A 47,093-nucleotide genomic window follows, 5' to 3' on the forward strand; every position below is an offset into this window, starting at 1 on the left:
ATAATACTTCGGAAACAGCCATTGCTATTACTTTTTTAGTGATGAACCTTTCTACCTGGTTAAGAGGGGTTTTTTGTCAGGGTAAGCGCATCTAATTTTGTATTGAAAAATACAGATTATTTGGCCCACTTGTAGATTGATAGAGACAATTTGAGTATCAAAGATGTTATGTAGTATGCTTGTCAGAAGAAAGTGTCTATCTTACTTAACAGGTCAGTCTTATGGCATCAGGTTTCAAATCTCGGAAACACAGGATTAAAAGCTCAAAAAGATTGAGTATAGCTCAGGCGACTGCACTGACAGAAAAAATGGCATTAGTATTTGGTGATATCAAAGACCCTCGTGTAGAAAGAACGCGTGTCCATACATTAACAGATATTTTGAGCGTGGGAATATTGTCAGTAATTGCAGGAGGTAATGGATGGGAAGACATGGAAAATTATGGATTAAGTAAATGTGAATGGTTGGAGCAGTTTTTAGCTTTACCAGGAGGTATCCCAAGTGCAGATACATTTCGACGAGTATTTGAACGCATTAATCCCAAAGTATTTGAGCAATGCTTTCGACGTTGGATAGAATCGATAGTTGAGGTAGTAGGGGCGCAGGTAATTCCCATTGATGGTAAGACTATCAAAGGCTCATACGATAGAGTGCGCCGTGGAAATCAGCTTTACATCTAGTAAGCGCTTGGTCGAGTCAATATCGTCTTGTTTTAGGACAAGTAAAGGTAGCAGATAAATCTAATGAAATTACTGCAATTCCTGCGTTATTAGAGTTATTAGATATGGCGGGATGTATTATTACGATTGATGCAATGGGTACGCAAACAGCCATTGCCTCCCAAATTTTTTCTGCTAAAGCTGATTACGTTTTAGCCCTTAAAGCTAATCATCCTACACTTTACGGACAAGTAAAAGATTGGTTTGAGCAACAATTGTCTCAAGGGTTTGAAGGTATTATCCATAGTTATGACCAGCGAGTAGAGCGAGGACACCATCGGACTGAAAAACGCTCCTGTTGGTGTGTTCCTATTTCTCAATTACCAACTTTACATAACCAAAAAGATTGGGTTGGTCTTCAATGTGTTGTCATGGTAGTCCGGGTCAGACATCTTTGGAATAAAACTACCCATGAAGTTCAGTTTTATTTAACGAGTTTGGAATGTAATGCTCATAAATTGGGGCAAGCTATCCGTCAACATTGGGGTATTGAAAATGGTCTGCATTGGACTTTAGATGTCACCTGGAATGAAGATGCTTGTCGCGTCCGTACTGGTCATGGGCCACAAAACTTAGCATTGCTGCGACGAATTGCTCTTAATTCTTTAAATCTGGAGCAATCTTGCAAACGTAGTAATCGCCAAAAATCCAATCGCGCCGCTATGGATAATAACTATATGCTGACTATTCTCGCTGCTTGTTTATTCCCCCATGATGATGCCTCTCAACCCGCTTGTCAATAGCCTTTGAGATGCGCTTACCCTGGGTTTTTTGTGCGTTTTTATGTCACCAACCGAAAATCACACCTATTTATGGTTCACTGATTATTAAAAGCTAGAACTGGGCAAGTTATAGTCAACAAAAAGTTATGTTTCGCCGAGCTTGAATTGCCCATCAAGTGCGATGTCTGCGGTTAGCTACGCGAGCGCGATTTTTTCTAACTTATTCAGCAAGCCCTAAATAATATAAGGGCGATCGCGCTTTTTGACAAGTTGGGATGTAAGGGCGATCGCTCTTTTTCAGCTTCAAGTATTCGGATTAGCTGTTACCTGCGTGATGTACGGAATAATCACATCAAAATTATTACGGATTTCTACCAATTATTTTACCCAAGTATGAGAAGCATAAATCACTTCCTCTTCCTTCTGGCCAGCAGTTGCAATTTTCTTCTCAATTTCTCTGGGTAGTTTTATTTTAACTTGTTGGATTTGATATGATGCGTTTTTTCAGTCAATTCAGACGTAGTTGAGTTTTTGGCTACTTAAACTAATATTTAATCACACTGAGTACGAAAGAGCCTATTTTGTGATTGTTTAGCGACACGCAACACTTCTGTCTAAAATGTAATCACTTCAAACCCAATAACAAGGCAATTCCGCCGATCGCACCAACTACCCCCAAAACAGCCCGAATGCTCACTGTTTCGCCCGCCAGCACCGCTAAAGGCAGTATAAATAGGGGACTGGTAGAACTGAGTGTTTGAGCGATTGCTGCGGGTGCATATTTCAGCGAAGTCTGTTGCAGGAAAATTCCGAGATAGGTTCCTAAAAAAGCTGCCAGAATTATCGCAGCTAATATTTTTGAGGATTTTAATTGTTTGAAACTCTCAAGGTTTGTTGGCTTCAAAAAGCACAGCATGACTGCCATACCACCGCTCAAACGCAAGGCTGCTGTCCACAGGGGATCGATATCTATTTGAGTGAAGGCGGCGCGGGATAAAATTGCTCCAGCGGCGTGGGTTGTTTGTCCTAATAAACTAATACCTAATCCCTGCCAAAGATGTTTTGATGATAAGGTTGTTTCGGCTGTTCGTTCTGCAATTACCCACGCTACGCCGCAGATTGTTAAAAGAATGCCAGTACAAGCAATGGGCGATAACTTTTCTTGCAAAAATATTAAGCCCAATAAAGCTGTTAAAGGGGGAGATAGGGTTTCTAAAAGCAGCGTTCGCCTCGCGCCTAAATATTTTAATACGATAAAGAAAGCGGTGTCTCCGATGCCAATTCCTAGGCCGCCGCTAATCAGCAGCATTGCTAAAATATTAGGGTTGATTGCGGGTAAAGATTTTCCTAAAATTAGTACAGTGCCAAGGAGCATGAAAAGGGCGATCGCGCCTTTGAGCAAGTTGAGCACCACTGCGGGGATTTGCTGTCCCACTCGCTGCCAGATAGTAGAAGATAGAGCCCAGACAAATGCAGCACCTAAAGCGGCGATTTCACCCATAAAATCTGTTGACTGTTGACTGTTGACTGTTGACTGTTGACTGTTGTCATTAGTTACCAATTCGCAATTCCCCATGCCCGATTCCCAATGCCATATAAATTAGGGTTCCCGGTGGCCTACCTGGAACCCTAGATTTATTAAGCTTTTTTAGCAGTGGGCGGTGAACATAAATCAATACCATCATGTCCGAATAGAGGAACGAAGCAATTCGCTTGCGCTTTGGGGTGGCTTCGTTCCTTTCTTCGGACACCCAATATATTATGTCTACCTACTGATTAACGTGGTGGTAATTGCGGAGATTGGGTAGGTTGAAATTGTGACCGCATATCTGTTCTTACCCAAGAACCAAAACGATCGGGACGAACGCATTCAGCATTATCTAATTCGTCTTTGAGTTTAGTGGCGAAAGATTCAAACATATCGACTAACGCCTGACGATCTGTTAAGCAACCTTGGAGAGCAATAAGTTGTTCCAGCGTCCAGTTATACAGTTGAGTGTCCCCTTGTTCAATGCGTAAATAGAACTGATTCTCAAACTGTGCAAGATTAGAGTAGAAGTTCTCAACTTCTGCCTTGATCAAGTTTATATCCAGGTAGAATTGTTGTTGTTTCAATTCTGCAAAAATCGTATTTTTGAGGTTCTGCGTGAAGTTTTGGTTAAGCTCAGTTTGGACGATAGCAGAGACATCATTACGGAAGTTGAGAATCTTGTTATCCAAGCTAACATTAATGCGATTGTCAAGATCGTTGACAATATTATTAGTCACTAACTGCACGTTGCTAGTGCTAGATTGATTAACAGCCGTATTGATGCGAGCATCAATGTTAGATTCAATCTGCTGAATGACCAGATTTTTAATGTTTTGGCTTTGGTCAGCAATTTTGAGGTTAACTACCGCATTAATCCGCTGATCGATGTCGTGTTGAATTTGCTGAACAATTTGAGTGTTAATATCTTGAGATAGATTAGACACTTTCAGGTTCACGACATTATCGATGCGTTGATCGATGTAAGTTTGCATTTGCTGAATCACCAGATTCTTCACATTCTGGGTTTGATCGGAAATCTTGATGCTCACCACATTCTCAACACGCTGATCAATAGTATGTTGGAGTTGCTGAATTACCTGATTAGTGATCTCTTGAGATTGATTGGCGATTTGGACATTAACGGAGTTACTAATGCGCTCATCAATATCAGTCGATATTTGATTAATTACCTGGGTATTAATCTCTGTAGACTGATTGGCAATTTTGATGTTAACTACATTCTCAATCCGTTGCTCAAGTTCAGTTTGCATTTGCTGAACTACGAGGTTCTTAACTTCTTGAGTCTGATTAGACACTTTGAGATTAACGACGGACTCAACACGCTCATTGAGTTCGGTTTGCATTTGTTGCAGCACTAAGCTTTTAATCTCTTGGGTTTGTTCAGAGATTCTTAAATTCACCTGCTCACTAACAATGCGGGGGATTCGGGAAATAAATAAGTCGTTGAGATTTTTGTTGAAGTATCCCGACCAATTGTGGAAATTCTGATTAAAACTAACTTCCATTTGTTGGGTAAGAGTTTTAAGCATAAACTCCAGCCGTGCTACCTTCATCGCTAAGTCTTTAGCTTGAGTTTGATAGCCTTTAAGCAGCCATTTTTCCAAGTTGTCCCAATAAGCTTCTTTTTTCTCGTTCGGGTCACCTGTTACTGTGATGGAAGTATTGATTTGGGCTGCCATTTGCTGCCACATTTGTTCCATCTGATCTTGGTCAAAAGTGAAGTTAAATCCACTGCCCATATTGATATTTTCAGTACCAGAGCTAGTTGTACCACCAGTGGTAACTGCTGTATTACTAGAGCTAGTTGTACCACCAGTGGTAACTGCTGTATTACTAGAGCTAGTTGTACCCCCAGTGGTAACTGCTGTACTACTAGAGCTAGTTGTGCTACCACCACCCACTACACTAACAGTGCTTTCGCTGCTGCCCGTACCAGGTTGTAGTTTTTCCTTTTCTTTCTCTACTTCTACATCAGTGATGTTGTTGATTTCTAAAACAACTTGCCCTTCGTTATCTTCTATGTATGTATCAAAAAAGAAGCCGGAGATGGTGGTTTTTTGTTTGACTTCAAAAATAATGTCATCTTTGAAGCCATTTAAGGAACACCAACTTTCGCTAACTTCATTTCCTGTCAACTTGGAGATAAATTTTCCCCCTTGAATCAAGAGTAACGCCCAAGGTTCTAATTGAAAATTTTTTGCTTCGGCTCCATAAGTGGCATTGCTTTCCCGAATCTTGACGCGATAGTTCCCAGGGGCTAACTCGATAGAATTAGCATTGGCTTTTTTAAGAGTTGAGAGATAATTGCCATCAAGCGGATAGCAGTTTGCCTTGCTATCAACGGTTAAAGTTTGGGGAGGCTGTTGATTGCCAGTGATTGAAACAGTTACTTGCCCTTCATTATCAGCACTATAGATGTCAAAGAATAAAGCACAGACTACAGCTTTTTCTTTGATCTCAAACTGCAATTTGTCGTTATAACCGTTTAAAGTTGCCCAAGTTCCACCTGTCTCAACACCTGTCTTTGTGTTGATAAAGGTACTGCCCTCAAGTCCATAAATCCAGAGAAAAACAAAAGGCTCACCAACGGTATTATCGGCACTATAACTGTAGCTACCACTGGTAATTTGGATGTCAAAAGTTCCTTTGTTTAATGTCAGAGACTTAGCAACATTTTGTTGCAAGTTATTCATCTGATCGGTATTGATAACGTAACAGTTTTCTTTGGTATCAATTGTTAACAGTTTCATAGATGCCTCCCTAGTTGTAGTAGTTGTTTGTGCCGGTTGTGTAGCTTCAGTGTTAACTTTTGGAGCGATGGTTGCGATCGCTTCTGCTGCTGGTTGATAAACCGCAATTCCTGCCCAACTAGCGCTAGGCTTGGTTTGAGCCACTAATGTGCCTTTACCTGTCTGGGTATTAATGCGGATTAATTGGCCGTCTTTTCCCAAATTAAAAAATCTGCCGGTAACGCCATAAAGGACATTGCCAACAAATTCCATACTGCCAATACCAGGAAATCCGGTATCACCAAGAGTTTTAACTTGGCTAGTATCGAGATTGCATCTAGCAAGTAATTTCTTCTTTTCGTAACCAATTAATGTGATATATGCTATGCCATTGCTATCAAAGGCAATTTCGCCACAGTTGTAGTCTTTATTAGCTACGGTAGCTACTGGTGTACCTTTTCCTGTTTTGAGGTCAAGGGCAATCAGTTGTTTAGCTGTGCTGGCATAAAGGGTTTGACGTTGGGCATTATAAGCCAAGCCGGCTGTAGCAAAGCCCGTATCCCCAATCACAATCGTATCGCCCGTTTTGATGTCAATTTTTACGAGCTGCGTTGTGTCGCCTTCTTGCTCAATGCCATAGAGTTGTGAATCAACAAAGGCAATATCATACAGTTCTGTAATGATCTCACCGATGAATGTTGCTTTACCTGTGGCTAAATCAAGAGTATACAGTTTACTTAACTGATTTGAGACACAATCTTGGATATACACTGTCCCTGGAACCATAGCTAAATCCAAAGAAGATATATTGCTTGCCTGATTACTCATCTTTTTCTGTTTTTATTACATAAAAAAGCAGATGAAAGTAACAGTGCGGTTGGTCATCAGTTATTTCAACTGATTTTGGGAAAATACTCGGCTAGTAACGATAGCCACCAGCGAGTGCGAGATAAAGTGATGATAGATGCAGTTGGAGCTGCTGGGCTATTGAGCACAGAGCGCTTTATTACAACATCACTAGCTTTCCTCGCAGTGGGCGGGGAGAGAATCGAACTCTCATACCTTTCGGTGTCAGATTTTGAGTCTGATGCGTCTACCAATTTCGCCACCCGCCCTTTTTGGTTGCATAATAATAACAGACTGATCGATTGGCTCCAAGCAAAAATTCATAATCTTTTGAACTTGCCCAGCGATCGATCTCTCTGGCGCGCAATACTGGTATTAAGGATGGGACAACTGAGCCGTCTGAGCTTGTTTGAGAATTTCTCCCAATTGAGTGGTGCTGAGGTCGTCTTAGTCTCCCGCCTGTGCCAAAAACGCATCTACATTATTCAGTTTTTGGTAATCACTTAATGTGATATATGCTACTAGACTTGTTTTGCACAACTGTTAAGAAATCATACTTGATGTTGCGGATGACGGTATTTCCCTTAGTGCTGATAAACTCAGCATTTGCTAGAATTGGTCGCCAGTTGGACCGCTCCGGGGACGACTATTAGTCTATCTAAAGGCGTAGATCATTTGTATTTTCGTAATAAAATGCAACATCTTTCTCTTCTTTCAATGGTGCCAAGTCCGAAGCAACGAGCATTTTATCGAGATCGTACTCGCTCCATGCCATAGAGTTGTGAATCAACAAAGGCAATATCATACACTTTTGTAACGATCTCACCGATGAATTTGCTTTACCTGTGGCTAAATCAAGAGTATACAGTTTACTTAAGTGATTTTAGACACAATCTTGGATATAAACTGTGCCTGGAACGATCGCTAAATCCAAAGAAGGTATATTGCTTGCCCGATTACTCATCTTTTTATGTTTTTATTACATAAAAAAGCAGATGAAAGTAATAGTGCGGTTGGTCATCAGTTATTTCAACTGATTTTGGGAAAATACTCAGCTAGCAACGACAGCTACCAGCAAGGGCGAGCTCAAGTGAGGAGATATGCACTTGGAGATCCTGGGCTACCTAGCACACAGTTTTTTATTAAGACATCACTAGCTTTTCTAGTAGTGGGCGGGGAGAGAATCGAACTCTCATACCTTTCGGTGTCAGATTTTGAGTCTGATGCGTCTACCAATTTCGCCACCCGCCCTTTTGGGTTTCACCATCATAACACACCGATCGATTTTGCACAAGAGATTCATAATCTTTTGAACTTGCCCAGCGATCGATCTCTCTGGCGCGCAATACTGGTACAGGATGGGACAACTGAGGCGTCTGAGCTTGTTTGAGCATTTCTCCCAGTTGAGTGGTGCTCACAGACTTTTTTATTAATACATCACCATCTTTTCTAGTAATGGGCGGGGAGAGAATCGAACTCTCATACCTTTCGGTGTCAGATTTTGAGTCTGATGCGTCTACCAATTTCGCCACCCGCCCTTTTTGTTGGTTTCAGCATCATAATACACCGATCGATTTTGCACAAGAGATTCATAATCTTTTGAACTTGCCCAGCGATCGATCTCTCTGGCACGCAATACTGGTACAGGATGGGACAACTGAGCCGTCTGAGCTTGTTTGAGCATTTCTCCCAGTTGAGTGCTGCTGAGGTCGTCGTAGGATCGCGCCTGCGCCAAAAACGCATCGACATTCAGTTTGGGAGCTAAAGTCGGCGAACCTCCGGCCAGTTTCATCAACAGTGATGCTACCACTCTTGGGTCTTGAGTCGCGAGCAAGGCGGCGCGATCGCACGTAAATTCCGCACACCGCAACCATTCCAACATTTGCGCCTGCAAACCCTGAGCCAGCACGGTTCCCACAGGCGAAATTTGGCCGGCGGCCAACACAATTAAATTAGCCAGAGTCAGGTAAACTCCGTGCTCGCACTTCAAATGCCCCAACTCGTGAGCAATTACTGCCTTAACTTCCTCGTCTGTGAGCAAATCAATCAGAGAAGTGTGCATCACCACAAAAGGCTGTTTTCCCCGCATCGCAAAGGTGTAAGCATTCGGCATCGGATGCTGGCGGACATAAAGCTGCGGCACCTCCAAATCCAGAGTTTTGCAGGCATCCACTAGCAATTGATGCAGGTGCGGCAATTGATTTTCGCCGACTTGGACGCTGGAAGCCAGATTTTCCAGCATAAAAAACTGTTCGCCAAGTTGTCCCAGCAACTGCCGCACGATCAAATCCAGGCCGGGCAGTTGTTTGAGAGTGCTGGTAGCTTCCAAGTCTAGCGGGTGGCGAAACTGGTCTGCTTTCAAACCGATGAGGGGTATGTTCGACATTTTAGTCAGTTGGGAATGGGGAATGGGGAATTGGGAATTGGGCATGGGGCATGGGGAATTGGGCATGGGGAATTCTTTTGCTTATTCCTTTTTTCCTCTTCCTTCTTCCTTCTTCCTTCTTCCTTCTTCCTTCTGACTACTTTAAACCCGATCGCACGGGATTGACAGGAGCCTCAGCAGTTGCCGGGTCTGTACCCTCTTTGACACGCCGCAACTTAGCTCCCAATTTTTGCAGTTTCACCTCTAACTGCTCGTAGCCGCGGTCTAAGTGCTGCAAGCTGCTGATGGTGGTGACACCATCGGCTGCAAGTCCCGCTAACACTAACGCCGCCGAAGCCCGCAAATCTGTTGCCACCACAGGCGCACCCGACAGCCGCGACACTCCCCGCACAATCGCGACATTGCCTTTAAGGCGAATGTCTGCGCCCATGCGGTTGAGCTCTGCTACGTGGCGCAAGCGATTCTCAAACACGGTTTCTTTGATCAAGCTGTCGCCTTCGCTCAGCGTCAGCAAGGCCATAAACTGAGCTTGCATATCTGTGGGGAAACCGGGATAAGGCAGAGTTTCGATGTCTGTGGCCGAGTGAGTTTGGCCGGGAACTATCCGCAAAATGTCGGGGGATTCTGCAATAATTTTTGCCCCAATTGTCTGCAATTTGGCAATGACTGCGGTCAGGTGGTCGGGAATGACCGGCGACAAACTGATTTCCGAGTGAGTGATGGCTCCGGCTACTAAAAATGTTCCGGCTTCAATGCGATCGGGAATAATTGGATAGTCTACCGCGTGCAGCTTGGGAACTCCCGAAATGACGATCGTATTCGTGCCTGCGCCTTGAATTTTTGCTCCCATAGCGCGGCAGAAATTCGCCAAATCAGCGACTTCCGGCTCTTGAGCCGCATTTTCAATCACGGTTTCTCCTTCAGCCAGAGTCGCCGCCATCATCAAAGTTTCAGTTGCGCCGACGCTGGGGTAGTCCAAATAAATTTTGGCTCCTTTCAGGCGGCGGTTCGGCCCTTTGACGTAAGCGTGAACCGTGCCGTGGTCGATGTGGACTTCGGCACCGAGGGCTTGCAGACCGCGAACGTGGAGTTCAACGGGTCGCGCGCCGATGGCGCACCCACCGGGCAAGGGCACTTTGGCAAATCCCAAACGCGCTAGCAGTGGCCCGATGATGAAGAAGCTCGCCCGCAGTTGGCTGACTAATTCGTAGGGGGCTTGAGCGTCTATGAGGTTGCTGGCGTTGATGTCTAAAACGTCCCCGTTCTGCTGTAACTTGACTCCTACAGCCGAGAGAATTTGCCCCATGCGGGCGACATCGACTAGACCGGGAACGTTGCGGAGACGGCAATCCTCTGGGCATAGCAGGGCTCCTGCCATGACGACTAAGGCCGAGTTTTTGGCGCCGCTGATTTTGACGTGTCCTTTAAGGGGTTCGCGACCCCAAATTTGTAATACTTGTTGTTCGTCGCTTTCAGGGGAAGCTGGCAGGTTAGATGAGTTCTGAGCTGGTGTAATGGGTTTGCCCTCCATAATTCGCTTCGTTACTTTATACATTATTAATTTTGGTTCGATTTTACCGGAAAGTTTTTATATGTCTAGGGGTAACATTAGGGATTCCGGGAATTATATTGGCTGTAATTACCTCGGGGCAAGGCTTTCAAATTTTACCGCACAAATAATGTCGATCGAGTTTCAGCGAGTTATCTGTATCAAAATTTACGTTAATTTGTAGCGCTCGCTCGGAATGCAGATGTTGTATTTTTGTCAACGAGCTTTTGAAGTAAAATGCGACTCGGTTGTTGACAAAGGTGTAAAATATCGGTTCGATCGACAATGCCAGAAAGTTAACACATTGTCGATCGCCCCATTGCCTGTGCTACCCTGTGACAACAACCTAGAGCCAAAGCTACTCCTAGCATATGGTTCACATTAAACGGATCGAACTGACTAACTTTAAATCTTTTGGCGGCACGACGGCCATTCCCGTGCTGCCCGGTTTTACTGTGGTTTCCGGGCCCAACGGTTCTGGGAAGTCCAACATCCTCGACGCTTTGCTGTTTTGTCTCGGACTTTCGAGTTCCAAGGGAATGCGGGCTGAACGTTTGCCGGATTTGGTGAACAGCGCCCAAAACAAACGCGGTACGATCGAAGCTAGCGTGACTGCGACTTTTGCCCTGGAAGATGTGGGGGAGGAATGGTTCGCCCAAGATGAAGATGAGGATGAAAATGCAGCAGATGAGTTATCTGTTGCAGCAGAGGAAGTTGAAGGGATAGAAATTGCCGAAACTCAAGACAACAACGGTCAATCATCTCCTGTTAATCAAAAATCGCCTCTATCTGTTGAAGAAGTCGAAGGGATAGAAATTGCCGAAACTCAAGACAACAACGGCCAATCATCTCTCAATCGAAAATCTAAAATCCCAAATCCAAAATCGGATGAGTTATCTGTTGAAGACGTAGAAGACATAGAAATTGCAGCAACTCAAGACAACAACGGACAACTCCTCGCTACCAATCGAAAATCCAAAATCGAAAATCCAAAATCGGATGAGTGGAGTGTGACGCGGAAACTTCGGGTAACTCGCCAAGGTACTTACACTTCAACTTATTACATTAACGGCCAACCTTGCACCCTGACGCAACTTCACGAACAACTCAACCGGTTGCGAATTTATCCCGAAGGCTATAACGTCGTGCTGCAAGGAGACGTTACGAGCATTATTTCGATGAATTCTAAGGAACGCAGAGAAATCATTGACGAATTGGCTGGTGTGGCTCAGTTCGATCGCAAAATCTCTTTAGCTAGGCAGAAGTTGGATGAAGTTAAGGAGGTGGAAGAACGCAGCCGGATTGTAGAAAAAGAGCTGATTTCTCAGCGCGATAGACTTGCTTCCGATCGCACAAAAGCGGAAAAATATCAAAAGCTGCGGGCGGAATTTCAAGAAAAATCGCAATGGGAAATTGTGCTGAAATTCCGCCAATTACAGCAGCAAGAATGGAAACTGCGAGAACAAATCGAAACGGGCGATCGTACTTCGGCATCTCTCACCGAACAACTGCAAGCAATTAGCACCCAAATTCAAGCAGCAACCGCCGAACTTGACGCGCTAAATGCCCGCGTTAAAGCTTTGGGAGAGTCGGAACTGTTGGCTTTGCAAGCGACGATTGCCACTCAGGAAGCGGAACGGCGACAACTCCAAAACCGCAAACAGGATTTGGAAAAAACTGCTGGGCAAATGGCTGCTAATATAGCACAAACCGAGGAAGAAGTTCGGCAATTCCGGCAAAGTTTGGAGCAAATTGAGATTGAAATATCTTATGTTAAATCTCAAATAGGAACTTTGCAGGAACAGCGGGATGCAGCCCAGCAAAGTTTAGATGAAAGTCGGGAAGTTGCAAATGCGATCGCCTCGACGGCAGAAGTTTGGGTGCAACAGCAAACGGAACTGCACCGCCAAATCGAAACAATTCAACAAACTTTGGAACCGCAGCGTACAGAACAAGCTACCATTGGCGAAAGAGCCGATCGCCTGCAAAGTCAAATTCAAGAACAAAACCAATCGCTGCAAGTATTGGAACAGGAAATTGCCGCGAAAAAAGAGCAGCAATCTCGCCTTGTGGAAACCAAAGGCGTTGCATCTTTGCAAGTAGAATCGCTGACTCAGATTTTAGTCGCAGCCGAACAAGAATTGCAACTGCAACAGGAAACTCAAACTCGTTTGTTGGAAGAACAGCGCGAAAGACAGCGCAAATTAGACAAACTAGAAGTGCAGTTTCAAGCACTGCAAGAAGCGACGGGAACGTTTACGGCAAAAATTGTCGCGCAAAGCGGAATTGGCGGAGTTTGCGGCTTGGTGGCTCAACTCGGCAGGGTAGAACCGCGCTATCAGTTGGCCCTGGAAATTGCGGCGGGCGGGCGCATGGGAAATATGGTGGTGGAAGATGACAGCGTGGCTGCTGCTGCGATCGAATTGTTGAAACAAAAACGGGCGGGAAGGATGACGTTTTTGCCTTTGAATAAGATTAGGGGCGGCAGGTATTCGGTGAATGAAAATTTGCGGCGCGCGGCTGGCTTTGTGGATGCGGCTGTGAATTTGATTGACTGCGATTCCCGGTATCAGGAAATTTTTGCTTACGTTTTTGGCAGTACGGTTGTGTTTAGCAACCTCAGTGATGCCCGCCGCTATTTGGGACAGTACCGGATTGTCACTTTGGACGGGGAAATTTTGGAAACTAGCGGGGCGATGACTGGGGGAAGTTCTACTAATAGATCTACCTTGCATTTTGGCACGGTTGAGGCTAGTGAGGCTGCTAGTGAAGCCCGGACGATCGCATCTCTGCAAGAAAGGTTGGAGGAAATTGAGCGGATTTTGGAACGGTGCAAAATTGCGATCGATCGCGCTTCTGTTGCAGTCAAAACTCGCAGCCAAGAATTGATGGAAGCGAAACAAAATTTGCGCGAACATCAGTTGCGCTTGGAACAGTTGGAGTCAGAAATTAAGAATTTGCAAGCGCAACAGGAACAAGTGCGATCGCAAATTGCCAAAAATACACAGGAATTAACTAATTCGCGATCGAGATTGCAGTTGCTGGAGAGAGAATTGCCCGCACAGGAAACTCAATTGCAGCAATACCGCCAAACTTTGGCGCAGTTGGAAGAGTCGAACAGTCACAGCGAATGGCAGCAAATGCAATCGGGTTTGCGCGCACAAGAAGCGCAACTGCAAGAGCGAGAATTGGCTCTGAGAAACGTCCAGCAGCGCCTTGTAGACTTGGAAAATCAATTCGGGCGTTTGGAAGACAAAATTAAGGAAGGTAGCGAGAAATTGCAGGAATGGCAAGTGCAGCAAAACGCGGGGGTGGATGCACTCGATCGCATAGTTTCCCAGCAGTTAGAACTCGACGGACAAATTGCTGCTGCTAAGGCGGCTTTGGGGGAAATTGAGGAAAAATTGGGCGTGCAGAAGGGAGAGCGCGATCGGGCGGAATCTCAACTGCGAGAGAAGCATTTAGCCAAACAACAGTTACAATGGCAGTTGCAAAAACTTAACGAAACCCAGCAAGAACGCCGGGAACAATTAGCCGCAGTCCGCACTCTATTGGAAACGCAGCGGGCGGAAATGCCCGACCCCGTGCCGTCGATTCCTGAAAATGTCGAGAAAGCCAATTTAACGGAATTGCAGCAAGAAGTAAAGGCGATCGCCAAACGCATTCAAGCTTTAGAACCAGTCAATATGCTAGCCTTGGAAGAGTACAACCGCACTCAAGAACGCCTTCAAGAATTGAGTCAAAAATTGACGACATTGGAAGGAGAACGCACTGAACTGCTGTTGAGAATCGAAAATTTTACCACACTCAGGCGGCGCGCTTTTAAAGAAGCTTTCGACGCGGTTAACGAGAACTTCCAGACTATCTTTGCGGAACTTTCCGAAGGCGATGGCTATCTCCAGCTAGATGACCAGGAAGACCCCTTCAGCAGCGGCTTGAATTTGGTCGCTCACCCGAAGGGCAAACCCGTACAGCGGCTGGCTTCCATGTCTGGAGGCGAAAAGTCCTTGACGGCGCTGAGTTTTATTTTTGCGCTGCAACGCTACCGCCCGTCTACGTTTTACGCTTTTGATGAAGTGGATATGTTTCTGGATGGGGCAAATGTGGAGCGATTGGCTAGAATGATAAAACGACAGTCGGAACAAGCCCAGTTTATTGTTGTGAGTTTGCGGCGACCTATGATTCAATCGGCTGAGCGTACAATTGGTGTTACTCAAGCGCGGGGAGCTTATACTCAAGTCATAGGACTGAAGTTGTAGTCCCGGAGTTTATGTTAACGCTCGTGTTGAGTGATATATGTACTTAATAAATCAGGATTAAAGTTAGAATGACATCCGAACAAATCTGCCAACGCTCCGACATTCTAGGCACTCAGGTCATCACCCGCGACAGAGGTAAACGCTTGGGGGTGGTTAGTCAATTGTGGGTGGACATCGATCGGCGGGAAGTTGTGGCGATCGGTCTGCGTGATAATATATTTGCGGTCGCTGGAATGCCGAAGTTTATGTTCCTCAGCAATGTCAGCGAAATCGGCGACGTGCTGTTGGTGGAAGATGAGAGCGCGATCGAAGATGATGTTGATGTTGAAGTCTACAGCATTTTGATTAACAGCGAAGTTATTACCGAAACCGGCGAACTTTTGGGTAGGGTGCGGGGCTTTAGGTTCGACCCCGAAGACGGTAAGTTAGTTTCTATAATTATCGCTTCCTTGGGAATCCCCCAAATCCCCGACCAAGTTCTCAGCACTTACGAGTTGGGGATTGAAGAAATTGTCAGCAGCGGCCCGAATCGCTTGATTGTGTTTGAAGGTTCCGAGGAAAGGCTCAGGCAGCTTAGTGTGGGTTTGCTGGAGCGCGTTGGTTTGGGCCAAGCACCTTGGGAACGGGAAGAGGACGAGGCAGGTTATTATCCGAAACCCGTGGCTACGGGAAATCAATTGGGCCCGGGCGTGCGGATACCTGCACCGGAAATGCGGAGCAGGGTAGCTGCGCCTGCGGTGGAGGAAGTTCCTTGGGATGAGGATTTAGAGTGGAATCGGCCTGCGGTTCGCCAGCCGCCGATGCGCGCGGTGCAGGTACAGCAGCCTGAGCCAATAATCGACGATTACGAGGATTACGAAGAGGATAATTGGGGTGGCGAGGAGGACGATTACGAGGAGGAGTACGAGGAGAAGCCGCAGTACACTCGCGCTGAGATTTCTCGCCCGAAGCAGCCGGTGGTTGAGTACGAGGATGATGTGGAGGCTGATGCTTGGGCTGACGATGAGGCACCGAAGCCTTACCAGGCTCCTCGCGTGAATATCCCTGAGAAAACTAAGACTCCTGAGTACGAAGAGGAGCCTGGTTATTAGAAATTAATCCCTCGGTTGGACGGGTTTACGAGATTGTTTGTTTTAGACATAGATAGTTGTGAAATCCGCCCCTACAATGGCCTGTAGGGGCGGGTTTCACCAACCATATCGGCGTAAAACCAACTATATAATAAACTCGCCCCCGCCCAACGAATAATCGGAATCTACATTTTTTTGGAGTATCTAAAACATCAGGTTAATCTAGATTATCGGCTGTGTGGGGGCGGGTTTATCTAAATTGTTGGTGAACCTCAAATATTGTTTGTAAAACCCGCCCCTACGCTAAATTATGAAAAAAACTTTTATTAAAACCTTTATTTTCAGATTAATAACATATCTAATTTTTCCAATTTTTTTATCCACAACCACGGCTGAAATTGTCTTGCGAGTTGCGGGATACAAACCCTGGCAAATAGAAAATGTTGATGTTGCGGTAGAACCAAAAGGTAACTTTTTCACCAAAGACTCGGAACTCGGCTACAAGCATTTGCCGGGTAAATTCAAGGTGACACTTAACGGTAATTACTCATTTAATGCCACTCATCTCAATAATAGTTTAAGAATAACTCACCCCCTCAATACTTACAATTTATTGTCAAAAAAGCCAGAAATTTGGATATTTGGCTGTTCTTTTACCTACGGTTGGTCATTGAATGACAGCGAAACTTATGCTTGGTTGCTGCAAGAGAAACTACCAAAATATGAAACAGTGAATTTTGGCGTTAACGGCTACGGCACGCTGCACTCGTTGATTCAATTCAAAGAAGCACTCAAACAAGGAAATAAACCCAAAATTGCGGTGATTGCTTATGCGGGATTTCATGACCGCCGCAATACTTTGTTAAGGGCGAGAAGAAAGCAAATGGCTGCTTGGAATAAACTGGGTATTCTATTCCAGCCTGATGCTAGGCTGAATGGAGAAAATAATTTTACCTACAAGATGGCCAAACTTGAATATCACGAGTTCCCCCTGATGCGGGTTTCTGCATTAAGCCATTTTTTGGAGGTTAATTACAATCAATTTGAAGAGGGATTGTACAAAAGTCACGAGGTTTCTAAGGCAATTATTGAAGAGTTTAACCGTGTGGCTGAGGCTAATGGTGTTAAGTTAGTTGTGGCGGGAATTAATACAGGTTCTGCTAAGATGTTGGAGGAGTTAAGTCAGGAGGGAATTGCTACGGCGGATATTTCGGTTGATTTGAAAATACCTGCCAATAATAATTTACCTCATGACCTTCATCCAAGTGCGATCGCCAATCGGCAATATGCAGAAAAGTTGGAGTTTTTTTTGCAAGATACTGTTTTAAGGTAAGTTAATGAACCGCGAAGGCGCAAAGGGCGCGAAGGAAGAGAGAAAGAGGAAGTTTAGGAGTTATTTAGGGTTGCTAGACTGATGGGATTATTTGATTTTGTTTCTTCTAAATTGCCTCGCAAGTTTCTGATTGATGGTTTTTTCCTGTTTTTAGTTGTTCTCGTCACAGTTGCAGTAACATCAATCTATGTATCCAGCGAACATACTTTTTATTGGTGGGATTACGCGGGCTACAACACGGCTACAGTCAACACGGCAAATTTATTTCGAGACTCGCCCGATAAAGCATGGCGCGGAGTTATAGAATCGCTATCTAAAGAAAAAAACTTATTAATCTCTTTGCCATTAGTGCCGTTTATACTGTTATTTGGCGAGTCTCGGCTGAGTTACATTCTCAGCGTATCCCTGATTTATGTGCTGCCGTTTCGCCTCTTGCTGGGGGCAATTTCTGCAAAGCTAATTCCAGTTTATTCCCGCCGGGTGTTTTGGTCAACTGTGCTGCTGAGTTTATTAATTCCGATGAGTTGGATACCCACTCTGCGGGGATATCTGGATACTGGCGGCTGTGTGTTTGTAGCCTTGGCAATTTTGGTTTATTTGCAGGATGTTAAGCTGAAATCTTGGTGGAAAATCCCGTTAATTGGGTTTTTGCTGGCGGCGGCTATTCTGTTGCGGCGCCATTTTGCTTATAGTGCGCTCGCCTTTTTGGGTGCAGCGACTTTACAGGCTTTCATCGAGTTTATTGTACTAATATACCGTAAAAAAACGTCGTTGTCGTCTTCAAAAGACAAGGACGTGGCAGTGTCCTTTCCCTATCGATGCTTGTTTGAATCCGGTGTAAAATTGGGCTTAATAGCTGCAACTAGCTTGACTATTTTAATGTTGGTAGCGGGAGATTTTACTCGCAGTGCTCTGACGGTTGACTACCGCAATTTGTATGTCGCTTGGAGTTTGCCTGTAAGTGATATTTTAACTCGTTATGCGGGTTTTTACGGTTTGGGAACTTGGCTGCTGGTACTGATTGGTTTTTCTGCGGGAATTATCACCCGAATCCTGGTTCCGGCGGCGGCTATTTTTGTTTCGTTGTTTGGAGTTTTGTCGCTGATTGAATGGCTGTTAGTGTTGCGTTACGGATACTTGCACTATACAATTCATCTTACACCGATCGCACTTTTGGGAATATCCACATTTTTCTGGACAACTTGGCTGACACTCAAGGGAAAAGTCCGGTATTTCATGCTGGGCGCGGCGGGTTTGTACCTGGTTTTGAATGGCGCAGTCGGGTTAATTCCTCTCAAGGTTGATTTGTCAAGACTGTTTGTGGGTAATTTTCCGCCGTTAGTGCGATCGGACTACGACGAAGTTGTAAAATTAGTAGAGTTTCTGCGAAAATTAGCACCGAATGAAGAACCGATTTATATTGCCGGTGCTTCTAACAGTTTTAATGCTAATATCCTCAGACAAGCCAACCGCAAATTAAACCCGCCGGAGGGCTGGTGGAAATTAAATACAATCGGGAGGCCGCAAATTGACTCGCGCGATACTTACCCGCTACCGGAGTTGTTGCAGTCACAATATGCGGTGGTTGCTATACCTTTTCAGCAGGTGTTACCGAGTGACGAACAAGTTTTGCGATCGCACGAACAAGATGTTGTTAAAGTTGTGTACGATGCCTTTACTCAAAACTGGGAAATTGCCCGCGATTTCCAATTGCTACCGGAACAGTTTAAGCTAGAAAACGGCGTGACTGTCAGCGTTTACCGGAGGGTGCGGCCGACTGATACAGCCACGGCAGTTAGGACTCTGGATGCGATGCAGCGGCAAATAGTCGATCGACCAGGCACGCAGTTAGATTGGATTAGTTTGCATCAATCAATCTACACAACTGCCAATTATTCTGTAACTCAAGAATCGGATAACCTATATAATATTGTAACTCATCCAATTAAAAACAGCAAGAAACTCGATACATCTTTCCTGTATTTAGGTTCCATCTCAGACAAAGCGAAAGTTACCGGCAAACTCAATTTACCTAACAAACAATGTCCGGGAATTGCCCTTCGCTTGACTTTGTGGGACAAGCAAGGTAAATTAGTAGACTCAGCAGAGATGGCTTATAATCCAAAAAGTGCGATCGGCTTAAATCTATTAGTTGAGGGCAAACATCCCATTTATCTGCTGCTTGAGGTATTGAGTAACAGCAAACAGGATTTATCCAACCAATGCCAACTGGAGATTAACAATTTAGCTGTCAGTAGGTAAGTTGAACCGTCAATGCAAAAACATCAAAAATCCCACTGGTATTTTAATCTATCTCTGTATACTTTTGTCATCATCGGCTCTCTGATGGCAACTGGCTATATTTTCCCCATTGGAGGCAATTTTCCCGAAGTGCCGCCAATTCAATTTATGTTAAATCCTGAACTATACAAAAATGACTATTACGTTCAGGAAATGGTTAAGTTTAATCCGAGATATTACTATTATTATATTATCTATTTGCTCGCCAACTTAGGAACCAGCATTCCCCTAGCGCACTTTATTTATCAATTCCTAGCCTTTGGTTCATTTATCCTAGCTTGCTACGCAATTATCACTATCTATACTAATTCCAAACTGCCCGCCGCAGCGATGGCTTTTTTATGTATAGCAGCTTCATTTACAGACGTTGGTAACACCCTGATATTTTCCACCAAATCAGTACCCAGTACCTTCGCAATGGGTTTCGCAATCTGGGGAATTTACTTTAGTTTGCGGCAGAAATGGCTGACTGGATATTTCTGTTTTGGACTGGGCTGTTTGCTGCAATTTTTAGTGGGTTTGTTGCCGGGATTGATGATGGTTCCCGTTTTATTTATTGAATCTGTAAGACAGCGGAAGTTTAAAACATTGATTTTGGCGATCGCACTTTTAGCAGCAATGGCAAGTATCGTTTACGTACCGATGTTATTAACAGGTACTACCAGCACTCACACTATCGACAACGCCGAGTTTGTCTACATTCATGCGAAAGTCCGCAACCCCCACCACATCCTCCCGTCAAATTGGGATGTCGGGAATTGGTTCAACTTTATATGTTTCATAATGGGTGGCTTGCTGTGCATCACAACTTCTAATTTATTGCCAAAAGAAGACAAAGTTAATTTTTATATAATTGTTGGTACATCCCTTTTTGGGCTGTTTCTAAATTACATATTTGTAGAAATTTACCCGGTGGCTTTTATCGCCAAACTCCAGTTAGCTAGAACTGTACCTTTTGCTCAATTAATTATATTTATTGCTGTTGCCTTGACGGTAGAACAACTTTACAGAAATAAACAAATAGCTGTTAGCTTGTTGCTGTTAGCTGTACTAACTTTGCCTTTTCGGGGTATCCTTTTCTTAGGATTATCAGTTTGGCCAACAAAAAAATACGTATTTCCCAAACGATATAATATATTGTTGTGGATTTTAGCAGGAGGAACGGTAATTTTTAGCTTGATATATCCGCTGGCTGATTCATGGGAAATAATAGGCGATCGAATAACTAGCATCCCAATCTTTTTCTCAATCCTCGCCTTCCCATTCATTTTAGAAGAAACATCCCTAGCTACATCTATAAAACAGACTCTAACTCACACATTAGCCTTAATAACTACCGCCACCTTAGTTTGTGGAATAGCAGGAATTCTGCCCAAACCAATATTAAATGTATTTCAAACAAGAGTTAATATCAATGCCGTTCCCAGAGACGACTTAAGCAAATTAGCTATGCGATTTTCGCAAATTAGCAGCCGCGATTCACTCGTATTAGTTCCACCCTCAGTTACCAGCTTCCAGTTTTTCTCCGACAGAGCGATTGTCGTCAACTTCAAAAACTTTCCCTTTACCGAAAAAGGCATCAAAGAATGGCAAACTCGCATGGAAGCTGTTTTAGGAGTCCCGTTAAACCCGCAAATGATTTGGGGAGGAAATGACTTTTTCATCCGCCGCAGCAGTGCCGATTTAGTCAAAGTAGCCAAAAACTATCATGCCGATTATATCCTGACTCGTACTGACTGGCACCCAGATATTCAAGGAGAAATAGCAGACAAACAAGGCAAATGGATACTGTATAAAATTAGGTAATTGGTAATTGGTAAAACTTGTTAAATCCAAATATGACATTTATCTTAGTTTGCGTAGACAGACTTTGCTTGTCTATAAGCAATTTCAAGCTCCGGTTTATCTGCGTTAATCAGCGTTAATCCGCCTTAATCTGCGGTTAAATATCAAAACCCGAATCATCAATAATTTCGCTAATTTGCTTATCCACATAATCATCATCCACATTCCGCGCCATCAACTCAGCTAAAATCCCCAAAGAAATCAACTGCACCGACAGAATTGTACACAAAATCCCAAAAAATAACAAAGGTCGATTCCCGATCGGCCCAAAATTCATCCCCGCCAAATTCAGAAACCAAATAACTATCAAATAACTCAGCGAAACAGTTCCAACCAACCCAAAACACAATCCCAAACCCCCAAACAAATGACCCGGTTTGTGCAAATATTGCGTCGTGGCTAACACCGTCAACAAATCAATAAATCCCCGCGCATAACGTTCCCAGCCGTAATTGGATTTTCCGTGCTTTCGCGGATGATGTTCGACAACTACTTCGCCAATTTTAAACCCTAAATTGTTTGCTAAAGCAGGAATGTAGCGGTGCAATTCGCCGTACAATTTAATCGACTGCAAAACTTCCCTACGATAAGCTTTAAAACCGCAATTCATATCGTGCATTTGCACCCCTGTCAGCAAACACGCAACGGCATTAAACAGCTTGGAAGGTAAAGTTTTAGAAAGCGGGTCGTTCCGCTGTTTTCGCCAACCAGAAACTAAATCAAATCCCGATTCTAAATGATGTAAAAATTTAGGAATTTCAGCGGGATCATCCTGAAGGTCAGCATCGAGAGTAAAGATAATTATCCCTGCTGCATTGCGAAATCCTGCTGAAAGTGCGGCGGATTTGCCAAAGTTGCGGCGCATTTTAATGGCTTTAATTAGTTTCGGATGTTGGCTGGCTAAATCTGTGATTTCTTGCCAGGAATAATCGCGGCTACCGTCATCTATGAAAATGACTTCGTAATTGTCTATTCCGGTTTGGGACATGACAATTTGGATTTTTTCAAACAGCAATTTGAGGGTGGCTTCTTCGTTGTGAACTGGGATGACGAAGCTGAGATGTTTGGGCATAGGGCTATTCTATTTCATTTGTGTTGTAAATGAGGTTTTTTTATTAACCGCACAGGGCGCAGAGGGCACAGAGGAGGAGAAAGAGAGGTTTTTTTAGTTTTTATTGATAACTTGGGAGTTTCGCAATGCGACCCAACCTTGGCGGTTTTTAAAGGAGGCATAGGCTGTCAATAATTTATCTGTTGGTGATGTTTGAATATATCCTCTCCAAGCGGCGAATTCGTAGGAAGGGCCAAACAATTTAACTAAATCTGGGCGTGGAAATCCTGACATGGCAAAACCTCGAACGACATTTTCTTGGTTGAGAATGACAATACATTTTACATTGTTTTCGGGGTCTCCTACCCAGCCAATTACTCTGGAGGCGGCGGGCGCGAGTTTAGTTACTGTATCAAAATATCCGGGTACTCCGTCTTTGGGTGCTGACAGTAAATTTGGGTCAATTTTTGTGTCTAATGCTGCACAGAAATTGTGTTTTTTGATGTCTCGGTTAAAGGGCACTAAGTTGTTAGTTTTTAAGGCGTCGATTAACCCGACAAAAGCGGCGGGTTTGTTGCCTACGCGGTCTTTAATTAGCGTTACGTCGGTGATGCCTAATTGCAGTGATAATGCTACTAACGGTTGATAGGTTGCTCTGTGGGCGATCGCCATTGCAGTTTCGCCTCCCACCCCGTACATTAAAATAATCGCGACTGTGGCGACTGCAAACAGCGGTGTCAGCCAACGCCCTTGAATTCTTGGTGTTGACTGCCACTCGCGCACCCACAATACTGTCAGCACAATTGTGCTCATCCAAAACAAAGCTGGGAGTGTGGCGTAGCGGGAAGCGGTGGCTTGTTCGACACCAAATCCCGATCGACTAACCGCGGCCATTAACGCCGTTTGCAGCGTGTAAAGTTGGATTGATAGCCAAGGCAGCCAATCCGGGCGATCTACCTTTTTTACAAATAGCCAATAACCCACAAAACCCGTCGTTGCAATCAAACCAATTATACCAATAATTGAAGCAACAATAATATTTTCGCTAAAAATACCGCCGAGATAAGTGGGAATATATTCGAGAGTTTTGAGCGGGTTAATTTTAGTTAAAGAAGGGTGATGAGAGGGAGTTTTATAAGTTAAAAAATAAATGCCAATCACTGCAATCGAAGCAATGAAATACAAATAAGTTATGCGCCGAGGAAACCGCAGCACAACAGCAGCAGCACACAATATCGGCCACAAAGCTAAAGGAGTGCTGTAACTAATACAGCCTAAAACGCCAAAAACAATGCTGCCAATTACCCACTTATTTTGTAAATGTGGGGGCGGGCACGGGGGCACCGCCCCTACCCACTCGTTACCAGGATCTGCCTGGGAATGAATATCCAGAGGTTCCGCCTTTCTCTTACTTGACAAAACTGTTACATAGGATTGCAAACAAAATATCGAAGAAATCACAAATAAATTAGCAATTATCCAGTGAACGCCACTGAATCCGCGCATCCAATTGTGAGCCGCCGCCGGAGTAAAATTAAAAATAGAAATGCAAAGGAGTAGCGAGATAAATTGCAGCGGAAAACGCCTCAATTTTAACGGCAGCAGAGCAATTAATACGTGGCACTGAATCCAACCCAAGAACCAGGCAACTAAACATAAACCAATATTTGAACCTTGGGTGACAACTATATTCAAGGCATAAATAATTGCCGGAATCAAGACAAAATGCTCGTTCGCCCGAAATATCCAATTAAAAGGATTTGTAGAGAAACCGTCTACTGAATAAAAATTCCACGTCATCCACCAATAATCAAAATTAGACAATTCTCCCGCTTGGGATATCAAGTACCAAATATATGACGCTGGTATTAGAATGCCGAAAACTGATGCGGCAATTAAAATATATTGTTGCTTGACTTTCATGGATTCAGACATGGGGTATTTTTAATTAATGGGGCAGGTTTAGCGACGCACTCTCGACAAAGAAACCGGGTTTTTTATTTAATCTCTAGGCTACAGCGAAGGATTTTCGTAAAAAACCCGGTTTCTGACCACCTGTGGGTAAGTCCTATTGTCCTGAATCCCTAAATTTTAGACTAAAGTTCAAACTCCCAGATTCAATGCTGCAAGTAAATCTAAAATCTAAAATCTAAAATCTAAAATCTAAAATCGACTGACTTCTCTAGCCAGCATTTGTCTGAGCCCTTGCCGCCAGTGGGGAGGATACGTGCCTAGAAGTGCTGATATTTTTACCGTAGAGAGAACCGAAAAAGCAGGACGTTTTGCGGGTGTCGGATATTCGGCGGTGGTAATAGGAATTACGCGCTGAACTTTTAGGGGAAGGCCGAGTTGTGCTGCTTCCTCAAAAATGGCGATCGCAAAATCGTACCAACTACAAAGTCCGCTGTTAGTGTACTGGTAAGTCCCAAAACTTTCTGGCCCAAGCAGAGGAATAATTTGCGAAATTGCCTCCGCTAAATCCCCCGTCCAAGTAGGACTTCCGATCTGATCTGTTACTACTCGAATTTCTTCTCTTTCCTTTCCCAACCTCAGCATAGTTTTGACAAAGTTGCCTTTGCCTCCGTTGCCGTAAACCCACGCGGTTCTAATAATAATATGTCGGTTTCCCGCTTTCCGAATTGCTTCCTCGCCTGCTAATTTAGATTTGCCGTAAGTTCCTAGCGGGTTCGTAGAATCTGTTTCCTGATAAGCAGAACCGTGGCTGCCGTCAAATACATAATCAGTGGAAAAGTGAATCAAACTTGCTCCCAGTTTTTCGCATTCTTCTGCGATAATTCCGGGTGCAATGCCGTTGACTGCATTTGCTAATTCCGGTTCGCTTTCTGCTTTATCTACCGCAGTGTAAGCACCCGCATTGACGACTAAATCCGGTTGAATTTCAGCCATTGCTTGACGGATGCTTTCGGGTTGGGATAAATCGAGGTGAGTGCGATCGACCGCAATTACCTCTCCCGAAGATAATAAAATCGGCTGCAATTCTTGAGCTAGCTGTCCGCTGCCGCCTGCGAGTAAAATTTTCATTGTTAAAAAACTTGAGCTTCTTTGAAGGTTTGTCCCGCTTGGTCTTTAGCTGATAAGATTGGTTGGGCACCATCTAGCGGCCAGTCGATCGCCAAATCGGGGTCATTCCACAGGATACACCGCTCGTGTGCAGGTGCATAATAATCTGTAGTTTTGTACAAAACTTCAGCCGTCTCCGAAACCACTAAAAAACCGTGTGCAAATCCCGCCGGCACCCAAAATTGCCGTTTATTTTCTGCACTCAGCAAACACCCTACCCACTTTCCGAAAGTCGGCGAACTTTGTCTAATATCCACCGCTACATCAAATATTTCGCCAGCAACTACCCGCAGCAATTTGCCTTGAGGCTGCTGCATTTGGTAGTGCAAACCGCGCAACACATTTTTAGAGGATTTGGAATGATTGTCTTGAACAAATGCTGCCGTCACCCCTGTTTTTTCGACAAAAGCTTTGTGATTGAAACTCTCAAAAAAGAAACCGCGATCGTCTCCAAAAATTTTCGGCTCAATGATCAGAACTTCCGGTATTTCAGTAGATATAACATTCATAGTTGGCTGTATCGCGTGATAAACTCATACTCGGTCTAGGCTATTTTACTATGAAAACTGACACATATCTCAAAAAATTGTACGCCAATCGATTTGATTCCCGACAACTGCAAGCCAAGGTGGCACTCTGGAAAGTTTTAATTGACGAATTTTTACAAAATTATGTTCCTTCCGAATCAGCGGTCTTAGATATTGGCGGCGGTTACTGCGAGTTTATAAATCAAATTAGAGCTGACCAAAAATGTTTGATTGACCTCAATCCAGATTCAAAGTTATTTGCAAATCCTGATGTGAAGGTGCTTAATATTGATGTGTTGAATTGTGGCGATAAACCTGCTTTTAGCGAACAATTTGACCGGATATTTATCTCTAACTTTTTTGAACATCTTCGCAATAAAGAAGAACTGATCCAAATTATCTCATTTTGCTTTGAGGCCCTTAAACCAGGGGGTTCTCTCTTAGTTGTTCAACCAAATTTTAAATATTCTTTCAAAGAGTATTACGATTTTATCGATCATCAATTACCTATTACCCACTTATCGCTGCAAGAACTTTTACAAACCGTCGGCTTTGAAATCGACCTAATTATACCCAGATTTTTGCCATTTTCGACCAAAGGCAGACCGACATCGCCCTGGCTTTTAAAAGTTTATTTAAAATTGCCTTTTTTGTGGCTGTTTTTGGGAGGCCAAATGTTTGTTAAAGCATCAAAGAAAAACAATAGAGGCCGATCCTCATGACAGGCCTTCCCAGTCACATCTACGCAGAGAGATACATCTGCGTTTATCCGCGTTGCTCCCCCTGCATCTGCGGTTAAAAATTGTCTACAAAATCGAACTTAAAACCACCTCATTAGCACCAATCCAATCATAAATATCCTGCAAAGCTGCTTCCGGCCCAATAACCGGCCGCCATCCTGTTTTCTCCATCACCTTAGAAGAATCAGTAATAAAAATCGGAATATCCCCCGCGCGTTCCTCCAAAACAGGATGAATGGGAATCGATTTACCCGTAATTTTTTGGCACAAATCAGTTGTCTCAACCAAAGAAAGACTGTTGCTCAAACCGCCGCCAACATTAAAAACTTCGCCGTCAAATTTAGCAAAATGTTCTAACTGATAATTAACTAACCTCAACAAATCTTCAACGTGCAGCAAATCTCTAACTTGCTTGCCACTGCCACCAAAACCGATATAACTCAGCGACTTTTGAAAATAGTGAGCCGCCACCCACAAACCGTAAACTCCCTGATCTACTTTACCCATTTGCCAAGCACCCGTAATTAACCCGCATCGGTTAATAATTGCGGGTACATTGTATGCTTCCCTGTATTCCTCAATCAGCAATTCCGATGCTAATTTAGTTGCTCCGTAAAGCGAACGGTGTCCTTTTAAAGGTAAGTCTTCTGATATGCCCAACTCCGATATACCGGGTAAAGTTTGCTCAGGGGCGATCGCAAATCTATTCGGCCACTCTAACAGCTTAACAGATTTGACAGTGGCGATCGGATAAACCCGACTCGTAGACAAAAACAACAAACTCGCACCCGTTTGTCTCGCCAACTCCAAAACATTCACAGTGCCCAGTAAATTCGTCTGCAAAACGTACTGAGGCGAACTAAAACCAGCCAGCACAGAAGGCTCAGCAGCACAATCTATAATGCAGTCAGCATTTAGTGCAACTGGATCTAAATCTGCCCCTGTGCGAATATCCCCGTAAACAAACTGAATACCGCAACTTTTAAGCCGAGGCAGATTCAATTCCGAGCCCCGGCGACGCAGGTTATCTAAACAAATTATTTGCCATTCCGGGTGCAGTTTCTTCAGGCCAATTGCCAAACAACTGCCGATGAAACCCGCACCACCAACAATTAAAATTATCTCAGGCATTGACTCAACTTTCTTAGAGGATTAATTACTGCTATTAAATTATTGAACAATGGGTGTTGAGGTATACCTGGCATTAAAACTGAATCATCTTTTTAATGAATTTTGACAACTATAGGACTGACGCACGGATGGCCAGAAACCGGGTTTTTTGCGAAAATTATTCGCTGCAATCCGCAGATTAGGTAAAAAACCCGGTTTCTTTGGTCGGAAATGCGTAAGTCTTCAACTATTCTGGTTCAATGCCCAAAGCCCGCAACTGATTCGCTAATCGATTGGCCCGCTCCTGTGCTTGCAGTGCAGCTTCCTCTGGTGTAGCAACTAACTCACCATCGGGGGTAAAATAACGCAATTTCCCCTCGTGAATTCCCAGATATAATTCTAGTACCTCACTCCACAATCTACCAAATTCATTGGCAAGGATAGCTTGATATTCTTGACCGATTAAACGAAAACCGCTAAACTCTAAATCTTCAGGATCGAACCAAAAGTATTCGGGAGTTCTAAACCGATTCTGATATAATATCTTTTTTTCGTTGCGATCGACTCTTGCGGTAGAACTAGATAACAATTCTATAATTAGATCGGGATATCTCCCCTCTTCTTCCCAAACTACCCAGGAACGACGCGGACGTTTTTCTGTGTTTGCGATCAGAAAAAAATCCGGCCCGCGAAAATCCCGATTCCGCAATTGTTGCTGGCTGTAGTAAACCGTCAGGTTTGCTCCAATAAAAAAGTCGTGGCGCTCGCGCCATTGCCATTCCAAACAGGCAACTAATAATGCTAGTTGAATATAATGTAGGGAACTTTCCATTTCCGGTTCGTCACTTTCTAATTGACTGGCATCTGGCATCAATCTTGCCATTTCTTGGGCTGTAAAAACCATGACTCAATCCTCCCACTTTGGTATATCTTATAACCCACACTTCCCCATCGCCTCTCTCGTCAAATTATCTCTGACTATCCTACTTTTTATGCCCTTCACCATTATTATAATCGGGAAACTCGATTTTGTACGCAATCCGCGAGAAGATCGCATAGTTGTTATCCATAATTTTTTTCGCGAGAATATAGCAGTTAGGAGGACGATTAACCGATCGCACTGATTATCTCCGATCGGCATCAAAGTATTAATAGCTGCCGTACTAAAATCATTAGTCATCATTCCTTCGCAGTCAAAACTTCAGTCCTTGACTTTGGCAATAAATCTAATTTCAATTCATTCATCTTTTTATTTCGGTGGTAGTCGCCGCGAGACAGATGTTTTTCCAACCAGACATACAAAACAATAAACAAATACCGACTGCCCATCTCTTTTATTTTCAGTTTAGAAATACCAGCAGTCCGATTGTACCACCTCAGAGGAATCACCGTATAGGAAAAACCCCTAACAATTGCTTTTAAAGGCAGTTCCACTGTCAAATTAAAATGGTGGCTCAAAATCGGTTGCACCCCTTCAATCACTTCTCTGCGGTAAATCTTAAAAGCATTGGTGACATCGCTGTAGCGCAAGCCGAAAATACTTTTGACAAACCAGTTTGCTAAGCGGTTAATTGCTAACTTGTGAATTGGATAATCAACCACAAAGCCGCCTTTAATAAAGCGGGAACCGAAAACGCAATCATATCCTTCTTGCAATTTGCGGTATCCTGCTACCAAATCCATCGGATCGTCGGAAGCATCCGCCATCACAATTGCTGCAGCATCTCCGTCAAATTCCGCCAAACCCCGGCGCACGGCAAATCCGAAACCATTCGGAGGTTGATTGTTGATGTATCTAACTGTGCCAAAAGTCTCTGACAACTCCTGGCAAATATCAATAGTTCGATCGACACTGTTGTCATTCACAATCAAAATTTCGTGCGGAATGCCTTCTAAATCGAGCGTGTGGGCGATCGCCCGCACAGTACCGTACAAACAGCCCTCCTCATTGTGGGCTGGTATAATCACAGAAATTTTCACTCCTCATCCTCCGCGCAACTGGACAAACTGGTTGTCAACAGGATTATACACCCAAGCTTTAATTTCAGTTTGGGCGATCGGCAAATTATTATCCGACAAATCAACAGCCCACCTTGCATTATTGTATAACTCAGATTTTAAACTCTTAGCGATGTCGGGACTGTCCAAATTTACATAAGCGTTAGCAAAAAAAGATTGTTTATCGCCCAGAGATAGCAATACAATATTCGGCTGTTGCAATTTTTCTTGCCAAACCGCCCAACCAGCCGCCTTGACAGCATCATTTTGCTTAACAGTCAAGGATTTATCGCTAGTTTGAGGTTTGTCTAAATAGCCGTAAACTTTCTCCGTATTAGAAATAAACTCTACATTTTTCGCGAACTTGAGCCAACCTATTTTGTCGATTATTGCAGCGCCTTCTCTCACCAGCCAAGTTTTTTTGCTCAGCACCCTCAAACAGCTTTCCGGCGAATTATCAAAAAAATCTGATGGTTCCAGATAGTTGATTAACTGCAAACAATCTTGAGCGCCTTGTTTGTAAAGAAATGCCGCTCTAGTTTGGGCGATCGCCTGCTGAGAGTTAACAATAATTATCCCAATTAACAGCCCTGCAACTATCCGATAAATAAATTTATAATTAAGCTTTAACGTAGCTTTTATTTTTTGAGAATTACCTCGGAAAAACACTTGCCCTAGCTGTACCAAAGCAATTAACAGCAAAATCGAGTTAGTCGTATATCTCGACGATTCGAGCGCGTGAATCGCCCCAAATTCTGCCCTCCCACCCGTAATAAACAAAGAAGATAAAACCGAAAAAAAACCAATTGACAGCCAAGGTAAAGCCTCACGATGCTCGGTAATCTTTCTCCCAAAGTGGAATCCCAAAAATAAGAAAGTTGCAAATATTAGCAATCCAACCAATGCTGAAAGTCCCGGCGTTCGCACAATTGGCGAACCCAACAGACTCAAAAAGTAATCAATTACCACCAGCGGCTTATTCAACAATGAAATAATACTTGTTTTCCGACTGGGATGATAATCAATTGAGTAAACAGCACAAGTTGCAGCAAAGAGCAATATCCATAGAATCAATCTTTTTCTTTTTTCTACCGCCTTTTCTTCTAAAGCCGCCACAGCCGGAATTGCAGCTAACCAAGACAGCAAGCCTTGCGCGAGGGAAAAACTAGCAATAAAGCAGAATAAAGCAGCAATAGAGATTTTAATATTAGGCAAAAATTTGCGATTTGAACTCAGCGCATAAACCGCAGCTACAAAACATAAATTGACTAAAAACCACGCTAATTGAAATCCCCAAAGCCAGTTTTCGTGCTGAACTAGAGAGAAAAGCAAAATACAAGTTAAAATATTAGCTAAATGCCACAAATCATCCCCAACATTCTTAACTTGCATTGAGGATAACTTGTACATAGCGATAAAAGTTATCCCAGCCAAACCTATGCTGAGACACAACTGATAATTAATATTCCATTGAGAAGCAAAAGCCAAAATAGCAATAATTATTTTGGGAAAAAGTATGCGGTGGTTGCTGTGCAAAGCCCAAAAATCGTTAAAAGTTACATTTCCCGCAGCTATTTTTTCAAAAAGGCTAGCTAACCTCCACTCATCATCAACGGGAACGTTAACGCTAAAATTCGCTACAAATCCGATTAACAGGACAACAGGAATTAGATATAGAGTAAATAAGATGATTTTTTTCATGAAAGTGCGATCGCACTGATTGCCATCATCATTTTATATCAAACCCGGTTAAATAATTTTTATCAAGTTTGTAGTGAAGACTTTACTCCTCATAGTTTGGGCATAGCGGGGCTTGCATTCCTTACTACAAACAAGTTGAAAACAGAACATAGAGAAACCCGGTTTCTTGAAGATACCGGGTTTCCGAACAGCCTAAAAGCCTCGCGTTGAATTCGGTTAACCGAATTACTTAATAGTCTTGAACGTATCCATTTTCCCTGTAAATCGGTTGATAAACATCTGCAAAACAGTCCGCTTGCCGATATTGATATTAGAACTCACGGACATTCCCGACTGCAAGTTAACCTCCACTTCATTTGCCTTGCCCTTGTTCAAAACAAACTTCTGATTTTTGAGCTTAATTTTGGTTTTGAAAGCGTAGTATTTCCGCAGTTCAGTAGGAGGCTCAGCATCGCTGCTAATCTCTATCACTTCACCCTCAGCAGTACCAAACTCCATCGCCGGGAAAGCTTCTACATTCACTTCCACAGGCACACATTGGTATTTCGTCAAACCCAGTTTCTCTCTGTTAATTTCCTTCTCTGGACAAACGCAAATTTTACCTGTTTCGCAGTCAATCTTTTCTCCGTCTAATTGCTTGCCGTGATACGGCTCCAATTTTGCGCGTTTCTGTCTCAAAGCATCCAATACCAGAGCCACATTGCTGTTTTCCAGGTAAACAACTGCTTCCAAACCGTTGTCGTCATCCAAAACCTTGAGCAGCTTTTCAGTTTGCTGCGCTTCGTAATAAGCTTCTTCACAGCGCAGCGGGCGCGGTTCGCCCGGTTTCAGCACCGTATTAATAATGGATTGGCATATCGGATCTTTCGCCATATCCAACTTAGCTTTCTCCTTCGTAGAAGGTTTCAAATCAAAGATTACCCCCGATACCGGAGCCTTCATCACTTGAGTGTCGCGGTTTTGTTGGGCCTTTTCTAGCTGAGCGTTTACCTCGGACAACTTTTTCAGGTTTTCCACTTTGAAGCGGCTTAGCTGAGAATCGCTGCTGGCAATTTGTTTCTCGTTTTCAGCAATTTTGGTATAAAGTTCTCTCGCCCAGGAATCCTTGGTATTTTTTAACTGTTCTTGGGCGCGGCTGATGGACTCCTGAATGCGTGCTTGCTCTCCTTGCTGACGCTGTATATCAGCACTAATTTTTTGGATATCACCTTGACGCGCGTTAATTTCGCCTCGGCGTGTATTGATTTCACCCAAGCGCGTGTTAATTTCGCCCCTACGAGAGTTGATTTCACCTTCGCGCTGCTTGATTTGATCTTGCTGTTTGAGAACGTCGCTTTGGCCTCTGAAAACATCTTGTTCTTGACGTTCTTTTTGCAGTTCAGCGATGGCTCCTTCCTCCACTAGGGGGCCGAGTCTGCCTAGAATGTTTTGATTCGACTTCAATACTTGTTGGGATTTGGCTAACTGTTCTTCGGCCAAATCTTTCTGAGCCAGAGCTGATTTTACTTGCTCTTGCGAAGAACTTAACTGCTGCTGGGCATAATTTAATTGGTTCTGGGCAAAACCCAATTGTTGCTGTGCAACGATCATTTGATCGCCCGCAGCTTTCTCAGCGTCCTGAGCTTGCTTTAGTTGTTTTTCCAACTCCTGAACTTGCCCTTGGGCGGAGGCTACGCGAGACGTAAATTCATCTTTGTAATTAGCATAAAGTCCTTGCTGGGCAGGAGCAAAATTTCCGCTAGCTCCCCGATTGAGGTACAGTTCGTCAATCAAAGCTTGCAGCACTTGATTTTGTGCCGTGAGGCTCTGTCTGTCCTTGATTGTTGATTCTAGGTTAGAAGGAATAGGGCCTTGAATTTTGCCACTGACAACATCTTCGTAAAATTTATTTTCCTTTTCCAGAGCTTCTTTAGTTTTCTGTATCGATGTTAAATCAGCACTGGGTGCAATGGGGTTGAAAGTGAGCAGAGGCTGGTTTTTTTCCACACGATCGCCATTTTCAACGTGAAGTCTCACCACAGCGCCCGTAGCAGGTGCTTGGATGTCTCTAGCACCATCTTTGAGTTCCAATTGGCCGACAGCGGGGACAGCTTGCTCTACGCTAGCAAAATAAGCCCAAACTACAGCCGAAGTGGTCATCAGCATGATCATCCACAAAAACAAGTGCGACCAAATCGCTGGTTTTTCGAGAATGACTGGTTGCTCAGAAAGTATTAACGATTTCATAGCCATTTGTTAGTTCTCAGTTGTTAAGCGTTAGCGATCAGTTGTGAGTTGGTGATATCAGGTATTCGATGACTCTTGTTGTTGGAAGAGGCAGTAGTAACGCCCTTTAAGAGCCATTAATTCTTTATGAGTTCCCCGCTCGACTACCGAACCTTGATCCATCATAATAATTACATCGGCGTTTTGGATGGTAGTCAGGCGGTGAGTAATGAAAAACACCGTGCGGCCGGCGAAAGCTTCTGCTAAGTTATTGCAAACTTGGCGTTCCGAATGGTAGTCGAGGGCGCTTGTAGCTTCGTCCAAAATCAGCAGTTTCGGGTTTTGCAAAATCGTCCGGGCGATCGCCAAACGCTGTCTTTGACCCCCAGAAAGCGACGCACCCCGCTCTCCCACCACCGTATTGTAGCCAGCAGGCAAGCCCATAATAAAATCGTGAGCTACCGCTAATTTCGCAGCTCGCACAATCTCATCCGTACTCGCATCGGGATTACTCAGAGCAATATTTTCCTGCACAGTACAGTTAAACAGCAAAGTATCTTGCAACACCACCCCAAGTTGGCTGCGGAGCGAGTACAGTTCCACCTTAGAAATGTCGTATCCGTCAATAAAAATCCGGCCCGACAGCGGCGGATAAAGACGCTGCAACAGCTTCATCGCCGTACTTTTACCGGAACCGCTTCCCCCCACAATTCCCACAAAACTGCCAGCGGGAAATTCCAAATTCACATTAGCCAATTGCAGTGCCCCGCTTTCTAGGAATCGGAAGGAAACCTCCTCATAGGTAACCTGCCCTTGAATTGCCGGCAGCGGGATATTGTTCCGGTCTTCATCGCTGGTTTCCGTCGGCGTATCCACCACATCCTTAAGCATATCGATCGACATCGAGACTTCTTGGAAACTCTGCCAGACGCTCACAAAACGCAGCAGCGAACCAGTCACGTTCCCGGAAATAATTCGGAAAGCAATCAACTGACCCAAAGTAATCTCATTTCCCAGTACCAAATAAGCTCCCACCCACAACTGAGCTAAGTTACCCACCTGGTTTAAAAAGCTGCTAATCGTACCCGCCGCAGTCCCCGTGATAATTGTTTTAAAACTGGCTGTAATGTATTTTGCGTAGCGGCTCGACCACTCCCACCGGGATTTCAATTCAATATTTTGAGCCTTAACAGTTTGAATCCCGCCGACTACTTCCACTAAATAAGATTGAGAGTCAGAAAAACGCATATTTCTCTGTTTGATCAGGCGCAGCACCAGCGGATTGATTAGAATAATCATCAGCCCCAGTATCGGTACCACTGCCAAAGATACAAACGTTAGCTGCACGCTGTAGGAGAGCATAACGGCGACGTAAACCACCGAAAATACCGCATCGAGAACCACTGTCAGAGCTGTACTCGTCATGAATTCCCGAATCTGGCCCATCATGCTGAATTTGTAGACCAAATCTCCCACCCGCCGATTGTCAAAGTAATTTTGGGGTAGCCGGAGCAAGTGGTCGATTACCTCCGCACTCAATTTGACATCAATGCGGTTTGAGGTATCTATAAACAAAAAGGTACGCAAACCGTTGAGCAGTCCTTCAAACAGGGCAACACCTAACAGAAACGCCCCCAAAATATCCAATGTGTCAATGCTGCGCTGACCTAATACTTTATCAATAATTATTTGGCTGATTAATGGGTTGGCAAGACCAAATAACTGTACAAAAAACGAAGCGAGCAACACCTCAAAAAACACTGTCTTGTGTTCCATGAGAGCCGGCACAAACCACCAGAAGCTGAACTGCTCTTTTTGTTCGACTTGCGGAGCTTGCAGCAGCAGGACTTCTCCCTGTTCGCCCCATATTTCTTTGAACTGAGGTATCCGCTTCCGCATCAACCCTTTTTCGGGCGTGGCCAGCACCAATTCTTGCTCGGTAATGCTGTAAATAATGGCGAAGCTGTCTTCCCATTTAATCATTACGGGGGCTTTGATGCGGTTGATGGCTTCTGCTGGCACTTGCGCCAATTGGGGCGTGAGGCCGATGCTTTGGGCGATCGCCCCGCAGGCTTGCATACTGATGGAACCAGCGGTTTTTAACTGATTTTCTAGAACTTTGCGGATGATATCTCGACGAAATTTGAGGCCGAAATACTTGCTCAACATCTGGAAGCAAGCTAGCGGAGCGTCAATCTGCCCTTTGGCGCGGAAAACTGGATATCTCCCCGCATCCTTGGGTTGGTCGGTTGCGCGTTCTGGGGGACGATCGGGAGCGATGGGTACATCGTCAAAAGTGATGGGTGGTTTTTTCCCTGAGCCTCCTGTTCCTGTGTCTGTCCCGCCAATAGGGGGATATTCTAGCTCAGGTGGTGATGCTGAGGGTTCCCGGAAGCCTACCAAGCGGGCGCCGAGGCGGCCTTCTACTTTTAAGGATTTGGCGGCGTTTTCCACAGAGAAACGGCTGCCGGTGGGAAAGTCGCCCAAGACGCCGCTGCTGACGAGCCAAACTCGATCGGCATCTAGCTCTTTGGCGAGGTCTTGAGTTTTTTTGTTGCCGTTTGGTACGTTGACAACTGTCGCATCTTGCCAAGCTTGCAGGGTGAGTTCCTTGAGATTGGAAGTGCCGTCCGCTTGGCGCTGCAATTCCAGGCTCAACAGTTCAAATACTTCGCTCAAGGAACAGTGTTCGCGAAAGGCTTCTCCAAATGTCGGCTGTTTTTCCACTACGCTCAGGAAATCTTCCGCAGGTAGGACGATCGCGATCACATCTGTAGAGGCGATCGCCGTTTCGCAGGGAACTCCCCTGAGCAAGCCAGCCCAGCCCAGGATTTCCTTCGACTGTACCAAGCGCAAACTTACGTGGCGCTGCGAGCGCTGGTCAAAGCCCAGCAGCCGGGCCTGGCCTTGATAGATAATTGCCACCTGAGTCGGCATTTTTTCCCGTTCAAACAGGGGTTGCCCCGTCCGGTAGCCAAGGAGTTGGCATTTAGCCACCAAGGCTGTCAGAGCCGTCTCTGACATTCGGTCAAAGGGAGGTGTTTGAGCTAGGAAATCCTGAATTTGGGAGAGGGAAACAGCGGAAGAAGTCATCCAATTTTAGATTTTAGATTTTAGATTTTAGATTGAATCCAGGGGGTTTTTGTCAGGATGCTAGACTTTTTAAAGTCTCCACGGATAAATCCGGGGGCCCCTGACCCAATTGCTTGATTGTCATGAAATTGAAGACACGGAGGAGAGGGGCTGTAGCGGGCCTATTTGGGAGATCTGTTCGGTGAGCCAGCTTTCAAAGAGTTCGTTAATCAAGTGCAGCCGCATCGATTCATCGAGCTGGGCCGGCATGAACTTTTCTAGTCGAATAATTACCATCCATTCTGCCAGAGGACGCGGCGTCCAGAGTTGATTTGGCTGGCTGACGGACAAAAGTTTGCTGATTGCCGGGTGGGGCTGCGAGAGGGGTACGGGGCCCAACAAGCCGCCTGACTTGGACTCTGGCCCTTCGGAATAGTCGCGGGCCACTTCAGCAAAGGTTTGTTCCCCTTCGAGGATGCGAAAGTAAAGTTCGTTTGCTAGTGCAGGATTTTTGGTGCGTACCAGGGAATAGACTACATGGTCTAGGCTGGCTTTGCGGGTTAAAAAATAATTATCTACTTTAGGTCTCCAAGTGGCTTGCTTAAATTTTTCGATCAGCAATGGTCTGACGGCCATCTCTTGAAGTTCTTCTTCCGTCATGTTTTGGCCGCGCAGCCAAGCTTCTTTGGCTTCGGGGGCTGTCAGTTGGTGTTGTGCCAGAAAGTTCTCGACGGCGGATTTGCGTTCTTCGTCGCTGCAACTAAAGGATGCGATCGCTTGGTCTACTATTACACCGCGCAAGAATTGCGGCATTAACTGGTACCGCTTCAGGAGTGATGGCATATCCTGAGCTTGCAGTAATTTATCGCCTATTTGAAAAAGTCCTGTCATTTTTTTATCTCCAACTGACTTGCGCTTCCCCTTTTAATTTAGCTGTGGCAGGAAAAGAGCGACAACCACTAACCCCTCAATTCCCCGATGATAGCAGACCGTCAGTGGGCTAGCGCTATTGCTGTCTATTTCTTGACGCTCTGCCTAGCGAGGGGTTCCCCGCAGCTCTCATAATGGTAACGGGATGCGAGAGTGGGAGAGTGGGAAAATCTTTACTTCTGCCATCTTCCTTTTTCTCTCAACATCCATCCGTTAAATCCCGTACACTGCTTAGTTGCTGAACTTCCTTCTTCCTTCACCCTCGGAATAGTCTTTCAAAGAGTGTTCCCAGTTGAGTCGAGCAAGCGCGACTGTCGAGATATTTCGGGTTTGCCGCCATTTTTTGCTGGATTCGATCGCGGTAGTGCCGCCGCAGTTCTGGGTTGGTTCCCAGTGCTGTGCTGAGCTCTAAATAAGAGTTCTCGCTGTTTGCTACCAGTTCCGGAATTAGCAGTTCTTCGAGCACTGCGGCTGATTGTCGCGATCGAGTTGTTTGCCCTTTTCTTACCACTACAGGCAACCCCACCAGCAGCGCTTCTGCCGCATAGCAGGCACTGCTGTATGGATAGGAGTCTAAATATATATCAGCCAATTCCAGACATTTTATGTAATCTGCGCGAGATGGCAGCGCTTTAATCACAACTAAGCGCTTTTTTTCAACCCCAAATTCGGCAAAGAGCGATCGAATTTGGTTGTAAAAAGGCACTGTCGGATAGTTTTCATTGCGGGAACGAAAGGGATACAAAACTAAAATAGAATTTGGTACCGCCGCAATAATTTTTGCCCAAGTTTCTCTCAATTCTGGGATAATTGTAAAAGCTTGAGTGCCGGACATGAACACCACAGATTCCTCAGTGGCTCCCCAACTGCTGCGAGTCGGTTCAACCCTGCCTGGTGCCGATCCTACACTATAGCTTAAACAAACTCCCGATCCTTCTAAAGAAATTAATTTTTCGCGATACTCTGCTGCTGCACCTGCGGGCAATGTCAAATCTCCGGCAATGAAATAATCGATATTTCGGGCGCCCGTGGTGGCGGGGGTTGATGCACCGGTAGCTATTTGCACCCGGGCTAGTCGGTGCAGGCACAGCAGCGCGCTTGGTTGAGAAGTATTGGTAGTATTGGTGCAGATTAGCAGAATATCTAAATCGTGCGATCGCATTTCTCGGACTTGATTGGGCAAATCTTCTGACAGTTGCACCAGTTTGTCGGCGCAACTTTCGCAGTATTTCTCCAGTCGTTCGTCTTGTACCTGGAAATAGTAGACAATAATTTCAAATTTGCTTCTGTCTAAATATTCAAAACTCGGAATTGCAGCACGAGTCTCAGATTCCTCACTAATTTTATCAAGCAAAAATCCAACTCGGATTTTAGTTCTTTCCGGTTCTCTCTGAGGAAAATTCCATTCTATTTGAGAGCCGATATTTTTTAAATTAAATTCCAGAATATCAGCTCGCCGACTCAATATATTGAGCAGATTGACCTCGCTCAAATACAAAGTTTTGAAACTAACATTTTTCGCAATAAAAGCCGCCAAATAACGCCAAACTTCGGAATCGGGAAAACTGGCGATATTAGCAGCGACGTACTTGATTAACTGCTGGAAATATTCAGAGTACCTTTCTACTTCCCAGTTTTGTTTAAAATAACCGGGAGACTGAAATATAAATTTCAAAAAGTCCTCAAAAAACCACTGGGGAATCGCTGCATTGTTATACTCAAGCGGCAACTGATAAGCGTCGCGGTACAGCATCGCTGCGAGGAGATATTGAATCTTCTCGGCAATTTCCCCTCCTTCAGCAAGTTTCGAGGATAACTGCTGGATCAAACTTTGTTCTGAGTCGGTTAAACTTTCATTTTTGAGCCTGCTCTCTAGTAGCAATTTATGAGCTTTTCCCATGTTTTTCAAGTAAGCACTTTCTATTTTTTTAGCTGGCAAATTCAGCCAATATTCAGCTAGCTGTTGGCGGTATTGGCGCAGCACGAGAAGAGGCTGTTTTGAGGGAAATTTATTGTATTGCTCAAGCATTGCTGACACTTCCGATAAACTCGGCTGGGTTCTCAATGCCAACTTTTGGCGGATTTTATGTTGGATTTGTTGATCCAGGAAACTGTAATCAGGACTATTTAGTAGTTTTTTGTAAAATCTGACTACATCTTTATGATTTTCCCCAGCCGCGAAGTTTTTCCAAGTTTGTTGTTCGGGATGAATCCGCAGTGACGACAGTTTTTCGTCTACAAATCCGATATGATAGTTGCCCATGATTCGCCACCACATATCTAAGTCTACATACTGAGATAATCCAGAATCAAATAATCCTATTTCTTCAAAAACTCTGGCGGCAATTAAGACGGTACTGGGTTCGCCAATTTTGTTTATGGGGTTGCTCAAGCAGTTAGTATCTGCCAGTAATTCTTTTCCGGGCTGAATAGATTTTAAATTCGACCAACTTTTATGCAAATCTTTAATTGATTGGGAAGCTCCGCGCAAAATAGGGTTAGATTCATTGTCAGCTATGGTAATGCCACGCGGGGAGAAAACCATACCTATTTCTGGGTGTTGTTGGGCGAGTGCGACCATTTTATCAATACATTCTGGCGCGAGCAAGTCATCTTGAAACAGAAATTTAATGTATTGACCTTTTGCTTGGGATATGCAAAAGTTCCAGTTTTGTGATAAGCCGTAGTTGCGGTGCAGTACGATGCGGAAATCGAGTGAGGTTTGCGATTGGAATGATTGGGCGATCGCAACTGTTGCGTCTGTGGAGCCGTCGTCGGATATAATCAGTTCTATGTTAGGGTATGTTTGGGCCAAAGCACTTTGAATCGCTTCGCCAATAAATGCCGCTCCGTTGTATGTCGGAATACAAATACTAACTAAAGGTTGTGAATTTTTTACTGTCGCCCCCTGAGAGGACTTTTTCCGTATTCCACGCTCCAAGCTTTTGAAATTATCTGTAATTTCGGCAATATATTCGAGACGGTTTTGAATTTTTCCCCCGACAGTTAGCGGATTCAGTAATGTCTTAATATCATCAGCAGCTATCGCTCCAACTTGCTGAGCTTCCCGGTAATTGTTAAAGACGTACCGCATTAAATCAGCAGCGTGTTCGACATCCGCTTGGGCCCAAATATTGCCTTTTTTGTAAGGGCCGAAATCTTTCTCAATTGGGATTAACTTATACTTGACTAAATAGCTATTTCCGACATTCATAAATTCTGTATTTGATGAATAGCCGGTGGCAATTACGGGTTTGCCGTAAAACATGGCTTCAGCCATTGTTAAGCCGAATCCTTCGCAGCGGTGCAGCGATACATAACAGTCGCAATTATAGAGCAAGCCGTTAAGTTTATTTTTGGACAAATATCCGTCTAGATGTTTGATATTTGAATTATTTGCTATGGCTGAGTTTAAGGAGGCTTGCGCTGCTGAAAATTTGTGAGAATTAGAAGATTTGATGACCAATAATACGCTGTTATCTTCACCAAAAGCTTGCTTAAATGCTTGAATTGTCGTTAAAGTATTTTTGCGCTCGATGCGGCTAGAAAAGTCGAAGACAAACAAGAAAATAAATTTATTTTTCGGTAAATTCAGTGCTTCTCTGTTCAGGGAAGGTGGGGGTAGAGCAATACTAGGCATGATTTTGATAACGGGAATTGGCGCTACTGCGGCAATTGCTTCGGCGCAATAGTTGCTGTAAGTCCATATTTCGTGAAAGTGATTAAATGCGGGCTGCCATTCCGGGGGAAAGGCGGGAAGTTCCCAGGCCCAAAAGCCGATGTTGTATTTTTTGTCAAAATAACTGGAACCTATATGTTTGATAAAGGTTGCAACTTCATCTGCGTTGACTTGAATTAAGTTTACGGGATAGGGATTATCTTGGCTAAAATTTTGATATGTGGTGTCTTTCTTGCGGTGGGGACTGCGGGTAAAATTGTTTATGGCGAAGGGAATCCCGGCGGCTTCTGCAGCCCTAATATTTGCTCTGACACCTTCTCCTATGCCAAATTCGCCGTTGATGTAGCCGGCGATGTTCATTCCTCGAATAGGGTTCATAGTTTCTAATGTATTTAGCACAGTGTAGTGTAGTTTTTTTGACAAAAAGCAAAATTAATCAGCTCAATTGTGCTCAAAAAGGTAGGCGAGAGAAAAGATTATAATTTTGCCGAATATTTGCTAACATATAGCAATCCTGGAGGATTTGTGAATAAGATTTAAAGGAAACGCTCTTAACGCAGACCAAGAGAAGAGAAAATAAAAAAAGTTCGCAACTGGGATTTTAGCGCTTGACAAAGATAGCGATCGCCATTGTATACTGGCATCGCAATGCTAACCTTCGGCTGGTTGTCTGTCGGCATGGGTTGCTCTGTTTTATTTTACGATAAACTAATCAGGAATTTTAGACAAAGTGATCGATCGCGCCAACCACGACTTCTTGAAGCTGCTACCGCCGGATGCTAAAGTCATTGTTGAAATTGGCTGCGGTACGGGTGCGACGGGCGAACAGTACAAACTGATCAATCCCCATTGTCAGTATATTGGCATTGAATGCGATCGAGAAAAAGCTAAAATTGCCGTCGATCGGCTAAACTGGGTGACGGTAGCCGATATTGAAGAAATTGCCCTCGAAAGTCTCGACATCGCTCCAGGAACCGTCGATTGCTTAATTTTCGGCGACTTGCTACCCTATCTCAAAAACCCTTGGGAAGTGCTCAAGCAGTACAGTGGTTTGCTGAATCCAGAGGGGCAAATTCTCGCCAGAATCCCTAATGTTCAATACTGGCGGCGAATTGTCAATCTGCTGCGGGGACAGTGGGAGAATCCCGACAGCAAGATGCAGCACTGGTTTACCCTAGAAAGTATTAAATCACTATTTGCTCAAGCCGGATTGCAGGTTTACGAATTTCAAGGGAAGGGACACAAAACCGAAAATTTTGTCCACTTTCAGGAATTACTGCATCCAATGGTAAAGGCTTTAGAGCTCACATCGAGCAGTTTTGCTACGGAAACTGGTGCTGAACATTATATCGTGCGATCGACCAAATCGACCGTACCTGCACGCAGACTCCTGATTCAGACTATCATTATGGCTCCTACAGGGTGCGATCGTGTGCGAGTTTTGGAACCGGACAAATTTAGCGCCACAATTCCCGGTGTCCGCACCGTATCCGCCGTGAAAACAGCAGGATTAATTCCCCCCCTACCGGAAGAAGAAAAAGTCTTCATTTGGCAGCGGACAATTATGCAATATCCCGCCTACATTCCCCAACTCAAAGAACTGTTGCAACAAGGCTATTTAATAGTAGCTGAAATTGACGACAATCCCATCCGCCGCCGCGAATACGCAGACAATAATTACCTCAGCTATCGCGGCTGTCACTGCGTGCAAACTTCTACAGAACCGCTAGCAAAAATTTTGCGCCAATACAATCCAAATGTTGCCGTATTTCCCAATCAATTAGCTTATCTACCTCCGCCGCGAGTTTATCCCGCAGAAGATAGAGTCACAATCTTTTTTGGTGCACTCAACCGCGAAAAAGATTGGCAGCCGATTATGGCAGCACTCAATCGAGTTTTAGTCGCGCACAAGCACCGGATTCGAGTTAAAGTAATCCACGACAGAAAATTTTTTGAATCATTGAAAATACAGCAAAAAGAATTTGAACCATTTTGCAGTTACGAAAGGTATCAAGAAATCATGTACAGTTGCGATATAGCTTTGCTACCGCTTGTTTCCAACCCGGTTAACGAAACGAAATCCGACTTAAAATTTATTGAATGTGCAGCGCGGGGAGTAGCGGTGCTGGCAAGTCCCACTGTGTACGAACATTCGATTGTCGAAGGTGAAACAGGATTGATTTATAGATATGAAAAAGAATTTGAAACCAAACTAAATTCGCTGATTTCTGACACTTCTCGGCGCCGGGAAATAGCCGCGAATGCTTACGAATGGGTGCGCGACAACCGCTTGCTGTGCGGTCACTATCGGCAGCGGCGAGATTGGTACTTACAGATGCGGGACGAGTTGCCACGTTTAAATACTGAGTTGCGCGATCGCCTGCCGGAGTTATTTGGTGACTAAGTGCGGTAAGATTTATAGGCTATTGTGCGATCGTTCTGTTTTATGGTTGTATTGTTTAAATTTTAATTCTTACCAGAAAGAATTGGTTTAAAGCCGGAACCCTTGTAGGGAGAAATTAAAAGAAGACTATTCATTACTCCAATCCTCTTCCTTCCAGGTAGAGGTCGCTGTCAACTGTCAACTGTCAACTGAATCCACACCAATGCGAATTCTCTTCACTATTGCTCACTTTTACAATCCCAGTGGCGACGGGAAACACGCTTCCCAGCGAAATGATCCGCAACCGCGACTAAATGCTTTAACAGCTTGCGTGACATCGCTGCAAGCTTTGTACGGCCAATCTCAGTCCATGATTGACATTAGCGAATGTGCAACTATCCCAGCAAATCAATCTCAACAGCACGAAATTGACATTGTTGTTTGCACTACTCAAGGTTATCATCTGTTGCCTCAACTGCCAGTGCAGCCCAGATGTTTTATGCACCACCCTACCAAATGCGAGCCGCTGCTGTTGGGGTTTGAGTGTCAAGCAGTTTTGCGAGCGTGTCTTAACAAATACGATTATTTCTGTTATTTGGAAGATGATTTAGTTCTGCATGATCCGTGGTTTTTTAGTAAATTAAAGTGGTTTACGCATCACGGAGGAAATGGGAATTTGCTGCAACCTAATCGCTACGAAATAGCGCCTAAAGGCGCTGTTTTTAAAGCATATGTTGATGGTGATTTAGCCGACTCAGCGACTTCTTCGTTTCAAAATGTAGAGGAGCAGCGGCAGTTAATGGGAAAAATCATGGAACAAACAGTCGCTTTTGAGCGGGCGTTAAATCCTCATTCCGGCTGCTATTTTTTGAATGCGGAACAGATGGCACACTGGGCTAAGCAGTCTCATTTTTTGGACAGAGATACTAGCTTTATCGGCCCGCTAGAAAGTGCCGCGACTTTAGGAATTATGCGGACTTTTAGAGTTTACAAATCAACTCCTGCTTATGCTAACTTTTTGGAGATTCAACATTTTGGCACGAGTTTTCTGAATTTGATTGGTAATAAGGTGAGGGTGCCGGAAGCAGGATGAGTTAAGATATTTAGGTAAGCTGCAATACTTGAGAGGTAGCATGACCCAGGCAACCGAAAAGATTGTCCTTCCCTCTCCTTTCCCCGACCACACTCAACTGCCAGAGGAAGACGGCACTTTCGTCAAGAATTTTCAGGAGCATCCCCAGAGCATTATTTTGACTGATTCTATCGGGTCGCTATTGCAAGGGCTTCATCCCGATGGGCAATATGCTATAGGGCAAGACTGCGGCATCTACTGGCGAGAAACTGACCCGCTTGAAAAGGGAGCAGAAGCTCCAGACTGGTTCTACGTGCCGAATGTGCCACCAACACTAGGAAATCAGATTCGTCGCTCTTACGTGCTGTGGCGGGAATTCATGGCTCCGATGATTGCTTTGGAGTTCGCATCAGGAGATGGTTCAGAAGAGCGGGACACAACCCCACTATCGTACTCGGAAGTTGGAGCGGCGCAAAGGCCTGGGAAGTTTTGGGTATATGAGCGGATCATGCGGATTCCGTTTTATGGCATTTATGAGATCAATAGTGGCAGGCTGGAGGTTTACAGCCTGAACAATGGGTTTTACCAGCAGTTGCTTCCGAACGATCGCGGTCATTATCCGATCGCGCCAATGGGCGTAGAATTAGGACTGTGGGAAGGCAGTTATCAAAACCAGACAATGCTGTGGCTGCGGTGGTGGGATAGCGAGGGTAATTTGCTGCTGACTGGTACAGAACGAGCTTCCTTAGCAGAGCAGGCTTTGAGTGCAGAAGCCCAAGCGCGGCGGGATGCCATCCCTCGGTTGTTGGCAATGGGATTGAATGCAGAGCAAGTGGCAGAAGCACTCGGTTTATCAGTAGAGGAAGTTAGGCAGAATTCACAATCTTAATGTTGGTTTTTATTAATAAGAAGTCAAAACATCGCCGATTTTAACTGTGCCACTATTGATAATTTTGGCTAAAACTCCAGTTTGTGCGTGACCGAATTCTTTTTGGAGTAAACTGAGTAGGGAAATATCCCGATCGCCTGTTTCGGGATTCACTTCTATATTGACACAGCGGCCGATTCGTGCTGTAACTTCTATACGCGCCGTGCCTAATTGAAACTGTTTTCCGATCAACTCAAATTCTGACCAAGCTGCCATACCTTCTAGCACAATGTTCGGGCGAAATCGGCCCACGTCAATGTTTTGAACAGCGATTTCTGTTAATTGGTCTAATGTGGCTTGACTGAGTAAAGAAATGTGTACGGGTTCTCGATCGGGATAGCGAGTTTCGCCGCTGGTGTCGCCGACTAACTGCAAAGGTGCAAACTGCGGGTGTCTCGCTTCTTTTGTGGGTTCAATTGCCGCCAGATATTCTGTGAAAAAAGTGCCGATGCGATCGCGCCCCGCTGCTGTGTTAGTTTCTGCGGATAACACTTCAACTCCTTGACGCTGGACTGTTAAAACCGTCGTTTCCGGTTGATAATGACATTCTAAAGCTGCTAACAGAGGCCAATCATTTTGAACTGCAAAATGTTTCTTGCTCATCCAAGGGACATTTTGGGCGGGCATCTGTGCAGCTTCAAGATTATCTGCAAACATTAAGGCAAAAGCTCGATCGCCCTTAATCCCGTGTCCTGCTGTTAAAGCAAACTCCGACATTTCTTGCGGCGTCAGCCCTTTAATTGGATAAATAAATAACTGTTTTATTGTTGCTACTGTCATATTTTTTTTAGCTGTCCTTCAATTTAAACTGAACTCTTGTTCCCCCCTTAGTAAGGGGGGCTAGGGGGGCGAAGCTATTTTATAAACATTAATAAAATTGCTCTACAAACCGGATTAAGCTAGCAATTCATAGCGACGGATATCTGGAGGCCCAACGGCCAAACCGTCTAATTTCTGCACGGCGTCTTGAATGTGAGTTGAACCGAGGTGTAGTTCGAGCAAATCTGCACTTTCCCACTCTTCAACGAAGGTAAAATCTGTGGGATCGGCTTGATTTTGCAGGAGTTCGTATTTGATGCAGCCTTTTTCTTGGCGAGTGGGTTCCATAATACTCAGCAGCAGAGATTTAAGTTCTGCTACTTTGTCAGGAAAGGCAGCGAGGCGGGCAACTACTCGCAAGGTTGGTTTGGACATAGGACAAAAAAGTCACAGATAGGACGATCGAATTTACTGATTTTTATTTGGCAAACTCAGCAACACACGGTTTTACTTAAAATAACCTAAAGAGGTCGATCGGTCAATCGA

Annotated in this window: 28 protein-coding genes, 3 tRNA genes and 1 pseudogene; 10 read left to right on the forward strand and 22 right to left on the reverse strand. The window is 44.4% G+C overall.

Annotated elements, in window-relative coordinates; genetic code table 11:
- Positions 1-221 precede the first annotated feature (221 nt).
- A pseudogene (locus QUB77_RS16400) lies at positions 222-1,462 on the forward strand (ISAs1 family transposase).
- Positions 1,463-2,066: 604 nt separating this feature from the next.
- Here the strand turns inward: QUB77_RS16400 and QUB77_RS16405 are convergent.
- The 8 genes from QUB77_RS16405 to murA all read right to left on the reverse strand — a co-directional run bounded on the left by QUB77_RS16405 (position 2,067) and on the right by murA (position 10,509).
- Positions 2,067-2,942 (reverse strand): DMT family transporter, encoded by an 876-nt coding sequence (locus QUB77_RS16405; RefSeq protein WP_333175094.1) that lies wholly within the window; start codon positions 2,940-2,942, stop codon positions 2,067-2,069.
- 275 nt (positions 2,943-3,217) lie between these two features.
- Entirely contained in the window at positions 3,218-6,550 is a 3,333-nt protein-coding gene (locus QUB77_RS16410; RefSeq protein ID WP_333175083.1) for a hypothetical protein, read from the reverse strand.
- A gap of 205 nt (positions 6,551-6,755) precedes the next feature.
- Positions 6,756-6,837, reverse strand: a tRNA-Leu gene (locus tag QUB77_RS16415).
- Between the two features lie 900 nt (positions 6,838-7,737).
- Positions 7,738-7,819: transfer RNA gene (locus tag QUB77_RS16420), tRNA-Leu, on the reverse strand.
- Entirely contained in the window at positions 7,798-7,986 is a 189-nt protein-coding gene (locus QUB77_RS16425) for a hypothetical protein (protein ID WP_333295972.1), read from the reverse strand. The genes QUB77_RS16420 and QUB77_RS16425 overlap by 22 nt, the downstream gene beginning before the upstream one ends.
- Before the next feature lie 38 nt (positions 7,987-8,024).
- Positions 8,025-8,106 (reverse strand) — tRNA-Leu (locus tag QUB77_RS16430).
- Positions 8,085-8,954: a M48 family metallopeptidase gene (locus tag QUB77_RS16435; RefSeq protein WP_333175090.1), complete on the reverse strand. Its 870-nt coding sequence runs from the start codon at positions 8,952-8,954 to the stop codon at positions 8,085-8,087. Before QUB77_RS16435 ends, QUB77_RS16430 begins: the two co-directional genes overlap by 22 nt.
- 136 nt (positions 8,955-9,090) lie before the next feature.
- Entirely contained in the window at positions 9,091-10,509 is a 1,419-nt protein-coding gene (murA, locus tag QUB77_RS16440; RefSeq protein WP_333175081.1) for a UDP-N-acetylglucosamine 1-carboxyvinyltransferase, read from the reverse strand.
- A 365-nt stretch (positions 10,510-10,874) separates the two neighbouring features.
- Here murA and smc point away from each other — a divergent pair, with 365 nt between their 5' ends.
- The 5 genes from smc (at position 10,875) to QUB77_RS16465 (ending at position 21,272) form a co-directional block, all read left to right on the forward strand.
- Positions 10,875-14,762: a chromosome segregation protein SMC gene (gene smc / locus QUB77_RS16445; RefSeq protein WP_333175079.1), complete on the forward strand. Its 3,888-nt coding sequence runs from the start codon at positions 10,875-10,877 to the stop codon at positions 14,760-14,762.
- A gap of 68 nt (positions 14,763-14,830) precedes the next feature.
- Complete coding sequence (locus QUB77_RS16450; RefSeq protein WP_333134273.1) at positions 14,831-15,853, forward strand: PRC-barrel domain-containing protein; 1,023 nt, start codon at positions 14,831-14,833, stop codon at positions 15,851-15,853.
- Positions 15,854-16,235: 382 nt separating this feature from the next.
- The gene (locus QUB77_RS16455) at positions 16,236-17,165 is read left to right on the forward strand and encodes an SGNH/GDSL hydrolase family protein (RefSeq protein ID WP_333295975.1); all 930 of its coding nucleotides are present in this window, start codon (positions 16,236-16,238) and stop codon (positions 17,163-17,165) included.
- 81 nt (positions 17,166-17,246) lie between these two features.
- Positions 17,247-19,427 carry a hypothetical protein gene (locus QUB77_RS16460; RefSeq protein ID WP_333175074.1) on the forward strand — a complete coding sequence of 727 codons (2,181 nt, stop codon included), beginning with the start codon at positions 17,247-17,249 and terminating at the stop codon, positions 19,425-19,427.
- Positions 19,428-19,439: 12 nt separating this feature from the next.
- Complete coding sequence (locus tag QUB77_RS16465; RefSeq protein WP_333175071.1) at positions 19,440-21,272, forward strand: DUF6798 domain-containing protein; 1,833 nt, start codon at positions 19,440-19,442, stop codon at positions 21,270-21,272.
- Between the two features lie 136 nt (positions 21,273-21,408).
- On the opposite strand, the gene QUB77_RS16470 is transcribed toward QUB77_RS16465, so the two are convergent.
- The 4 genes from QUB77_RS16470 to rfbC form a co-directional block, all read right to left on the reverse strand.
- On the reverse strand, positions 21,409-22,383 hold the full coding sequence (locus tag QUB77_RS16470) for a glycosyltransferase family 2 protein (protein ID WP_333175069.1): 975 nt from the start codon (positions 22,381-22,383) through the stop codon (positions 21,409-21,411).
- A 93-nt stretch (positions 22,384-22,476) separates the two neighbouring features.
- Positions 22,477-24,297, reverse strand: a complete 1,821-nt coding sequence (locus QUB77_RS16475) for a hypothetical protein (protein ID WP_333175067.1) — start codon at positions 24,295-24,297, stop codon at positions 22,477-22,479.
- A 228-nt stretch (positions 24,298-24,525) separates the two neighbouring features.
- A complete protein-coding gene (gene rfbD / locus QUB77_RS16480) occupies positions 24,526-25,404 on the reverse strand; it encodes a dTDP-4-dehydrorhamnose reductase (protein ID WP_333175065.1) in 879 nt (292 codons plus the stop codon).
- Between the two features lie 2 nt (positions 25,405-25,406).
- A complete protein-coding gene (gene rfbC, locus QUB77_RS16485) occupies positions 25,407-25,952 on the reverse strand; it encodes a dTDP-4-dehydrorhamnose 3,5-epimerase (RefSeq protein WP_333175063.1) in 546 nt (181 codons plus the stop codon).
- Positions 25,953-26,002: 50 nt separating this feature from the next.
- Between rfbC and QUB77_RS16490 the strand changes: the two genes are divergently transcribed.
- Positions 26,003-26,692 carry a methyltransferase domain-containing protein gene (locus QUB77_RS16490; protein ID WP_333175060.1) on the forward strand — a complete coding sequence of 230 codons (690 nt, stop codon included), beginning with the start codon at positions 26,003-26,005 and terminating at the stop codon, positions 26,690-26,692.
- A gap of 84 nt (positions 26,693-26,776) precedes the next feature.
- Here QUB77_RS16490 and QUB77_RS16495 read toward each other — a convergent pair whose 3' ends face one another.
- From QUB77_RS16495 to QUB77_RS16530, 8 genes are all read right to left on the reverse strand, one after another.
- Positions 26,777-27,841: an NAD-dependent epimerase/dehydratase family protein gene (locus tag QUB77_RS16495; protein WP_333175057.1), complete on the reverse strand. Its 1,065-nt coding sequence runs from the start codon at positions 27,839-27,841 to the stop codon at positions 26,777-26,779.
- Positions 27,842-28,067: 226 nt separating this feature from the next.
- Entirely contained in the window at positions 28,068-28,724 is a 657-nt protein-coding gene (locus QUB77_RS16500; protein ID WP_333175054.1) for a Uma2 family endonuclease, read from the reverse strand.
- 275 nt (positions 28,725-28,999) lie between these two features.
- Positions 29,000-29,800, reverse strand: a complete 801-nt coding sequence (locus tag QUB77_RS16505) for a glycosyltransferase family 2 protein (RefSeq protein ID WP_333175051.1) — start codon at positions 29,798-29,800, stop codon at positions 29,000-29,002.
- A gap of 3 nt (positions 29,801-29,803) precedes the next feature.
- Positions 29,804-31,519 carry a hypothetical protein gene (locus QUB77_RS16510; RefSeq protein ID WP_333175049.1) on the reverse strand — a complete coding sequence of 572 codons (1,716 nt, stop codon included), beginning with the start codon at positions 31,517-31,519 and terminating at the stop codon, positions 29,804-29,806.
- Between the two features lie 225 nt (positions 31,520-31,744).
- A complete protein-coding gene (locus QUB77_RS16515; protein ID WP_333323288.1) occupies positions 31,745-33,751 on the reverse strand; it encodes a chromosome partitioning protein ParA in 2,007 nt (668 codons plus the stop codon).
- A gap of 51 nt (positions 33,752-33,802) precedes the next feature.
- Complete coding sequence (locus tag QUB77_RS16520; protein WP_333175045.1) at positions 33,803-36,817, reverse strand: peptidase domain-containing ABC transporter; 3,015 nt, start codon at positions 36,815-36,817, stop codon at positions 33,803-33,805.
- 120 nt (positions 36,818-36,937) lie between these two features.
- Positions 36,938-37,687, reverse strand: coding sequence for a peptidylprolyl isomerase (locus tag QUB77_RS16525; protein ID WP_333077408.1), 750 nt, complete (start codon positions 37,685-37,687; stop codon positions 36,938-36,940).
- Positions 37,688-37,982: 295 nt separating this feature from the next.
- Complete coding sequence (locus QUB77_RS16530) at positions 37,983-41,783, reverse strand: glycosyltransferase (protein ID WP_333175043.1); 3,801 nt, start codon at positions 41,781-41,783, stop codon at positions 37,983-37,985.
- Positions 41,784-42,135: 352 nt separating this feature from the next.
- Here QUB77_RS16530 and QUB77_RS16535 point away from each other — a divergent pair, with 352 nt between their 5' ends.
- The 3 genes from QUB77_RS16535 to QUB77_RS16545 all read left to right on the forward strand — a co-directional run bounded on the left by QUB77_RS16535 (position 42,136) and on the right by QUB77_RS16545 (position 45,749).
- Positions 42,136-43,809, forward strand: coding sequence for a methyltransferase domain-containing protein (locus tag QUB77_RS16535; protein ID WP_333175041.1), 1,674 nt, complete (start codon positions 42,136-42,138; stop codon positions 43,807-43,809).
- 202 nt (positions 43,810-44,011) lie between these two features.
- On the forward strand, positions 44,012-44,881 hold the full coding sequence (locus QUB77_RS16540) for a calcium-binding protein (RefSeq protein ID WP_333175039.1): 870 nt from the start codon (positions 44,012-44,014) through the stop codon (positions 44,879-44,881).
- Positions 44,882-44,921: 40 nt separating this feature from the next.
- Complete coding sequence (locus tag QUB77_RS16545) at positions 44,922-45,749, forward strand: Uma2 family endonuclease (RefSeq protein WP_333175037.1); 828 nt, start codon at positions 44,922-44,924, stop codon at positions 45,747-45,749.
- 12 nt (positions 45,750-45,761) lie between these two features.
- Here the strand turns inward: QUB77_RS16545 and QUB77_RS16550 are convergent, their stop codons facing one another.
- Both QUB77_RS16550 and QUB77_RS16555 read right to left on the reverse strand, forming a co-directional pair.
- Positions 45,762-46,568, reverse strand: coding sequence for an MOSC domain-containing protein (locus QUB77_RS16550; protein WP_333175035.1), 807 nt, complete (start codon positions 46,566-46,568; stop codon positions 45,762-45,764).
- A gap of 114 nt (positions 46,569-46,682) precedes the next feature.
- The gene (locus QUB77_RS16555) at positions 46,683-46,982 is read right to left on the reverse strand and encodes a putative quinol monooxygenase (protein ID WP_333175033.1); all 300 of its coding nucleotides are present in this window, start codon (positions 46,980-46,982) and stop codon (positions 46,683-46,685) included.
- Positions 46,983-47,093 lie beyond the last annotated feature (111 nt).

It is taken from the genome of Microcoleus sp. AT9b-C3 (genome assembly GCF_036705485.1).
Classification (GTDB): domain Bacteria; phylum Cyanobacteriota; class Cyanobacteriia; order Cyanobacteriales; family Microcoleaceae; genus Microcoleus.

What these genes read in the sequence shown, in the direction of transcription:
- QUB77_RS16405 (WP_333175094.1), bottom strand. Translation starts at nt 2,942, where the DNA reads ATGGGTGAAATCGCCGCTTTAGGTGCTGCATTTGTCTGGGCTCTATCT.
- QUB77_RS16410 (WP_333175083.1), bottom strand. Translation starts at nt 6,550, where the DNA reads ATGAGTAATCAGGCAAGCAATATATCTTCTTTGGATTTAGCTATGGTT.
- QUB77_RS16435 (WP_333175090.1), bottom strand. Translation starts at nt 8,954, where the DNA reads ATGTCGAACATACCCCTCATCGGTTTGAAAGCAGACCAGTTTCGCCAC.
- murA (WP_333175081.1), bottom strand. Translation starts at nt 10,509, where the DNA reads ATGTATAAAGTAACGAAGCGAATTATGGAGGGCAAACCCATTACACCA.
- smc (WP_333175079.1), top strand. Translation starts at nt 10,875, where the DNA reads ATGGTTCACATTAAACGGATCGAACTGACTAACTTTAAATCTTTTGGC.
- QUB77_RS16450 (WP_333134273.1), top strand. Translation starts at nt 14,831, where the DNA reads ATGACATCCGAACAAATCTGCCAACGCTCCGACATTCTAGGCACTCAG.
- QUB77_RS16460 (WP_333175074.1), top strand. Translation starts at nt 17,247, where the DNA reads ATGGGATTATTTGATTTTGTTTCTTCTAAATTGCCTCGCAAGTTTCTG.
- QUB77_RS16465 (WP_333175071.1), top strand. Translation starts at nt 19,440, where the DNA reads ATGCAAAAACATCAAAAATCCCACTGGTATTTTAATCTATCTCTGTAT.
- QUB77_RS16470 (WP_333175069.1), bottom strand. Translation starts at nt 22,383, where the DNA reads ATGCCCAAACATCTCAGCTTCGTCATCCCAGTTCACAACGAAGAAGCC.
- QUB77_RS16475 (WP_333175067.1), bottom strand. Translation starts at nt 24,297, where the DNA reads ATGTCTGAATCCATGAAAGTCAAGCAACAATATATTTTAATTGCCGCA.
- rfbD (WP_333175065.1), bottom strand. Translation starts at nt 25,404, where the DNA reads ATGAAAATTTTACTCGCAGGCGGCAGCGGACAGCTAGCTCAAGAATTG.
- rfbC (WP_333175063.1), bottom strand. Translation starts at nt 25,952, where the DNA reads ATGAATGTTATATCTACTGAAATACCGGAAGTTCTGATCATTGAGCCG.
- QUB77_RS16490 (WP_333175060.1), top strand. Translation starts at nt 26,003, where the DNA reads ATGAAAACTGACACATATCTCAAAAAATTGTACGCCAATCGATTTGAT.
- QUB77_RS16495 (WP_333175057.1), bottom strand. Translation starts at nt 27,841, where the DNA reads ATGCCTGAGATAATTTTAATTGTTGGTGGTGCGGGTTTCATCGGCAGT.
- QUB77_RS16500 (WP_333175054.1), bottom strand. Translation starts at nt 28,724, where the DNA reads ATGGTTTTTACAGCCCAAGAAATGGCAAGATTGATGCCAGATGCCAGT.
- QUB77_RS16510 (WP_333175049.1), bottom strand. Translation starts at nt 31,519, where the DNA reads ATGAAAAAAATCATCTTATTTACTCTATATCTAATTCCTGTTGTCCTG.
- QUB77_RS16515 (WP_333323288.1), bottom strand. Translation starts at nt 33,751, where the DNA reads ATGGCTATGAAATCGTTAATACTTTCTGAGCAACCAGTCATTCTCGAA.
- QUB77_RS16520 (WP_333175045.1), bottom strand. Translation starts at nt 36,817, where the DNA reads ATGACTTCTTCCGCTGTTTCCCTCTCCCAAATTCAGGATTTCCTAGCT.
- QUB77_RS16525 (WP_333077408.1), bottom strand. Translation starts at nt 37,687, where the DNA reads ATGACAGGACTTTTTCAAATAGGCGATAAATTACTGCAAGCTCAGGAT.
- QUB77_RS16530 (WP_333175043.1), bottom strand. Translation starts at nt 41,783, where the DNA reads ATGAACCCTATTCGAGGAATGAACATCGCCGGCTACATCAACGGCGAA.
- QUB77_RS16540 (WP_333175039.1), top strand. Translation starts at nt 44,012, where the DNA reads ATGCGAATTCTCTTCACTATTGCTCACTTTTACAATCCCAGTGGCGAC.
- QUB77_RS16545 (WP_333175037.1), top strand. Translation starts at nt 44,922, where the DNA reads ATGACCCAGGCAACCGAAAAGATTGTCCTTCCCTCTCCTTTCCCCGAC.
- QUB77_RS16550 (WP_333175035.1), bottom strand. Translation starts at nt 46,568, where the DNA reads ATGACAGTAGCAACAATAAAACAGTTATTTATTTATCCAATTAAAGGG.
- QUB77_RS16555 (WP_333175033.1), bottom strand. Translation starts at nt 46,982, where the DNA reads ATGTCCAAACCAACCTTGCGAGTAGTTGCCCGCCTCGCTGCCTTTCCT.